The organism is Paracoccus sp. N5 (assembly GCF_000371965.1).
Lineage (GTDB): Bacteria > Pseudomonadota > Alphaproteobacteria > Rhodobacterales > Rhodobacteraceae > Paracoccus.
The window spans coordinates 608,740-666,410 of the sequence record NZ_AQUO01000001.1 but is presented as its reverse complement, the minus strand read 5'-3'; the positions used below and the strand labels follow the sequence as shown (position 1 = coordinate 666,410).

Genomic DNA, 57,671 nt, shown 5'->3' with positions numbered 1-57,671 from the left:
GTCGCTTCGGTGGCCTGAAGGCGGTGGACGACGTGAGCTTTGCCGTCGCAGAGGGCGAGGTCGTCAGCCTGATCGGTCCGAACGGGGCAGGCAAGACGACGCTGTTCAACCTGATGACCGGCCAGCTTGCGCCGTCGTCGGGCACGCTGCGGTTCGAAGGGCGCGACATCGGGCGGCTGCGCCCGCATGACCGCGCGCGGATCGGCTTCGGGCGCACGTTCCAGATATCGCAGACGCTCACCTCGATGACGGTGCTTGAGAACGCGATGATCGGGGCCTTCCGCGAACACTCCGGCCTTGAGGCAGCCGCCGCGCGCGCCGGCGAGACGCTGGAGATGGTGGGCCTTGCCCATGCCGCGCAGCGCCGCTCGGGAGAGTTGACCTTGGGCGAGCGCCGGCGGCTGGAGGTTGCCCGCGCGCTGGCCATGTCGCCGCGGATCGTTCTGCTGGACGAGGTGATGGCGGGGCTGAACCAGACCGAAGTCCAGGAGATCGTGGACCTCGTGCAGCGCCTGAATTCGGAGGGCGTGACGTTTCTGGTGATCGAGCACAACCTCAAGGTGGTGCGCGCCTTCTCTCGCCGGGTGCTGGTGCTGAACCGTGGCAAGCTGTTGGCGCAGGGCTCCGCCGACGAGGTGCTGTCCGACCCGGAAGTGATCGAGGCGTATATCGGCAAGAGGGCGGCATGAGGGCACATCTGGAAGTGACCAATCTGACGGCAGGCTACGGCGATATCGCGGTTCTGCATGACGCCGGCTTCTCGGTCCCCGAAGGCGAAGTCACCGCCATCGTCGGGGCGAACGGGGCGGGCAAGAGCACGCTGCTTTCGGCCATTGCCGGGCTGATCGCGCCCACCGGTGGCAGCATCCGCTTCGAGGGCGAGGAGATCGCGGGCCTTCCGGCCAACGCATTGCCCGCTCGCGGACTTGCGCTGGTGCCAGAGGGCGGAAGGCTTTTCCCCTTCATGTCCGTGCGCGAGAACCTGGAGCTTGGGGCGTATATCCCTGGCGCCCGCAAGGCCGTCACCGCCCGGATCGACGAGGTTTCGGAGATTTTTCCGATTTTGCGTGAGCGTCACGGCCAGCTCGCCGGGCGCCTGTCGGGTGGCGAGCGGCAGATGTGCGCTGTCGCCCGCGCCCTGATGAGCCGTCCGCGGCTGCTGATGCTGGACGAGCCCTCGGTCGGGCTCTCGCCGCTGATGACCGAGAAGGTCCTGGAGGTCGTCTCGGAACTCGCACGGAAGGACGGGCTGACCGTCGTCATCGTCGAGCAGCGCGTAACAGAGGTGCTGGAAATGGCACAGCACGCTCATATCCTCGATCACGGTCGGCTGGTGCGCTCGGCCAGCGCGGAGGCTTTGCGTTCGGATCGCCATGTGCAGGAAGCCTATATGGGCTTGTCATGACGATCGCTGGGGGAAGAGTCTCCGCTTGGCAGGGATCAAGCGCATGGTGAAGGCAGCTGCCACCAGGATCGGGCGGGTCAATGTCCCCAGAGCCGCAGACATCCTGGCGTCGCAGCTTCGCACGATGATCGTTCAAGGCATCTTTCCCGCCGGCACCCAGCTGCCCACCGAGCGGGTGCTGGTGGAGAAAAGCGGCCTGAGCCGCACCTCGGTCCGCGATGCGTTGCGCATACTGGAAGCGGAGGGACTGATCAGAACCCGTGCGGGACGGTTCGACGGCTCGACGGTGACGCGACCCCAGCGCAACATCGTCGCACGACAGGTCGAACTGTTCGTGCGCACGCACGGCATCCAGCTAAGCTCGCTGCTGGAGTGCCGGGTGGCGCTGGAGCCGACTTTGGCCAGACTTGCCGCCCGAAATCACACCGCCGGCCAATTGGAAGAAATGACCGCCCTTCACGAGAAGTTCGTGGCGTCGGTCGATGACGTTCGCGCCTACAAGGCGATCAACCTTGACTGGCATCTGTCGGTTTGCCGCGCCAGCGGGAACGAGGCCCTCATCGCGCTCATGGAGGCAATTTCCACCCCCGTCCGAGAGGCAATGGATTATCAGCATGTGACGACGGCAGAGCTTCGCCGCGTCGTCGTCAAGGCACATGCTTCGATCCTTGACGCGATCCGCAACCGTGCCGAGGACCAGGCCGAACGCCGCATGTTGCGGCATGTGGCCGGCTATCGCGACATCGCCATCGGCGAGGAACTGGACTTCCAGAAGGCACGGGCCGCGGGGCAGAAGGCGGCTCGGGTTCCGTCCGACCGGCCTGCCGGCTGACGCATCGGCCCTGCCGTAAGGTCAGCCGAACTCGTGCCGCAGGGCGTGGCAGGCAAGCTCCTGCGCCGCGCGGGCCTTTGTCAACGCTCCTGCCTGCGCAAAGAAACCATGCATGACGCCGTCAAACAGGGTTGTCCGCGTTGCAACCCCGGCCTCCTGCAACCTGCGGGCATAGGCAGCGCCCTCGTCGACAAGCGGGTCAAGCTCGGCAAGGATCACCTCGGCAGGCGGAAGATCGGCCAGGCTCGGGGCAAACAGCGGCGACAGGAACGGATCCCGACGGTCCGCCGGGCCGCAATAGTAGTCGAGATACTGCGCCATCATCGCCGACGTCAGCTGATAGCCGGCCGCGTGCCGCGCAAAGCTGTCCGAGGCCATCGTTGCATCGACACAGGGATAAACCAGGATCTGGCGGCGCAGCCGGGGGCCGGCCTTGTCACGGTGCCGCAGCGCCAGCGCCGCAGCAAGGTTGCCCCCCGCGCTGCTGCCTCCGATCGCGCCCCGGCTGACGTCAAGCCCGAGCCCCGTGGCCTCGTCGAACAACCAGTCGAGGATCGTCTCGCAGTCGTCCAGAGCGGCGGGATAGCGGTGTTCGGGGGCAAGCCGGTAATCGACCGAGATCACCGCCTGGCGGGACAGATGTGCCAGTCGCCGGCACAGGGTGTCATGCGTATCCAGCCCGCCAGTGGTGAAGCCGCCGCCGTGAATCCACAACAGCCAGCCGCCTGTGGTGCCCGAGGGCCGGTACAGGCGTAGCGGAATCGCGTGGCCCGCTGCGGCCTCCGGCGCCCGCTCCTCGACCTCCATCGGCACGGGCTCGCCCTGCAGCAGACGGCCGAGAGCCAGAGCCATGGCGCGGGCCTCGACCGGGCTCATGTCCGGCGTCGGCGCGTGGCGGGGAATGATGTCGCGCATCAGCGCGAGGGATTCCGCGTCCAGCATTTACTGGGGCTCCATCCCCGCTTCCTTGAAGATCGCCGCGAAGCTTTCCCGTTCCCTGGCGATATAGGCGTCAAGCTCCTCCGCGGGCATGAAGCTGGCATTCGCGCCCATTGTCGCGAGTTTGTCGCGGAAGTCGTCAGACTCGGCGGCCTCTTTCACGGCGGCGGAGAGCTTGTCCAGCACGTCCTGCGGCGTGCCTGCGGGGGCGAATAGTCCGATCCAGCCCACCAGCTTCAGGTCCGGCACCAATGTCTGCGACAGCGGCAGCAGATCGGGTGCAAGCGGCGTCACCTCGCCGGTGGTCACCGCGGCAAGCGGCCTGATCTTGCCCGCCTTGGCGTGCGGCATCGACGAGGCGATATCGGGGAACATCATGTCCACCTGCCCGCTGACCAGATCGGTCAGCGCCTCGGGGTTGCTCTTGTAAGGAACCCGCAGCATGTCCAGCCCCTGGCGGCCCGCAAACATCTCTGCCATGACGAGGCTGGTCACGTTGCCAGTGGCGTAGCTGACTTCGCCGGGATGCTCCTTGATATAGGCGACGAGTTCTTCCGTCGTGCTGACGGGCAACCGCTCGGGATTGACGGCAAGCAGCGCCTCGAACGTGGCGAGCATGCCAATCGGCGTGAAGTCCGTCTCGGGATCGTAGCTCAGCGACTTGATGAGCAAAGGGTTCGCACTCTGGGTCGAGTTGGTGCCCATCAACAGCGTGTAACCGTCTGGGGCCGCCTGTTTCACCAGTCCGGCCGCGATGGCACCGCTGCCGCCAGGGCGGTTGTCAACGATGACGCCCTGGCCAAGGATCGTCTCCAGTACGCTTGCCAGCACGCGGGTTCCGGTATCCGTGCCGCTGCCGGGGGAAAATGGCACGACGATCGTCACCGGCCGCTCTGGAAACTCGGCCTGCGCCACCGCTGGCAGTAGCGAAAGCACGACACCGGCGATCACACTGCGCCATGCGCTCCACTTATATGAGACCATCATCTTCCCCCCTCTGGTTCGCAAGCGGCGCACCATGCGATAATGGTCCAATATTTATTTATGTGGATCATTTGGTCAAGGACAACATGCCGCGGCCGGATCAGCGATAGACTGTGAGAGCCACAATGGCAGGAGGCGGGATGGTTTGCGGTATGACCGGCACAGTTCTGTTTGGACGCGCCACCCCAGATGCGACCCCGGATCCCGTGAGAGTTTCGCTGGTGGCCGCGGCCGAGGATGTTCGCCCTGAACATCTCGGCCGGGGTCCGGTAACCCAGGCACCTGTGTGGGGTTCCACTGAGACCGGAACAGAGCTGGTGCCACTCCTCCCGAGAGAGCGTGTTCGGGTCGGTGTCGCGGCAGATCCAGCGGCGCAGACGCTGATCGGCGTTCTCGACCGCGCCTTTCCGCCGGGGCGACCGCGCTTCGCAACACCAGATTTGCATGCCGATCTCGGCCTGCAGATGCGGCCAGTCGATGAACTCCGAGCCGCGGTCGAAGGTGATGGATTTGCGCGCATGCAAGGGCAGGGGGCCCAGAACCGCGGCGATCTGCGCCACGAGCTGAATGGAAGGAAGGCGGACGACGGTGGACCGAGGACAAGCTACAGTAGCTCCAATATATCCCACTCTGTGGTTGCCGCTCGAGCCGGGCTGACCCTGTTTTTCAACGCGGCTGGGTGCGGGTCGACGAGCGCCTCCGGAGCCTTCCTGCCTCACTGCATTGCCGCAAATGGGCTTTCAAGCCTAGGTCCCTACAGCCTCTAGCTTGATACTCTAAATCGGTCGAATGGCGGGTTTCGCAAAAGCTGTCGACGTGATGCCGCATCGCCGCAAGTCGGCTATCCGCCAAGACTGTGTAAAACTTCCTTCGGTAGCAGTGACTTATGAGATCCTTGCCTGAGAGCAGGTGTTTTTCATCTCGGCTGTCCGAACTCATCATGCCTGGCGGCTTAGCCCGGGATTGTCGCCATCAGCCCGCGGATGTGCCCGATCTGAAAATCCACGATGGTGGCCGAACAGGGCTGGTCTTTCGCCTTGGGCGGAATGACCTGCTTCGCGATCAGCACGTCCCTCAGGATGAGTGGATGCACGCCACCAGATTCCGCGATGGAGGAGATGCTGCTCCATTTCGGAATGGCCACTGCTTCGCCGAACAGCACCTCGCCTGGCTTGGCATCCATCGTGTCGATAATATGCCGGCGCAGCAATTCGCGGATCGGACCGGGGTCCTTGACGAGTTTTGGGGAGGAAAGCCATCGGTAGAGCATGCCGAAGGTGGCGAACCGGTTGCGATGACCGACCATGCCCCGTTCAACTGCCCTCTGTTGCACATCTCCAGCCCGGATCGGACACCGGCCTCGCCCCGCCTGATATATGACCAAGCCTTGTTGCGGGCCCGATTCCAGTCGGTCATCAAGAGCTCCGCCGGCTTGGCCTGCTTCCCGAACTCCAGCACTCCGCCGAGCATTTCGGTTGCGCGGGCGACCTGTTCAATACCCTGACCGTCGGCCCAGGCGGGACCCGATCGGCCCTCCAAGCGGGCAAGGACATAGTTTTGCAACGAGGAGGGCTGTTGGACGGGAGCGGTTCCCGCCTGGGCCAGCAGCGACTTTTGGTCTTCCGGCACGAGAACCGAAAGCTCATGTGCGATATCGTCCCATTTGTTCAGCCGACGCGAGATTAGCGTCAGATGATGAGCCGGGCCGACCCGGACCGGTTGCAGGCCAGATGAGCCGCCCGCGGCGCAGGGCTTCGGGTCGATAATCGCCTGCCTCATCCTCGGCCAGACAGGCCGGACAGAACCGCGTCTCTGGCCCGGTGGTAAACTCGGCCCCGGCGGCCTTGGATCGGAGAATAACCACTGCTCCAGAAGATGGCCAATCATGCTCTTGAACGTGGCAGGCGACGGAACCGAGCCGGCAAGCCAGGCCTGCTGTCCCTCCGGTCCGGCATTCAGCGCCGGATGGCGCCGGAGCGCACGGTCGATGAGGGTGGACTTGCCGCCGCCCGGCTCGTCGATCACCATCACCCCGCAGGTTTCGCGGGTCGTGGTAAATCGCTGCGCCACGGGCAGGGGGTTGCCCTCGGCGTCGCGGGAAAGCAGGCGGTCCAGGTGGTCGCCGAAACTATTGTCGCGCTCGGTCCGGATATAGAACTTCCGGATCGCGTTCATGATCTTGGTGATGTCGGCGGGGCTACGCATGGTCATTCTTCGATGCTCCAGTTTTTTGTCAGAGGGAATTGCGGCCGGCGGGGCGGAGGCGGCGCGGGCGGAAATGTCGGGCTTGCGCAGGGCAGGCCTCTCGGCGGCGCTTGGGATCGGCAGCCAGTCTTCCTCCTCATCGTCGTCAGGTGCAGGAATCGAACGGCCCGGGCCATCAGCCGCCGGCATCCCCGACTGCGGACGGGCGGTGGTGCGGAAACCGATGAAGAGGCGCTGCCGCGCCTTTTCGATACGCTCGTCGGTCCATTTGTCGACGAACAGGTCGGCCAGCCACCGGGCCTGCTCGTTGCGTGCATCGATCGCCTGCATCGCCTCGTCGATCATGTCGAAGTAGAGGGTCTTGCGGTGCGGATGGGCGGCGCGGAGGTTGCGAATGGCATCCAGCCAGATATTGGCGCTTTTTCCGACCAGCGCCTCCCAGGATCGCCGAGGTAAACCTCGATGCCGCCGAGGTCGCGGGGATGCCAGCGCACATGCAGCTTCTGTTCACCTTTGCGGCTCATCCAGAGCGCCAGCGCCTCGCAGTGATAGCGCACCCCCAGAACCACGATGCCGCGTTTGTCGAGCGTGCGGATCAGGCGTTCTCCGAATACCATCCGCCAGCGCTGGTTGTCGGGGGAAGGCGCTACCCCGTCCCGGGCCACGAGTTCCTGCCAAACCTGCCGGGGTGTCTTGCCGCCCAGGCCCGAGTGGGGGGTGTTGTGATAGGCGTCGACGATCCATCTGGTCAGGCAGACGGCCAGATCGTCGAAGGTCAGGGCGGCGAGCGACTGCGGATCCGCCTCGCCCTTTTCAACCACATCACCGAAGGTCCGGCCGCTCAGCAGCGGAAGCAGGCGCAGGTTGAGGGTTCCGAAGATTCGCTCGATGAAGGCCCGAAGCTCGGGCAGTCCTCGACAGCGATCTCGGTGGCGATGCCGAGGTCGGCGCAGGCCATCTTGAACTCGGGCGCGATAAAGGCGGATCCACCATCCGAGACGATCAGTTCCGGGGGGCAGGCCATGTCCCAAGGGTCATGGCAGTCGCGGCACAGGCCCATCGACCCTTGTTCACCATGGTCATCTGCAGCACCTGCCGCGCAGCGCGGTGATTGGGCGTCCGGCTGATTGCGATGCCCAGGATGCAACGCGTCCGGACGTCGATGGCCACGGTGACGGTCCATCGAACAGACTTCTTCTCGAGGCCGAGCCGCCTGCGCAGCGCCGCAGGGATTCCGTCGATGAACATGCGCATCTCCGGAATGGTGAAGAGGTCGAGGGAAATCTCGTCGATTTCGACCCGCTCGCCGGCCCGGGTTACCTCGATGCCAGCCCCTGCCGGCCTGAACTTCGTCCGGGCGGCACCAGGGCCGATGCGTGCGAGCGTTGCACCGAGAGGATCGATCAGCGCGATCTCTTTTCTCACGGTCTCCCGCGAAGGGGGAACCAGCGGCAGATGGCCGCCGATCCCGCGCTGTTCGTTGGCGACCTTGAAAGCGCGCCCGACCGCTTCTGGCCGCCTTACACACGCTTGGCATGTCGCATTCCGTTAGGCATACTCCCCGCAGTTTTGCTTTACCTATTTCTGCGGAGGCCTTTTTCATGAATGCCCCCCTGCGCCAGTCCGAGCGTCTGGGTCGGCTGACGACCGCGCTTGGCCCCGACACGCTGGCGCTTCTGCGCTTCGACGGCACCGACCACCTGAACGACCTCTTCGAATACCGCGTCGAGGCGCTGGCCACGCGCTCCGACCTCGATTTCGATGCCCTCATCGGCACCCATGCCACCGTCGAGATCGAGACCCGCGACGGCACGCAAGCCTTCGACGGCATCGTCACGCAAGCCCGCTGGGCCGGCGTGGGCGAGAACGGGCATCGCTACGACCTGACCCTGCGGCCCTGGTTCTGGCTCGCGAGCCGCCGCCGCAACCAGCGCATCTTCCACGACAGGACCGTCACCCAGATCCTGCAGGAACTGCTCTCGGACTATGCCCAGCTCGGCGATCCGGCGGTCGAGTTCCAGCTGTCCGAGGACTACCCGGTGCTGGAATACACCGTGCAATACCGCGAATCCGACATGGATTTCGCCCGCCGGCAGATGGAGCGGCACGGCATCAGCTTCCATTTCCGCCACGCGATGGGCTCGCACACCTTGGTGCTGACCGACGACGTGCTGGCGCATGAGACCATCGGCGCCCGACCCTACAAGTCCTACGACGGCCACCACCAGGCGGAAGGCGAGCATTTCTGGGACTGGGCGCCCGAGCGCAACCTGACCACCGGCCGGGTGCGGCTGACCGACTACAATTTCAAGAAGCCCGACCAGGCGATGGAGGCCGACCGGCTCGGCGATGCCGCCCATGCGCAAGGCCAGATTGAGAGCTTCGACTACCCCGGCGACTACCCGGCGCAGGATCTGGGCAAGATCGTCGCCGGGCTGCGCACCGCGCAGGAGCGCGGGGCGGATCGGCGCAACCGGGCGGTGGGCGACTGCGCCTCGCTGCGGGCGGGCAAGCGGGTGACGCTCTCGGGCGACCCGGTGCCGGGGACGGGCGAGACCTATCTGTGCCTGTCGGCCTCGCATCATTTCGTGTCCGAGGCCTATGGGTCCGGCGGCCAGGGCAGCGACGGCTATGCGTTCACCGGCAGCTATGCCCTGATGCCGGACACCGCGCCGATGGCGCCGCCACGGCGGACGGCGGTCCCCGTGGTGCACGGGCCGCAGACGGCGATGGTGGTCGGCGAGGGCGAGATCGACTGCGATGAGTTCGGGCGCATCCTGGTGCGGTTCCACTGGGACCTGGCGGGGGCGTTCTCGATGCGCTGCCGGGTGTCGCAGAACTGGGCCGGCGCGGGCTGGGGCGGCATGGTGATCCCCAGGATCGGCATGGAGGTGGTGGTCGAGTTCCTCGAGGGCGATCCAGACAAGCCGATCGTCACGGGGAATGTGTTCAATGGGAAGAACGACGCGCCCTATCCATTGCCGGAGCATAAGACAAAGGCCGTCTGGCGCTCCAAGACACATAAAGGCAATGGCTTCAACGAGATCGCCTTCGAGGACCAGAACGGCATCCAGAACATGTTCTTTCACGCCCAGAAGGACCAGACGACACGGGTGCTGAACGATCGCATCAAGCGGGTGGACCGGCACGAGATCGCCGCTGTCGGCAAGAACCGCGCGGTCGAGGTCGGCGGCAACCAGAAGCACGAGATCGGCGGGTCGATGAATACCGTGGTGGGCGGCACCGGCACTTCGGCCTTCGCCCTGATGGCCGCGGTCAGCGGGCTGGCGGGCCATACCGCCGGGCTGCTGAAGCAGGCGGGCGAGGTCGCGGGCGGTGGCGGGCCCGGGCTCGATCTCTTTGCCGGGACGGTCGCCTCCTCGGGGCTCGGCTTCCTCGGCGCCGGCGGGCTCGGCAGCCGGGGCCGCCTGGTCGGCGGCGAGAGCGACCGCCCCGATGCCGGCCGTGCCTTGGGCGATGCCGGCAGCGGCGTGGGCGAGGCGGCGGGCGGGCTCTTCCCGCTGCCGGGGGTGATGAACACCATCGTGGGCAGCTTCAAGTCCGACACCATCGGCATCGCGCGGGCCGAGCAGATTGGGATGTCCAAGGTCACGAACGTTGGCGCGACCTCGCTGGAAAGCGTCGGCAAATACAAGAAGATCGCGGTGGGCGAGGAATTCGTGATCGAATGCGGCGACAGCAAGTTCATCATGAAGTCAAACGGCGAGGTGATCATCCTCGGAAAGACCTTCAATTTCGTCGCGACCGATCATTTCCAGATGCGCGGCAAGCCGATCGACATGAACTGATGGAACTGGTGAACCCGACTCCTCTGCCGGGCCTGGCCTTCCGGCAGTTCGACCAGAACGGCGAGCTGGACTGCGTCGTCACGCTGCGCGGCACATTCGAGCATGTCCAGGACGGCCCGGCGCGCTGGCGCGACCAGCAGATGCCGCTGCAATGGCAGGACACCTATGAGGGCGATCCGCATCTGACGCCGATGTTGCACCAGGGCGACCTCGTGCCCGAAAAGCCCGGCACGGATGTCACCTTCCTGGGGGCCAGCCATGCGCTGGACGGCCCCCGGCGGCAATGGCCATGCGGGATCGAGGTCGGGCCGATGCGCAAGACGCTGCAGGTCAGCGGGCCGCGGCAATGGCAGCCGGTGATCCGGCGGGCGCGATGGCCGTTGCGCCGCGATGAGGAGATCATCGACTGGTCCCTGGGTGAGGCTGAGCCTGCCGAGTCCGTGCCGATGGATTGGCGCCTGGCGGCCGGAGGACGGGGTGCCTTCGTCGATGCCGAGCGCGATCCTGACAACCCCATCGGCTGCGGTCGCATCGGACCGCGCGAGGCCTGGCGGAACCGGCCGGTTCCCGCGCCGCAGATCTCTGCCGGTTCCGACATGACGCCAGCGGCATCTCCGGTGGGCCTTGGGCCGGTTCCGCCCTTCTGGCGGCAGCGCCATCGCCATGCCGGAACCTATGACGAGGCTTGGCTGTCCGACCGGCATCCACTCCTGCCCCAGGACTTCAATCCCCAGTTCTGGCAATGCGCCCCCGAGGACCAGGTCGTCCAACCCTGGCTGAAGGGGGATGAGGGCTATCGGCTGACCAACCTGCATCCCGAGCATTCGCAGGCGACCGGGCGCCTGCCCGGGCTGGGCTTCGCGGTCCGGGTCGATGACGGCGCATGGACCCCGCTGAACCTCGACGGCGTGCAGTTCGACTGGCGGCAGGAGGCGCTGATCCTGTTGACCTGGCGTGCCCGCTTCCCCTTGCCCGAGGCCCTGGGCGTGAAACTGCACCTGGCCTGGCGATGGCTGACGGGCGCGGAGGCCGCGGCATGAGCATCCCGAAGGACGGCTATATCGGCGAGCCGGGCTATCCCGCCCCCTGGACCACCAGCACGCCGTGCGAGGGCCTGCGCGACACCGACGAGGCCCGGATCATCTCGCTGGCGCCGGATATCTGCCGCTCGCCCTCGTTGCCGGTGCCCTATCCGGTGGCGGATTTCTGCGGCCATGACGAAAACTACACGCAATCGGTCCGCTTCACGGGGCAGAAGGCGATGGTGATGCGGTCGCATACCAGCCACGTCCACGGCGATGAGCCGGGCGTGGGCAAGGGCATCAAGTCCGGCACCGTCGGCGGCATCAGCGAGCCGATCACCCATGCCGCCCAGGTCCGCGCCGAGGGCAGCCACGTCATCCGCCACCTCGACCGCTGCCACATGAACAACCGCAATACGGTCGGCGAGGCGCAGTTCGTCAGGGATACGCGCACATTCGCGGCGCCAAAGGACGACGATCCGCTGCCGGGGTCGATCAAACTGGCGGATGCGTCGGGGAACTGGGCGCAATATCTTCCCAAAGGGGCGACGGGTGGCGGTGCTTCAACCGCGATGAGCGCAGTGCCACAAACCACTCCAGCCGGTTTTCCCAAACCGGCACCATCAATACCGCGCGGCCCGGGAACAGTCATTTACCCCGATGTGCCTCAATGGCGCCGCCCACCGCCCACGTTGCCGACTCCCGAAGGACTTGGCCCTCGCCTGCTTCGCTGGGGAAAATGGGGAGCGCGCTTCGGCGCGGTCGTAGGGGCGCTTTGGCCCACCGAGATGGGCGACGGGACGCTTCCTGACTGGTTTCATGATCTTCGCTCACCCGATCCTTTTCGCCGCATGACCGCAGAGGAAGCACAGCGACTCTACAATGCCGATCCCGCATTGCGGCCCGATCTGGAAGAATGGTTTCGAGAGGAAATGCGAGACCGGCCCGACCTAGATCCGAGCACGGACATCGACCGCCTTCCTCAACTGGCGCCCCTTCCTGACAATGTCCGCGTTGACAGGCAACTATGCTATCCGCTGACATTGAGTTTCACGACTGCGATTAATGGCACGAGGGAAGAAATGCAGCGACAACTCGCCTTGCAGCAGACTGTGCTCAATGCAAAGAATCCCTGCCAAGCGGCGTCAGACATAGCACGATATCCGATAAACAGGCCTATAGGAGAAAGGCAAAGAGCAATTGAGCGCAACAATCTTCTTATCCGGCGCGCAAACGCTCTTCGGCGTTTCAATCCAAATCTTTCTGCGCAAGAGGCTATGATGCAGACGATGACGGCAGCAAAGAAGCTTGACGCTATTCATACCCTTGACATGGTGGCGGGCGGGAATCCTCTGATCTTTTCGGGTCTAGGCGGAAGAAGTGAAAACCGTTCCATTGGAAGGCAGTGGGGGCCTGGCGGAAAAGCCTCTCAATTGAATACTTATGCTATCGACCAGTGTCAGCGCGGGTGCCCGCGCATGCAGACGCAGCTTGTCGCGATATAGGAGAACGGAATGTCCCCTTCAGAGTTCCTTGCCGCCTATGGCCCTCCAAGTGATGCGCGGCAGGTCACCGAGGCTCAGGCACTGCAAGGCCAAAGCAGGGTTCCAGAGAGCCTGGTAGAGTTTTGGCGTGACTATGGAGTAGGAAGTTATGCAGACGGAAATTATTGGCTATGCACTCCCGACCTGTTCGACGCTACGCTTGACCGGATGCTTGCGAATGTTCCGCATCTGAGGGGACGGCTGACGGCCTTCGGCTACAGCAGCACTGGACAGGTCGATCTTTGGGAGATCGATGGCCGGCTATGGAGCTTACTTCTGCCCTTTTCCTATCTGGACGACGCGTCCAGCCGAAGGGAAACAGAGCCTGTTCCCCACGATCTGGCGGAAATCTACGACATGGCGGGCATTCAGATGCCACCGAACGCCGTCGAGGAATTTCTGGCGGCGCGCTCGATCCCCGAGGACATCTGGTCGATTCTCTTCGGCAGAGCATCGCGAGAGAGCCAGGAGTTCCAATTGGGGGATGATGATGCTTCCATGGTTCTAAGTCTTCGGCGCTACCATGGCGCTCTTTCACCGGGCGAAATTTACAGGCGGCGTCCTGACGTGGTTGAAGAACTCGCCAGCAGTTTTGACCTGGTAACCTTGCAAGAGGTCTTTGCCGAATTGCCAGCCACGGTGACAGTCACGCGCTCGATCGAGGTTGACGGACAGCAGGAATTGATTAGCGAAGTCTATCCGATCGAAAACGCACGTTGATCTCGCGGCCTCTACTGACGCAAAATCCTAAATGAAACCGCACGAATTTCTTCGCCTCAATGCCGCCTTCGCGCTGACGCCCGATCGGTTCTGTGTCTCTTTCGACGAAGGGGACCCGGAAGATCCGTTCTCGATCGTGCTGACCTATGACGGGCGCTTTCCGCAGCCCTGGTCGCGCACTGAGGTGACTCGCAAGATTGCCGGGATCATCGGCGAAAACGCGTCGGACCCGATCTACACGCTTATGTCTGATGAGGGCGACGTCTATCTGCTGACCCCGCAGGAAATCGAATAGGACCGGATCGAAGGCGCGGGTCTCTACAGTGCCGATGCGGTGGGCTACGGCCAACTCAGTGGCCTGGCCGACGGCGGAGACACGAACTGGGCCTTCGGATTTGGTGGGCAGATCTATCGCAGGGACGATGGCGACTGGCGAAAGCTAGAGCCGGTCGGTGATGATTCCGCGCGGCAATCGATCCTGGCCGCCGCAGCAGGCGGGCAGGACAGCATGTGGTTTTGCGGAACGGTCACACCGCCGTTGATTGTCGAGGGATATAAGAAGGATCAGGCACTCCAGGACAAATTGAACGCCGCAAGAGCCGCGAACGACTTCCCATTGTATCAGAGTTTGATGCGAGAACTACGACAACAAAAATCAGGCGGCGCGGAACCTGTCCTCAAACCCCTCCTCCTGCGCTATGCCGATGGGCGCCTGACCCGCCTCGACGTCGACGGCAGCGCGGTAAAGTCGCTCATGGCGATCCATGTCGAAAGCCCGAGCCGCGTCTGGCTGACCGGCTCGGAAGGCGCGATCCTGTTCGGCAGCGCCGAAACCGGCTTCAACCCGGTTCCCCATGCCGGGCAGGTGACAGAAAATCTCGTTTCAATCGACCGCTTCCGGGACCGTTTCATCATCGCTTCGGATTTCGGGCTGTTCGAATTCGACGGCCATGTGCTGACCCGCCTCAAGCCGCGACTGAATTCGCCCGAAATCAACAGAAACGTCCCCAATCCGCTATGCATTCAAAGCGTCGGCGACATCCTGATGTATTTCGACCTGAAACATGGTGTCTGCCGCTGGGATGGCGAAAACTGGGACTGGATCGACATTCCCGACGCGCTGCTGGAACGCGAATTCAAGGGGCTGAAATAGGCGACATATCAGAATATCCGATCGTCGGTTTTCGCGGCCATGATCAGAACTACGCGCCCTGGGTCCGCGTCACGGGGCAGAAGGCGATGGTGATGCGGTCGCATGCCAGCCACGTCCATGGTGATAAGCCGGGCGCGGGCAAGGGCATCAAGTCCGGCACCGTCGGCGGCGTCAGCCAGGTGCCGTCCCTGATCCCGGTGAAGGCGGGTGATCGGGTGAAGACCGATCGCCGCGATGCCGTGATGCTGGCCAAGCTCCACCGGGCCGGTGAATTGACGGCGGTCTGGGTGCCGGATGCCGCGCCTGAGGCGATGCGCGACCTGGTGCGGGTCCGTGCGACGGCGATGCGAGTGGCACGCAACCCGAGATGTAAGCGCCGCCTGGACGGCACCTTCCAGCCTTCGACCTGATCGTCTCATTGGATGGTGATGATCAGGACGGAGCTTCTCCATGGAGGCTGCATTGGAGGCTCTCCCGCTCGGCGGCCGAGGTCGTCGGAACCCGAAGTGGCCGGATGAGGTAAGGCGCGGATTGTGTCGGAAACGCTGCTGCCGGGCACAACGGTGAACGAAGTGGCGCGCCGGCACGGCTTGCCGGCAAACCATGTGGCGTGGTGGCGAATGCTGGCGGAGAAAGGGCGGTTGGTGCTGCCTGCGCCGGAGAAACCGGTGGAATTTGCGGCCCTGATGGTCGGCTCTACTGGCTCCTATTCAGAGACAAGCCTGGGCTGTTCGGAAAAGCGGGCGCTTTTCCAGTGTGAAGAGTGACGTGTGGCGATGTTTCAGGGTTAGCAGCGGGACGGAAACGGACCGTGACCGGCAGTCGATCATGGAGCGGATACCCTGACGATGCGCAGCTATCCAAAGTTCGTCAATGGGACCGCGCTCAAGCCGGACAAGGGTGAAGCGATCACAGGGCCTGAAGGGACGAATTCAGCAGCATATTGATAGATAAAGATAAAGTGAGCCAAGAAAAATCCTGGGCTCATTTTATGCTTGGCCGCACAATTACGGCCCGCCCCCCTCAGCCGCATTTCGAATAGCCGCAATGCGGGCAGGTCATGCAGCCCTCGATCATCAGCATGCCGTATTGCCCGCAGGACGGGCAGGCCGGGCCGCGTGGCGCCTCGCCCCCCGCCCGCGCCTGCGGCCCATCGCCCACCGCCAGCGCCTTCGGGTCGGATTTCAGCCCCTTGCCCTCGGCCTCGATGAAGCCGATGGCGATCATGTGGCGCTCGATCACCCCGCCGATCGCGGCCAGGATCGAGGGCACGTAGCGTCCCTCCATCCAGGCGCCGCCGCGCGGGTCGAAGACCGCCTTCAGCTCCTCGACCACGAAACTCACGTCGCCGCCGCGCCGGAACACCGCCGAGATCATCCGGGTCAGCGCCACGGTCCAGGCGAAATGCTCCATGTTCTTCGAGTTGATGAAGACCTCGAACGGGCGGCGGTGGCCGGCCTGCACGATGTCGTTGATGGTGATATAGATCGCATGCTCGCTGCCGGGGAACTTCAGCTTGTAGGTCGCGCCCTCCAGCGCCGCCGGCCGGTCCAGCGGCTCGGTCAGATAGACCACCTCGGCGCCGCGGTCGGGCTGCGGCGCGGCCTCGGAGCCCTCGCTGACCGCCAGCACGCTGCCGGTCACGTCGTTCGGGCGATAGGTGGTGCAGCCCTTGCAGCCCAGCTCCCATGCGGCCAGATAGACGTCCTTGAAGGCCTGAAAGCCGATGTCCTCGGGGCAGTTGATGGTCTTGGAAATCGAGCTGTCCACCCATTCCTGCGCCGCCGCCTGCATGGCGACATGGTCCATCGGCGCCAGCCCCTGCGCATCGACGAAAGCCGGCGGCAGCCCGTCGCCATGCGCCTCGCGCCACAGCGCGACGGCATAGTCCACCACCTCCTCCTCGCTGCGCGAGCCGTCCTTTTGCAGCACCTTGCGGGTATAGGCATGGGCAAAGACCGGCTCGATGCCCGAGCTGACATTGCCGGCGTAAAGGCTGATCGTCCCGGTCGGCGCGATGCTGGTCAGCAGCGCGTTGCGGATGCCATGCGCGGCGACGGCCTCGCGCACGTCCTCGTCCATCTGCGCCATGAAGCCCGAGCCGAGGAAGGCCTCGGCCTGAAACAGCGGAAACGGGCCCTTTTCGCGCGCGAGATCGGCCGAGGCGAGATAGGCCGCCCGGGCGACGGCATGCATCCATTCCCGGGTCTGCGCCACCGCCCCCGGCGCGCCATAGCGCAGCCCCAGCATGACCAGCGCATCGGCAAGCCCGGTGACGCCCAGCCCGATGCGGCGCTTGGCCCGGGCCTCGGCCACCTGCTGCGGCAAGGGAAAGCGGCTGGCATCGACGACATTGTCCATCATCCGCACGGCGGTGCGGGTCAGCGCGTCCAGGCCGCGCAGATCCAGCCGCGCCTCGGGCGTGAAGGGCGCCTCGACCAGCCGGGCCAGGTTGATACTGCCCAGCAGGCAGGCGCCATAGGGCGGCAGCGGCTGTTCGCCGCAGGGGTTGGTGGCGGCGATGGTCTCGGCATAGCCGAGATTGTTCAGCTGGTTGATGCGGTCGATGAAGATCACCCCCGGCTCGGCGTAATCATAGGTCGCGCGCATGATCCGGTTCCACAGGTCGCGGGCCGCGATGGTGTGGTAAACCTTGCCGTCGAATTGCAGATCCCAGGGCGCGTCCTCGCGGACCGCCTGCATGAAGGCATCCGTCACCAGCACCGACAGGTTGAACATGCGCAGCCGGGCGCTGTCCTGCTTGGCCTCGATGAAGGCTTCGATGTCGGGATGGTCGCAGCGCATGGTCGCCATCATCGCGCCGCGGCGCGAGCCCGCGGACATGATGGTGCGGCACATCGCGTCCCAGACGTCCATGAAGGACAGCGGCCCCGAGGCGTCGGCGGCGACGCCATGCACCGCCGCGCCCCTGGGCCGGATGGTGCTGAAGTCATAGCCGATGCCGCCGCCCTGCTGCATGGTCAGCGCGGCCTCCTTCAGCGCCTGGAAGATGCCCTCCATGCTGTCGGGGATGGTGCCCATGACGAAGCAGTTGAACAGCGTGACCTCGCGCCCGGTGCCGGCGCCGGCCAGGATGCGGCCGGCGGGCAGGAAGCGGAAATCCTCCAGCGCGGCATAGAAGCGGTCCTCCCACAACGCCGGGTCGGCCTCGACGCGGGCGAGGTCGCGGGCGACGCGGCGCCAGCTGTCCTCGACCGACAGGTCGATCGGCGTGCCGTCGGCCTGTTTCAGACGGTATTTCATGTCCCAGATCTGTTCGGCGATGGGGGCGGCAAAGCGGGTCATCGGCATCCTCTCGCGCGGCCCAGGACGCGGGCCGAGGCTTCAGGATAACAGATAAGCACGGATCCGGGGCGTGAAAGTCCCTCCGGCGGTGCACGGGCGGTGTACGCGCGGTGTACGCCCGCTGCACGGGCTGCGCAGGCCGCCGCCCAGCGTTTGCTGGGGTTTGGCGGTTTTGCCGGCGCGGTGATGCCGATGCAACGCGCGCTGCCGTTGCGTCAGGGCGTCAGGCGCGCCCGGTCAGCTCGTCGATGACGCTCTGCCACAGGCTCGCCGGCTGGGCGCCGGTGACGACATGCGTCTCGGCGACGATGAAGGTCGGGACCGAGCCGATGCCGCGCTGCCGGGCGTGGATCTCGCGCGCGGCGATCTCGTCGCGGTCCTCGGCGGTGGCGAGCAGCCGGCGGATCACCTCGCCATTCATGCCGGCCTGTTCGCCGATCCCGGCCAGCACGTCGGGATGGCCGATGTTCCGGCCCTCGCGCCAATGCGCCCGCATCAGCCCGGACATGACCGGGGTCTGCGCCCCTTCCAGCGCGGCCCAATGCAGCAGGCGATGGGCGTTCAGCGTGTTCGGCACCCGCTCGATCAGGCTGGGATTGATCCACAGGCCCAGGCGCTCGCTGGCCTCCATCACCGGCTTCATCGCGGCCAGGATGCCCTTTTCGTCGCCGAATTTCATCTTCATATAGGCGACGTAATCCATGCCGGCCTGCGGCATCTGCGGGTCCAGCTGGAAGGGCTGCCAGGTGATCGCGAACGGGTGGTCGGGCCGGCTTTCCAGCGCCCGGTCGAGTTCGGCCTTGCCGATCAGGCACCAGGGGCAGACCGGGTCGGCAAAGATGTCGAGGCGGATCTGGCCGGGAAGGGGCTCGGTCATGGCTGGTCCTTGCGGTATTGCTCGCGCAGGGCGCGGCGGTTGATCTTGCCGGTCGGCGTGCGGGGCAGGGCGGAAAGCTGAATATATTCGCGGGGTTGCTTGTAGCGTGCCAGCCGGGCCTCGGCATGGTCGCGCAGGGTTTCGGCCGGGGCCGGGCCGGTCCAGAAGGCGGCGATGACGCTCGAGCCGGGGCCGACGGGCAGGTCGGTTGCCGCCACCTCTCCGGCCTCGGGATGGGCGGCCAGCGCATCCTCGACCTCGCCCGGCGCGACGCGGAAGCCGCCGGCGTTCATCATGTCGTCGGCGCGGCCCAGGGTGCGGATGGCGCCCTCGGGCGTGGCCTCGGCCAGGTCGCCGGTCAGGAACCAGTCGCCCAGGAATTTCTCCGCCGTTTCCTTGGGTTGGTCGAGATAGCCCAGGAACAGGCCGGGGTCCGAGCGGTGCACGGCCAAGGTGCCGGGGCCGCTGGTTTCGGCCCCCGCTTCGTCGAGGATGGCCAGGCGGCGGCCGGGCTGCGCAAAGCCCGCCGTGCCCTCGGGCGCCGGCCGGGCCGGACTGCCGGACAGGAAGGTCGAGCATTCGGACATGCCCATGGCCTCGTGCAGGTCGGTGCCGGTGCGGGCCTGCCAGGCGCGGCGCAGGCCCGGGTCCAGCCGCTCGCCCGCCGTCAGCCCGTGGCGCAGCCCCGGCCAGGGCTGCCAGTCGGCGCGCAGCATGCGCCGGAACACGCCCGGCGCGGCGGCGATCAGCGTGGCGCCGTGGCGGCTGGCCAGCAGCGGGATCTGCTCGGGCGCGACGCCCTCGGCCGGGATCAGCGCCGTCGCGCCCAGGGTCCAGGGGTCCATCAGCCCGGTGCCCAGCGTGAAGGTCCAGTTGAAGGCGCCGGCATGCAGCAGCCGGTCCTGCGGCGTGAGCCCATACCAGCCGTCGAACATCATCCGCCGCGCCAGGATCGCCCGATGCGCATGGCAGACCGCGCGCGGCTGGCCCGAGCTGCCCGAGGTGAAGACGACATAGGCCAGCCGGTCCGGATCGCCCCGGGCAAAATCGGCGGCGGGCAGCGATTCGAACTCGGCCAGCCGTGCGGCGGGCAGCACCGGGGCCGGGTGGTCGGGCAGGGCGATGCCCGCATCCGCGACGATCATCTTCGGTTGCAGGGTGGCGGCCAAGCGGGTGATCTCGGGCGCCGTCAGCATGGCCGAGGTCGGCACCGGCACGATTCCCGCCGCGATGGCGCCAAGATAGGTGATCGGGAAGGCCGGCGTATTGCCCAGCCGCATCAGCAGCCGGTCGCCCGGGGCAAGGCCCTGCTGCAACAGGCCGGTCGCCGTGCCCAGCACCGCCCGGCGCAGCCGGGCATGCGACCAGCGGTCGGCGCGGCCGAGGCCAAGCACCGACATGGCCAGCCGGTCCGGATGGGCAAGCCCCGCGCGCAGCACGTGTTCGGCCAGGTTCATTCCGCAGTCCCTCGCTTGTTTCCGCCTGTCCAGATAGGCGCTTGGCGCGCGGCGGGAAAGGGGGCTCTGCCCCCACGCGGGAGTGCCCCCTCGATGGGGGCGCTCCCGCGTTCCCCCGGGATATTTCGACAAGAAAGAAGCCGGCTCGACGCAAAGGAAAACGGCCCGCGACGGGGCGGGCCGTTTCGGGAATTCCGGGCTCTGGCGGATCAGAGCAGCTTCAGGTCGCTGGCCGAGCTGCGGCCGTCGCGGCCGGCTTGCAGTTCGTAGGCGATCTTCTGGTTGTCGTTCAGGCCGGTCAGGCCAGCACGCTCAACGGCGGAAATGTGGACGAAAACGTCCTTGCCGCCGTCATCGGGTGCGATGAAGCCATAGCCTTTGGTGGCGTTGAACCATTTCACGGTGCCGGTAGCCATTATACCGTCTCTCCTTCAAGTCCTCCCGGGGCGAGATTGCGCCCGGGCCGTGCAGCCCTTTCCCGTCAAGTCCGGCTGCCCCGTGAAGGGAGGCGGTAGAAAGTCGTGCTCACGCGGACGCGAGGATGAACGATTCCTTAAAAAACGCAAGCAGGAAAGCGCCGCACCCCCCGGGATCGCTGGGGTTTGTGCGGCGTTCTGGGCGAATTGTCGCTGGTCTTCCGGTCGAATCAGTCAGCGCAGGTCGGGCGGAGTCGCTCCCTCGCGAAGCGTTTTGACCGCCTGGTCAAGATTCAGCACCTCGCTGCCCTGCTTGTCAAGACGGCGGATCGAGACGCTGCGGTCCTCGACCTCCTTCATGCCGATGGCCATGATGACCGGGACCTTGCCGACCGAATGCTCGCGGACCTTGTAGTTGATCTTCTCGTTGCGGGTGTCGGCTTCGGCGCGGATGCCCGCCTGACGCAGCCGGGCCACGACTTCCTGCACATAGCCGTCGGCGCCCGAGACGATCGAGGCGACCACGACCTGGCGCGGCGCCAGCCACAGCGGCAGCTTGCCCGAGTAGTTCTCGATCAGGATGCCGATGAAACGCTCGAAGCTGCCCAGCACGGCGCGGTGCAGCATATAGGGCCGGTGCTTGGCGCCATCCTCGCCGACATATTCCGCCTCGAGCCGCTCGGGCAGGTTGGGGTCGACCTGGAAGGTGCCGCATTGCCATTCGCGGCCGATGGCGTCGGTCAGCTTGAAGTCCAGCTTCGGCCCGTAGAAGGCGCCGTCGCCGGGGTTGATCTCATAGGGCAGGCCCAGCTTTTCGATGGCGCCTTTCAGCGCGCCCTCGACCTTGTCCCATTGCGCATCCGTGCCGATCCGCACCTCGGGCCGGGTCGAGAGCTTGATGTCGAACCCGTCGAAGCCGAGGTCCTGATAGACCGATGAGAGCAGCGCGATGAAGCCGGCGCATTCGTCCTCGATCTGGTCCTCGGTGCAGAAGATATGCGCATCGTCCTGGACGAAGCCGCGCACCCGCATCAGCCCGTGCATCGAGCCCGAGGATTCGTAGCGGTGGCAGGAGCCGAATTCCGCCAGCCGCAGCGGCAGATCGCGATAGGATTTCAGGCCCTGGTTATAGACCTGGACGTGGCAGGGGCAGTTCATCGGCTTCAGCGCGTTGACGCGCTTTTCCTTGGCGCCTTCCTCGTCCACCTCGACGATGAACATATTCTCGCGATAGGCTTCCCAGTGGCCCGACTTCTCCCACAGGATGCGGTCGACGACCTGGGGCGTCTTGATTTCCTTGTAGCCGGCGCGGATCAGGCGGCGGCGCATATAGGCCTCCAGCTCGCGATAGATCGTCCAGCCGTTCGGATGCCAGAACACCATGCCGGGGGCTTCTTCCTGGAAGTGGAACAGCTCCATTTCGCGGCCCAGCTTGCGGTGGTCGCGCTTGGCGGCCTCTTCCAGCATCGTCAGATGGGCCTTGAGGTCGTCGCGGTTCCTGAAGGCCACGCCATAGATGCGTTGCAGCATCGGGCGCGAGGCGTCGCCCAGCCAATAGGCGCCGGCGACATGGGTCAGCTTGAAGGCGTCGGCCGGCACCTGGCCGGTCGATTGCAGGTGCGGGCCGCGGCAAAGGTCCTGCCAGTCGCCGTGCCAATACATGCGGATCGGCTCGTCGCCCGGGATGCGGTCGAGAAGCTCCACCTTGAACGGCTCGCCCCGCTCTTCGTAATAGGCGCGGGCGCGGGCGCGGTCCCAGACCTCGGTGCGGACCGGGTCGCGGGCGGCGATGATCTGCTTCATGCGCGCCTCGATGGCGCCGAGGTCTTCCGGCGTGAAGGGTTCGGCGCGGTCGAAGTCGTAGAACCAGCCCTGGTCGCGGACCGGGCCGATGGTGACCTTGACGTCGGGCCAGAGTTCCTGCACCGCGCGGGCCATGATATGGGCGAGGTCGTGGCGGATCAGCTCCAGCGCCGGCTCGCTGTCCTTCATCGTGTTGATGGCGATCCTGCCGGATTTCTCGATCGGCCAGGCCAGGTCGATATGGCTGCCGTCCAGGCTGGCCGAGATGGCGTTCTTCGCCAGGCTGGGCGCGATGGAGGCCGCGACCTCGGCCGCGGTCGTGCCGGCGGGATAGTCGCGTGCATTGCCATCGGGGAAGGTAAGGGAGATCTGGGACATCATGTCCTCCTCGTCGGTTTGGCGCCCACGGAACGCCCGGTTGCGGGTTATGTGGCGCGGGTGTCGCGCGATTGCCGGGGCTTGTCAATGCGGCTAGGTTCGCCGGGGGCTTTGCGCCCCCGTCGCTGGCGCGACTCCCCCGCAGGATATTTGGACAAGAAAGAATGACGGAATTTCTGGACGGGCCGCAGGGGCGGCGGATCGCTTGCAACCGGCTGGAGGGGCAGGGGCCCTGCGTGGTGTTCCTGGGCGGGTTCCGCTCGGACATGCAGGGCACCAAGGCGGTCTGGCTGGAGGATTGGGCGCGGGCGCGCAGGCGCGCGTTCCTGCGGCTGGATTATTCCGGCCATGGCGAATCCTCGGGCGCCTTCGAGGAGGGTTGCATCGGCGACTGGCTGGCCGATGCGCAGGCGGCGCTGGACCGGGTCGAGGGGCCGGTGCTGCTGGTCGGGTCGAGCATGGGGGGCTGGATCAGCCTGCTGCTGGCGCGGGCCATGCCCGAGCGGCTGGCGGGGCTGGTCACCGTCGCGGCGGCGCCGGATTTCACCGAACGCGGCTTCTGGGCGGGCATGGACGCGGGGCAGCGCGAGGCGCTGCTGCGCGAGGGCCGGGTGCTGCGGCCCAGCGATTACGACGCGCCCTATGTCATCACCCGCCGGCTGATCGAGGACGGTCGCCGGCACCTGGTGCTGGATCGGCCGCTGGAACTGCCCTTTCCGGTGCGCTTCCTGCAGGGGACGGCGGATGCCGACGTGCCGGTGTCCTGGGCGCTGGACCTGCTCGGCCATGCCGAGGGCCCCGACATGCGGCTGGTGCTGGTCAAGGGCGCCGACCATCGCTTTTCGACGCCGGATTGCCTGGCGCTGATCGGCGCGGCGCTTCAGGAGGTGCTGGAGCGGGCATGAGAAGGGCGCGGCCGGGGCCGCGCCTTTCGTTAAAGTGCCCGTCGGTCAGACCGCCAGCTTGCCGTCGAGATCGTTGCCCGAGGTCAGGCCGCAGTCGACCGGCGCCGTGCCGCGGCGGCGGCGGATCGGGGTGGCCGGGGCGCTGAGCTGTTCGTCGATGAAGTCCAGCACCAGCGGGCGGATGTTCAGCCGCCAGCTCTTGCCGGCGAAGATGCCGTAATGGCCGGCGCCGGGTTCCAGATGCTGCTGCTTCTTCTCGTCCGGCACGCCCGAGCACAGCGCCAGCGCCGCGACGCATTGGCCGGGGGCCGAGATGTCGTCATTGGCGCCCTCGATGGTCATGACCGCGACATCGGTGATCCTGGACAGGTCGACCGGCTGGCCGTTCACGGTAAAGCGGTTCTGCGCGATCTCGAGCCCCTTGAAGATGCGCTCGACGGTCGAGAGGTAGAATTCCGCCGTCATGTCCATCACGGCCAGGTATTCGTCGTAGAACTTGTAGTGCTTGTCGCCCTCGGAGCCCTCGCCGCGCGCCTCGGCGAAGATCTTGTCGATGAAGGCCTTGGCGTGGGTTTCGGCATTCATCGCGATGAAGGAGGAAAGCTGCGCCAGCCCCGGATAGACCATGCGGCCGGCGCCGCGATACTTGAAGCCGACCTGCTGGATCATCAGGTAGTCGAGCTCGCCCATGGTCATGCGGTTGCCGAAGTCGGTGACCTCGGTCGCGGCGGCGTCGGGGTCGATCGGACCGCCGATCAGGATCAGCGAGCGCGGCTGCGCCTTGGGCTCCTGCTCCGCCAGCAGGGCGGTCGCGGCCAGGGCCAGCGGCGCCGGCTGGCAGACCGCGATCACGTTCACGTCCGGCCCGAGGTGGCGGATGAAGTCGACCAGATACTGGGTGTAATCCTCGATGTCGAACTTGCCGCAGCTGACCGGAATGTCACGGGCATTGTGCCAATCCGTCACATAGACTTCGCAGTCCGGAAGCAGTGATGTGACGGTGGTGCGAAGGAGGGTGGCGTAGTGCCCGGACATTGGAGCGACCAGCAGGACCTTGCGGGCCATCGGCTCGCGCCGGGCGACGCGGAAATGCACCAGGTCGCCGAAAGGCCGCTCGACCACCGGCTCGACATAGACGACATGGTCCTGGCCGTCCTCGGAGACGATGGGCGGGATTTCCCAGTCCGGCTTGATGACCATGCGGGCGAAGCTGCGCTCTGCGACCCGGCCCCAGGCGGACATCAGCTTGAACATCGGGTTCGGGATCATCGCGAAGGCCGGATAGGACGACAGCGCGCGCGCGCTGGCCCCCATCCATTCATTGGTGTTGCGGATCGTCTCCATCGCGTCGTAGGAGATGATGCCCCTCAGTCCCTTGTAAGTCGCCATCGCTGCCAATTCTCCGTTGGGTGCGCCGGATTCGGCCTGGCCGGGAAAGGTCACGGCTTTACCTGCGGTATATGCTAGGCATAATGCTTTTACGTTTAGGGGAGGATTGTCAATTATGGCGGGCAAGGACGAAAAACCGGACGCGGGCACGGATGCCAAGGCTGCCGGAGCCGGGGGAAATCCCCCCTCCGGCGCCCCGAAGGCCCGCGCATCGGCCAAGACGGTGAGCCCGGCCGCCGAAGCCGCCCCGGGCCCGGGCGATTCGGCCCCCGCCAAGCCGAAGCCGGCGCGCAGCCGGGCGGCCAAGGCGCCCGCCAAAACCGAAGCCGTGAAAACCGAAGCCGCCAAAGCCGAAGTCGCTGCCGTGCCCGCCGGCAAGCCGGCCGCGAAACCGGCCGCGGCCAAGGCTGCGGCCGCCAAGTCCACCCCGCGCAACGCTGCCGCCCGTGCCCGCGCCGCCGTGCGCAGCGACACCCGCACCGGCACCCGCCGCAAGCCTACCGCCAAGGTGGCCAAGGCCGATGCCGCAACGCTGAGCGCCGCCGACGAGGCGCTGCGGCCGCTCGGCGCGACCGGCCCGGCGGCCCCGACCGCCCAGGCGACCCCCGCCCGTGCGCCGGCTGCCGGGGCCGCTGCCCGGCCCGCCGCCGGGGCCTCGGACACCGCCGCCCCCGCCCTGCGCAATCCCGCCACCGTGGCCTTTGCCGAGGCCGCCTTCGGCAGCTCCAGCCGGCTGCCGGAACAACTGACCGCCAATATCGAGCGCATCGAATCGCTGACCCAGCGCCTGATCAGCGCCCTGTCGCAGCGCAAGCCGCATAGCCCCGGCGTCGAGATGCCCGGCCCCGACCTGTTCGCGACCGCCACCTCGGCCTGGATGAAGCTGCTGGCCGAACAGCCCGAGCGGGTGATGGGCCAGCAGGTCAGCTATTGGGGCGAAACCCTGCGCCATTTCGCCGAAGCCCAGGCCGCGCTGGCCCGCGGCACGCTGGTGCCGCCGGCCGACGAGGGGCCGCGCGACCGCCGCTTTGCCAATCCGCTGTGGGAGGCGCATCCCTTCTTCAACTTCATCAAGCGCCAGTACCAGATCAACGCCCAGGCCCTGGCCGAGGCGGCAAGCGCGCTCGACCTGCCGCAGATGACCGACCGGCGCCGGGTCGAATGGTTCACCCGCCAGATGATCGACATGATGGCGCCGACGAACTTCCTGGCGACCAACCCGGACGCGCTGGAAAAGGCCGTGGCGACCGAGGGCGAAAGCCTGGTGCGCGGGCTCGAGAACCTGGTGCGCGACGTCGAGAACCACAGCGGCGAGCTGATCGTCTCGCTGGCCGACCGCGACGCCTTCCGGGTGGGCGAGAACATCGGCACCTCTGCCGGCACCGTGGTCGCGCGCACCAGGCTCTATGAGCTGATCCAGTACAAGCCGACCACCGAAAGCGTGCACGAGATCCCGCTGGTGATCTTTCCGCCCTGGATCAACAAGTTCTACATCATGGACCTGAAGCCGCAGAACAGCCTGATCAAATGGGTGGTCGATCAGGGCTATACGCTGTTCGTAGTGGCCTGGAAGAACCCCGATCCCAGCTATGGCGACACCGGGATGGACGATTATGTCTCGTCCTATCTCGAGATCATGGACTGGGTGCTGGACCTGACCGACCAGAAAAAGCTGAACGTTGTCGGCTATTGCATCGCCGGCACCACCCTGGCGCTGACGCTGTCGCTGCTGAAGCAGCGCGGCGACGACCGGGTGAACTCGGCCACCTTCTTCACCACGCTGACCGATTTCGCCGAGCAGGGCGAATTCACCCCCTATCTGCAGGACGATTTCGTCTCGGGGATCGAGGAAGAGGCCGGGCGCACCGGCGTGCTGGGCGCGCAGCTGATGACGCGCACCTTCAGCTTCCTGCGCGCCAACGACCTGGTCTGGGGCCCGGCGATCCGCAGCTACATGCTGGGCGAGACGCCGCCGGCCTTCGACCTGCTGTTCTGGAACGGCGACGGCACCAACCTGCCGGGCCGCATGGCGGTGGAATATCTGCGCGGCCTTTGCCAGCAGAACCGTTTCGCCGGCGAGGGCTTCGAGCTGATGGGCCACAAGCTGCACATCAGCCAGGTCGAGGTGCCGCTCTGCGCCATCGCCTGCGAGACCGACCATATCGCCCCCTGGCGCGACAGCTGGCGCGGCATCGCGCAGATGGGATCGAAGGACAAGCGCTTCATCCTGTCGGAATCGGGCCATATCGCCGGCATCATCAATCCGCCCAGCAAGAAGAAATACGGCCATTACACCTCGGACGCCGGCTTCGAGGGCGGCGAGCAGGACTGGCGCGACAAGGCCCGGTATCACGAGGGCAGCTGGTGGGGCCGCTGGGGCGAATGGCTGGCCCAGCACGCCGGCCGCATGGTCGAGGCGCGCGAGCCCGGCGAAGGTTTCGGCCCGGCGCCCGGCATCTATGTCCACGAGCGGGCCTGAGGAATTTTCTGCACCGCAGCAAAAATTTTCTTGCAATGCTGCGGTGCAGAAAGTATATGAGGGGACAGAACAATCACCCGGTGCCCAAGCTTCGCGCCGATCTAGGAGAGAGCAAATGGCCAAGACCCCCGATTTCACCAAGACCATGCAAGAAATGATGTCGAAACTGCCGATCGACACCTCGTCCTTCCAGGACGCCTTCAAGTCGCAGACCGCGCTGGGCGAGAAAATGGCGAAAGTCGCGCTGGCCGCTGCCGAGCGTTCGACCGAGATCTCGTCGCAGTGGGCGAAAGACACCATCGCTCGCCTGGGCGAACTGACCGCCTCGAAGGAAGAGCCGGCCGAATACGCGAAAGCCGTCAGCGACTTCGCTTCGGCCGCCGCCGAGATGGCTGCCGAGCACATGGCCGCCTTTGCCGAGGTGGCGAAGAAAGTGCAGATGGACACCGTCGATCTGATGCTGACCGCCGGCAAGGACCTGGCTTCCGACGCCCAGAAGGCCGCCGAGAAGGCCACCCGCGAGACGCAAGCCGCGGTGAAGAAAGCCACTGCCGCCGCGACCTCGACCAACCCGACCGTCGCGAAAGTCTGATCCGGGCCTGACGGCTTGATCGAGTTCGAGAAGGGGGCAGGTTCTGCCCCCTTTTTTCATGCCCGCGCGCGGCCTCTTGCGGCGCGGCATGGCGATTTTCTTTGCATTTCCGCGGGCCATTTCCCATCATGCTGCAAATGCATTGCCGGAGGAGCCATGGCTGAGGCCGAGAACACGACCCCGCTGCTGATCAAGCGCTATGCGAGCCGCCGCCTCTACAACACCGAGACCAGCGACTACGTCACGCTCGACGACATCGCGGGCTTCATCCGCGCCGGCCGCCAGGTGCGCATCGTCGACCTGAAGACCGGCGACGACCTGACCCGGCAATATCTCTTGCAGATCATCGCCGAGCATGAGGGCCGGGGCGAAAGCGTGCTGCCCATCGACGTGCTGGTGGACCTGGTGCGCAGCTACACGACCCAGGCGCAATCCGTCGTGCCGCAATTCCTGGCCGCCAGCTTCGAGATGCTGCGCGAGGGCCAGTCGAAGATGATGGAGAACCTGTCGACCTTCCCGAACCCGATGTCCTCGATGCCGGGTTTCGAGGCCTTGCAGCGCCAGCAGCAGCTGTTCCTGAAGGCGATGGCCTCGGGCTGGAGCACCGCCGGCAGCAGCGGCCCCGCGCTGGATGACGACGCGGCGCCGGGCAAGGCCGGCAAGAAGGCCGGCGAGGGCGAGGACATGGCCGAGATCCGCCGGCAACTGGCGGAATTGCAGAAGAAGATTTCCCGGCTGTGAAGCCTTGCGAAAACCGGCCCGTCGCGCTAGACGAGCCGCCACGGACGGTTGGCCGAGTGGTCGAAGGCGCACGCCTGGAAAGTGTGTAGGCGGGGAACCGTCTCGAGGGTTCGAATCCCTCACCGTCCGCCACTTGCCTTCGCGAAAGTGTTCTCCCGATCCGGCTCCGGCCGGATTTTTCCGTTGTTTTCGAGGGTTATGCGGGATGGGCTGAGCACCGGCGTCGGCGCCAGGCGGCCCGGAAGTGGTCTCTCGGGGTCGATATTCTCCGGACCTGTTGCCTGCACGGTTTTGGTGAAATTTTCACAAGCAATTGAATTTAAGCTATTTTATCGAACGGCGTGCTCAACTCTTGGATTTCAGGGTTGCGCCCCCAGAAGGAACACAAACCGAACTCTGCCAGCGATTCACACCCATCTAACCGTCAAGCTGAGTGGTTCCGACCGAAACGTTGACCTCGCCATCTTGCTTCCAGTCTTCAGCATCCAGATCACGCACACGAGCCAGAAAAACTCTGTGGAAGTCGTTGATCTTGGAGGTTAGCCACTCGTGCTGGCGGTGCCAGTCTCGCTCGTCTTCCGGATCGACATCCGTCATGTAGACCGAGATACGGCAATCGCGCCGCGTGGGAAGCTCCTCCCACTCGAGGGGATAGCCAAGTTCTTGCTCGATGGCTTGCTGCTGTTCGTGGAGTAGGTGGAAGAAGGCCTTCGCCTGGTCACCCGCGATGTATAGTTCCGTCCTAATCTGTCGCTTGGGGCGGATCATTACCGCTCCAAGGTTGAAGCCGGTCCGACCGATCGAGTAGCCCATCCACGACTGTGGCTGCGGCTTACGGCCACCGGAAACGGCGCCTGCAGCTTGGTCAAGCGCCTGATGAAAGGCGCCCCAATAGGCCCGCTGTTTCACCCGCGTGTCGGACAGTTCAGCTTCGTCGATGGCTCTCGCGGCCTGCGCGACCGAGCGAGACCAGTCGTTCGGCTTGGAAACGATGTTGAACTTGGGTGCAGCGGGCGAGTCCGCGATCCTCCACAGCTCAACCTCCAATCCGAAGAACCGGAAGCTCTCGTCTGTGATCTTGTTGAGCCAGTCGAGTGTCGAACGATGCTCTTCTGTGAATCTGGCCGCAATCCATACAATTGTCACGGCTTCCAGCCCCGAGGCATACGTCAGGAGCTGCCCCAGGTGACTGTGGTCCGTGCGTTCAAGCTGGTTCTCGACGAGCACCCAAGCACCGGTTCCGATGTCCTTGCACAGGATGTCGGCCCGAAAAGGCCCAACGGCCTTCTCCTGTGCTTCCAACTCGAGATCAATGCCGAGCGCTTCGCCCAATACCGTCAGGTTTTCTTCTCGCGCCAACCACGGGGTGAAGTCACTGGACTCGCTCGTCCAGATATTCCGGAGATCGACACGGGTCAGTCGACCGAGAACATGCTTGGAAGTAGCCATCTCCTATAAGTCCTCAATAATATTCACGAATATACCCGTACGCCTTCTCGAACAGCTCTGCGTCCTGGTGCAGCTTGTAGCGGAATAGGGTCTGGCGAAGCGCTTTCTTGACCTCGCGTTCACCCGCGTGCGTGGCTTGCCAGCCGTCGAACCGGACCGCGCGCACGATCTCGTCGATATCGTCCACGACCCGCTTGACCATCACAGGCGTGTCGCCGTTCCGTGCTTCCTCGAACAGTTCGGTCAACGCCGCCTTGCCCCGGTTGATGTCCTCTTCCTCTGGCGTCTCGCGCTCGGTCTTCACCACGTCTTTCGCCAGCGCCAGAAGCTCCTTCAGGAAGTCGATCGACAGCAGGAGACCCTGCTGATGCCGGTTCTTCAGGTCCTCCAGGCGCTCGCCCAGCGCCTTGAACTTCGGGTTCCCGGCGTGCTTCCGAAGGCGACCCGCCAGCTTGACCGAGATTTCCTTGGCCTTCTTTTCCGGGTCAGGGTTGCCGAGGACCGCTTCGAGCAGTTCAGCATCCAGAACCAGTGTATCGAGGTCGTCGCGGACCGCGTCCACATTGAGCTACTCCCCATCTCTTGGACAGTTTCCGGGATGATTTAAGCTACTCTCTGCCCCTGCTGATCGGTTTCGATCTGGTTGAAGTAGACCACGGCGGGCGGCTGTCCGCCATGGGCGGCGTGGGGCCGCTGGTGGTTGTAGAAGGTGATCCATCGGCCAACGCCCGCCTTCGCCTGCGAGCCGGTCTCCCAGGCGTGCAGATAGACGCACTCATACTTCAGGGACCGCCAAAGGCGCTCGATGAAGATGTTGTCGAGACACCGGCCCTTGCCGTCCATCGAGATCCGGGTGCCGATCCGTTTCAGCCGGTCGGTCCAGGCGAAGGACGTGAACTGCGAGCCCTGATCGGTGTTCATGATCTCGGGCGGGCCGAAGCGGTGGACCGCCTCGTTCAGCGCCTCGACGCAGAAGTCGGCTTCGAGCGTGTTCGAGATGCGCCAGGCCAGCACCTTGCGGGTGAACCAGTCCATGATGGCGACCAGGTAGAGGAAGCCTCGTCGCATCGGCAGATAGGTGATGTCGGCACACCAGGCATGGTTGTGCCGATCGACCCGCAGGCCACCCAGCAGATAGGGGTAGGTCTTGTGCCCCTTCGCAGGCTTGCTGGTGTTGGGCTTCTGGTAGATCGGCATCAGACGCATGAGCCGCATCAGCCGCCGGATGCGCTTCACGTTCACTGGGTGCCCTTCGTTCTGCAGGTGCCAGGTCATCTGCTGGACGCCGTAGAAGGGGGTTTCCAGGAACTGACGGTCGATCAGCCGCATGAGCGCCAGGTTCATCTCGGTCTCGCCCTGCGGTGCGTAGTAGAACGACGACCGCGAGATCGACAGCAGACGGCATTGCGCCCCGACCGACAGCGTGGGGTGAGAGCGTTCGATCATCCCGCGCCTCACCTGCCGGTCCAGGGCTTGAGCTTTCGTGACAAAAAATCGTTGGCGACGGCCAGCTCTCCGATCTTGGCGTGCAGCGATCGCACCGTCTCCTCGTCGACCTCGGCCTTCTTCTTCCTGCCGCGTTCGAAGATGTCCGATGCCCCCTCGAGCAGCGCCTTCTTCCACTGGTGGATCATCGTCGGATGCACGCCGTATTCCGCGGCCAGCTCCGACACGGTGCGCTCGCCCTTCACGGCTTCCAGCGCCACGCGAGCCTTGAAGCCCGCGTCATGGTTCCTGCGTTTCGACATCGTCTGTTCTCCTCGTTCTTGGAGACCAGCAGACGGAAGATCAGAGCTTACGTCACTGTCCGATTTTCGGGGAGGTGCTCAAGCCGCATGTAAGATACGGCCCTGGTCTTCTCGACTGTGGCCTTCGGCAGGTAGGGATAGCAGTCGAGGTCCAGGCGCGGTGGTCGGCGCTCCACCCGGCAAAGCAGAAGATGCTTCACTGCATCAAAGCTGATCGCCCCCATCCGGAGGGCCTGCGTCACGGCAGCCCGCAGATCGGCGAGATCGAAAGTCTCCAGAAGCCGCAGAACCTGGACATATTCGCGTCGGCCATGGCGGTTCATCCGCGCCTCCATCAGCCGGCGCAACGTGGCGAACTCCTCTGGTAGGTCCCAGCCCTGCAACGGTGCTGCCTGGTCGAGCGCATTGATCTTCTGCTCGATCAGCGGAAGGTAATGGATCGGGTCGAAGACGATCTCATCGCGTTCCCAGCACCGGGGATGGCGGGCGATCACCTCGCCACGACTACCGATCACCACTTCATGCATATAGGCCCGGATCCAGACATCCTGATGGCCGTAGGCGACGGGCACCGAGTAGTCGTTGGTCTTGTAGCGCACGAGCGATTGCGACGAGACGCGGCCGGTCTCCTGATCGCAGGCATCGAAGGGAGCCGCAGGGAGCGGGCGCATCGCGGCAAGGTCACGCTGCAGTCTTTCCCCGATCGTCTCGCTTTCACCGCGCAAGACAGCACGCTGTCGCTTGCGGCATTGCTCCTCCAGCCAGAGGTTGAACGCTTCCCAGCTCGCGAACTCCGGCATCGGCACCATGAAGTTACGCCGCGAATAGCCCACCAGACCCTCGACATTACCCTTGTCGTTTCCCTTGCCCGGGCGGCCATAGCGATCCCGGATCAGGTAATGCGACAGGAAGCCGCTGAACAGCTCCGCCCGCTTGCGGGTGCCGTCGGGCAGGATCTTCGCCACAAGGCAGCGGTCGTTGTCGTAGAGCACAGACTGGGGAACCGCGCCGAAGAACGCAAAGGCATGGATGTGGCCGTCAACCCAGGCCTCGGCCACCGCCGCAGGGTAGGCCCGCACATAGCACGCATCGCTGTGCGGCAGGTCCAGCACGAAGAAGTGGGCCTTCTGCTCGACGCCCCCGATCCGGACCTGCGCCTCGCCGAAGTCGGCCTGAGCATGGCCCGGCGGATGCGACAGCGGCACAAATACCTCCTGGCCCCGCCGTTCCCGCTCCCGAATGTAGTCCTTGATGATCGTATAGCCGCCGGTAAAGCCGCACTCATCGCGAAGCCGGTCGAACACCCGCTTGGCCGTATGCCGCTGCTTGCGCGGCATCGAACGGTCCGCCTCCAGCCAGCCCTCGATGATCGGGATGAAAGGATCAAGCTTTGGCCGCCTGACCTCGGCCGTCCGTCGGTAGCCCGGTGGCACCGAGAAGGTCATCATCTTCGCAACCGTGTCACGCGAGATGTTGAACACCCGCGCCGCTTCCCGCTGGCTCATGCCTTCCGCGCAAGCCTGGCGAACTCTCAGATATAGGTCCACGCTGTAAATCCTCACGCCCTCCCTGCCGCCGCAGAAAGGGAATAGGTGGACGACTTTTACGCCGCCCGCAGCAGCACCAAGCCACCGCTACCGTGGACGAATTTCTCACCGCCGTTCTCAAACCTCGCATTCGGAGAGTGGCCGACCGTCTTCGGAGACGCGAAGATGACCACCGCGCTGCTCGATCGTCTCACCCACCATTGCGACATCGTCGAAACCGGCAACGACAGCTGGCGCATCAAAACACGAGCCTGACCGCCTTCGAAACGCAGGCCCGCGTCGGCTGCGCCAGCTGGAAAGCTACGCCGCCACGGGCCTGCTCAACCGCGAGCCAAAGGGGTCACTTTTGGGCGCCGATCGGGGGGCCCGTTTGGATGCCGATTGACAGGCTGAGGGAGGTATTCGAGCGCCCCGCAAGTTAATGCCTGCGGTATCGACGCGAAACCTGATCGGTTAGTGTCTCGTCATTAATTGCGGATGCGACACGCCAAATAGTAGAAAAAGAGCTGGGCCTGCTAGCCGAGGTCGCAACCGAAATGGATCGAGGCGTCGCCAGATTTCAGTTGCGAAGGAGTCTTAGTGCATCTTCAGGAGGCACAGGTTGGCGGTGGGCGAGCGCATTGCGTGCCCGCACAAGCACATCAAGCCGATCGGTCTCTTGTCGGGTCAGAGCCCCGCGTAACTGAAAACGAAGCGCACCCAGCTCAATTTCTTCGATTGAGGCCACACCGAGGCCACGCAGATGATCATCGAGCCTTAGCCGGCTCCGATGCGCTGCCACAATCTCAAGTCGTCTACTCTCGATCTCGGGAAACAAAGCTGTCAACTGCGCCTTCCAGATGCGTTGCTGTATTTCGCTCTTTCGCTGACCGGCGAGAATGGCTAGCGGGCATGGGGTCTCTTGTCCAAGGATCGGGGCCTCGGCGCGGCGCGAAAGCCACGCTACTGGATCGGCCAAGTCATCGAGACCAGCCTGTACCAGCGACGCCGCGAGGTCCAGCCGCCAAGCACACAGCTCCACTGCGAGCACTACTGCCAATTCTCCGGCCAAGCCGTCGCGCGTTGCGGGAAGATGCTCTTCTGCCCAGATCACTCGGTCTCCCCGGCGCAGCCCTTTCTGCCAGTTCTGAGGCATTGCCTCGGCCGGAATAGCCAGGTCCGCCGGTATGTCGGTCACCAGCAACGCTGGGCCGGCGCGCCCCGAAGCACGGGCAGCCGCAAAACGCTCCAGGAATACAGACCAAACTGCCACGTCATTTGGTCCGATTTCCGAGAGCGATATGATACCGAGTTCCTCGTCCAGTACTGGATTGAGCAGCGCCTCGAGCGTTGGCGCGGTACCGAAGGCATCAGCCACGGCGGCGGCGGGGGACTGGCCAATATCCGCGCGGAACTCGACGGGCGGATGCCGTAGGTGAGCCCTTAGCGCTGCCTCGACGCCGGGCGGACGGCTCGGGTCCGAAGGAAGCACGGCGATTCCATGATCGAGCCGCCGCGCTAAGTCATTAAGCCACCTGCCGAGGCCTGGCAGACTCCACGGATCCGGATCTGCCGTCATTCAGCGAACAGTCTGCCCAGCGGGGTGAGGATCGGTGCAGCGTCGGGTGTCCGCCCTTGGCGAAGTGTTCCGAAGGTGGCGAGGCGTTCCAGCCTTTGCGCAGTCGCGTCGGGACACTCGCCCAAGAAATCCGCGAGCGACGGATCGAGGTCCTCAAGTTGGTGAAGCGTGTTCAGGCAATTCAAGTCGGCTTGATCAAGACCCAAAGATTCCGCTGACAGCGGCGTTTTCGCCGCCCAGTCTGCAAGATCCTCGGCACGGCCAGCGACCGGTCGAACCGCCAGGTCCGACAGGAAATGGCGAAGCGCCTCCAGACGGGCCGGCGCTCCGCCCGTTGCAGCCATGAGCGCAGCTCGCGTTGGCGCATCGTCCAGAGCTGGAACGAAGCCCTCGTCTGCCAGCCAATGCCGCAGCATCGCCTCGGACCACGCACCAGCATCAAAGACGATCATCCCATCCGCAGGTGAAGTGACATGCGACACGCACCAGATCGGCAGCACGTCTCCCCGCTCGACCTTCGGTTGGCGGGCGAGCTGCGCCGCGGAAGAAGGCGACCAATCACCCTCAATCACAAGAGCCGCAGGTCCTGTCTTGACCCTGTCAAGCGCGCGCCGGACCTGCGCGTCGTCGCTCTTGGTTCGGATATGGTTGCCTTCGGGCAGCCAGAGACGTGCTGCAGCAAGAACGCGGCCCGCGACATCACCACCGACAATCGCAGCAGAAGATCGGACCAAACGTATACCGGGAACGCGCCGATCAAACACTCTGTCGAGGTCACGGTCGGATAGAGGGGCGCGCGCACCGGGTATTTCGGGCGCGAGCAACCGGAAAAATAGCGCCGCGTCGTATGCGGGGTCGTCCTCACGTTCGTCGAGCCGAAGGAGAGCGTCCTCCAGTTCCTCTTGCCGCCCCAACATCTGCGCCACTTGGGCATTTCGCAACCCATACCGTTTGTCGGGAAACCGGCTGAGGATGCCAAGATCTACCAGCTCCTCAAGGAGTTCCTCGAAATCAGTCATCGCTGGTTGAGCGAGCGCCTTCGGCCAATGTGTGATCCTGCGAATCTCGGCTGCCGTCAGCCCCTGTGCCAGAACCTTGTTGTCGCCGCCTGCCGCTTCGAGCCGGTGCAGCGCGATTGAGCGGGCAATACAGTCGTAACGGACATCGAGGTTCAGCGTTAACTGAAAGCGATCGCGGATCTGATCGGCGATCCTCTCCGCAGCAGCGCCCTCGAAAAGGCTCTCTCGGTCCAATTTCCAGCGCGGTCCAACGTTGCCTGCGCGCGGCCGCCTGCCGAAGCTTTCAACGATCTGCCGGCCAAAGACCTGCACAAGAGATGGATAGTAGTTCATTCGCGCCAACATGTCCGAAACGAGTTCCTGTTCGGAATAGTCAAGACCGGCCGCGCGCATCGGCTCAACCGCGAGCTGCCGTAGAGCGGTACGGTTTGCGGGGCTCTGGTTCATAGGCCCAATGCAGATTGGCTCGCCAAGATGCGGCAGCGGTGAGTTTGGCGCCCGCGCCATCCGTCGGACATTGTGCAGGCCCGCGAATACCGCCTTGAAGCGCCGTCCGGTCCTCTCCATGAGCCCCTTGAGCGGCAGGAGGTGGGGATACCCGGCGGCATGTTCGGTGCGCAGGAAGTTGTCGGCCTCGTCGAACATTGCAAGCAGACGACGTGCGGGGTCGCGGTCGAGCCAGGTCTCAACTGCAGCAACCAGTTCCTTGGGGTCGGACTCGATCTCCTGAAATTCCGCGAACCTGCGCAACTCATGAGCAAGTGATTGCCAGATGCCCTCGGCCGGCACACCTGGCCCTCCGATAGACCTGATGTCGAGATAGAGCGCCAGTTCGCCGCGCTCCGGCCGATGCCGCTCTCCGCGAATGTGGTTGAGAAGAACCGACTTGCCCAACTGCCGACCGCCGTAGATCAGGCAACCCTCTGCGTTGCGAGAAACGATCCGGTCGATCTCGGCCTCGCGACCGAAAAAGATCTCGGGCGGAATCCGGCCGGGGCTGATCGTATACGGCTGAACCCATGCAAAGGGCATCGCACAATCGAAAAGAGTTGCGAGCGTATCGTCGCTTTCGAGACCCGCGAAGAGCAGAAGCGGTTCGTCGAGAAAGACAGCTGAACGCGCCTCGGACCTCATCTGGCGTGCAAGGCGTTGACGATCTTTGACGTCAAGCCTGTTGAATAGCACAACGATCCAAGGCGCATCGGGGGCTTCGCTTCCGATTTGGCGCAGGAGCTGGTCGATGGGCACATCCGCGCGTGCCGCTAGCAGTTGATAGCGTCCGCCCGCGACACTGCCGAACGCGGGGGGAAGGAAGCCGTCTGCCCGGCGCGGCACATCGCAGTTCATCGTCAGCAGCCGAAGCCGTCCAGGCAGGGCTTCGCGCCCGTCGGCAAGGCGCACTCCACTGAATCCGATCAACTCGAACAGCTTCGCCAAAGCCTCGCGCAGCCGAGCAGGCTGGCTCTGCCGCAGCGCGTTCTCTCCCTGACCCCAAGATTCTAGAAGCTGCTTGAGCCTGCGGGCGCGCCGCTCGTCGATGCTTGCCAGGTTGATTGGCCCAGCCGATCCTCGCGTTTCCAAGGCAGCCTGAATTCGCCCTCGCTTGGTCTCTTCAGGTTCTGCCGCGATGTCAGCGACAAAGCCGGGAAAGAATCGGGCAAAAACATCGGGAACAGCAACTTCTGGCATCGGGACCGCTCGTCCCGCCTTGATCTCGGCGATCGCGTCGTCGGCAGTAACTGGATCCAAGCGGTCGAAGACCGCGAGAAGCTCCCGCGCCGATTCCCCCTGTGGCAAGGCCATGAGCCGTTCCAGTTCCAGCCGCTGACGCTCGGCAATCTGCTCCTGCAGACGGTCCCGGCGCACTTCCATCTCGGCAAGGAGGGAATCGAGTTCTGGAAAGTCTGGCGGCAGATCAGGCCGTCGAATTCTGTTCAGTGCCGGCAACATCACGTCGTCACCCTTGTCCGAGGCGACCAAGGCGGAATCGATGAGGGCGAGTCGTGACAGATCACCGGGTAGCGCCGTTGCAGCGTCGAGATCAAGGTAACCGATCGTCGTCAAGGATTGCCGAAGACGTGCCACACGCTCGCGCGCCTTTCGGCGGGCAGCTTCAAGCACCTCGTCGAGCTGCTGCCGTCGAGAATCGTATTGATTTTTGGGTAGGTCGCTCTCATGCAGTCGGTCTAGGAGGCGTTGCGCGGCGAGCACCGCCGTCTCTTTCAGCCTCGCGTCGAATGCAAGGGATACGTTCGGTGCAATCAACTCCGGCCTAACGAGAGCGGCGGCAAGGCGACGATCGCGCAACGCACGCTCGGAATCAAAGGCAGGACCGTCATCCTCGGTCCAGTCCTGACAACCGCCGGGCAGTCGCAGTAGCGGGGATTCGAGCAGATCTTGAATGCGCGGCGTGACCGAAAGTGCCGCCCGACCTTCGATGAGTTTCCGCAAATCGTCGAGCTTGTCGGCCAGAACGAGACCAGAAGCTTCGGCAAGTTTCCCTTCGCCTTCGGTCGGCCCGCTAACGCGAATGTCCAGGGCCTTTCGTACGGGTCCAAGAGCGCGCAGCAGCCGCTCGCGGCTGTGATCCTGCGTCAGCCGAGCATCCTGGCGCCGCGCTTCAATCCAGTCGGCGAATTGATCGCAGGCCTCCTGAATCCCTCGACAAAACCAATCGAGCGCCATGCCTTCGATCCGGTCCCGTCTTGGGCGGCCACTGCGCCGTTCGGCTTCGGAAACGAAAGCCTCCTGCGCATTCCTATCATGGGCAAGCCTGTCGATCAGATCCTGCGCAAGCGCCTCTGCGTTCTCGGCCCCGGCCAACACAGCCTCGGCGACACGTCCAATCTCACCCTCTTGGTGAAGCTCTCTGTGGAATATCGCGTAAGTCGGCTGATGCACCGTCTTTCGGTGCCGTGCTTCAGCCAACCACCCCTCGAGGCGCCTGCGCATGGCCGGTTCCGCCGACGGCGGTCGATTCCCGGCAAGTTCGGCAAGCAGTCCAGCCGACAGCCGCACATCGTAGCCAAGGTTGACGAGCGCCTCGATCAGCGGTGCTTGTGCTTCGAGCCCCGGCAAGCCAACGAGGTTTTCCAGAATGCCGCGGGCTCCGTGATCGGGGTCGAACAGGGCCGGGCGCAACAGCGCTGCTAGGGCTAGCCTCCCCGCCGCGACGGGATCGGTCGCTTCGGGCAAAGCGGCCGCAAGTTCGGCAAGCGCACTGCTGCGCCTCGGATCCGCCATGTCCTCGGGCTGATGTATGGCGGGAAGGATCGCCAACGTCCGCAGGATCGGCGCCGATACTGGTGTCTTTACAAGCCGCGCCAGATGCCAAGCGAAGGCGATCTCGCCCGCGGAAAGATACTGTGCGAGCAGTTCTTCCGGATCCGTCCCTTCCGGAATTGGCGATAAGTCCGGCGGAACGTGCGCCGCCTCCGGTAACGCTTCTTGCGTGAAATCAGTTTTGCTCAGAATGGCTGTCTCAAGCTCAGGCTCAGGCTCAGGCTGCGCATTGCTCTCGGCCTCTGCGCTGCTCTCAGGCCGAGCAGCGCCAAGCTGCATCGTTGCCTCTTTCGCCGTTTCCGGCTTGTCGGCGTCCGGCGAAGCATCGTCCGGGTGGTTTGCAATCTGCACCGGGACCTCCGGTTCAGGTGACGCCGCCTCCGCGATTGATCCCGGCTCGGGTTCGTCCTTGGCGGAATCAGGTTCGGTGCCGTTTCCTGCGGATGTGTCCTTTGGTTCTTCCTGCGATAGTAGCGCAAGCAGTGCCGCGAATACCTTATCCCGATCAGTGCGAGCCGAATACGCTTGGATCCCCTGCTCCTTCGCGCGCGACGACAAATCTGGGAGACGCTCGTAGGCCCGAGCCTCTGCAGCAGCGCGCACCTCACGATCTGCCGCCTCGAACGCATTTTCGGCCTCTAGAGCAGCTTGATAAGCAATCTCTGCCTCCGCGAGTGTTTCCTCGATCCGGTCGAGGCTCTCGGCGGAAGCATCCTCGGGCCAAGCGTCGGCCAGATCCGGATCGAGTGTAATGAGCCGGTCACGCAAGGCGTCTGCTCGTAGACGGATGTTCTCCTCCGCAGCGTCAGCTGCAGCAGCGGTGCGACAAGCCTCGTACAGCGCCTCGGCCAGCTCTACCAAGCGCGCGGCCGCTTCGACGTCGGGCCGATCCAAGCTTTGCGCACCGTCGGCAAGACCTTGAGCGAGAGTCATCCAGTCGCGAGCCGAAGGAGCTTCTTTCCCTCCCGCCTCCGCAGGCGAGACCGGCGCCATGGATGAATCTATCCCTACGAGACCGAGGTAGATTCGGTGCACTTCTCGCTCTGGTGTTCCGAAGGGGAAATGGTCCTCCGGAATGTCGTGAATCTCATCAGAAGTCAGTTCCCCCGCGGATCGGGTCACCAGCCAGCGTAGTGCGCGAAATCCGAAGGTCTTGGTCATATCCCCGGACCGCTTCATACGGTCGTCATAGCGACGCAGGCGCGCATGATCTCCTGATGCAATGATGCGGAGGAGGCCGTCGTAGAAGTCAGCGTCGTTCTTTAGCCGATCCTCCGGGATTATATCGAAAAAAAGATCCTTGTTCTTTCGCCGATCGCTCCTCGCAATCGGAAATATCTCCTGTGCGAGATCTGCGCTAAGGCTGGCCATAGGATCGGGTAGGATGTTGTCGTCCATCTGAGCCCCGCGTCAGTCGAGTTTTTTCGCTATGTGAGCGCGAGAGATCTGGCGCTCGACGATGTGAATGGATGCTGTTCTCAGGCGAAGTGCGTGCGTAGGCGGGTTCGCGGTAAAGTCGTGGTGCGAACAGCCCTCGCCCCTCCAGCGGCCAAAGACTTGGTCGAGCAGCGTATATGGACGCCGCCGGTGAGCTAATTCGAATTTCCAAGAGCGATGGCGTAGCAACGTCGGCTCACTGATTAATGTGACATGGTTTTCAAGAAGTGAAATCTGCAACGCGGCCTTCCGATGTGCATTCGACGTGAAAGTACTGTGTAGCAGGCTCCGGTCTTGGTCGTCGAGATGCCCGTGTCTGCGACGAACATCCTTTCCGTCTTCGCGCCGGTCCTTCGCTTTGCACCCTGCATGGCCGAGCCCAGAACGGAGCGGTGCCGCTTTTCGAGGCTTCGGTCGGTTGGTCGACCGACCTTCGCTATCGATCGTCCTTTGCCGGCCGATCGCCTGATGCAGTGATTTCGGGATCGGCTGATCGAAGAAGATCCGTGCCTTGTGGTCGTTCTGGCTCACTACCTATCACACCCCTACCAAGTTACCCAGAGCGGCGAGGGCTGTTGACCTTCTCCTTGGATCACGACAGCGGTCTCGATCCGCATCAACTCGGCAGCCTGACGCGCTGGCTCGGCCTCGCCGTCGAAGCGCACCGGGCGTCCCGGGGTGCGCCAAGCGCCCAAACCCTGATCGAGATGAATCGTGACCGCCGTGCCGTCGGCAAAGTCAAGCCGCAGGCTCCGGGCGTGGGCACAGGCGTCCTTGGGTCGGAGCGACACCGAGGCGCTGGGCAGCAGCGCGCGCAGGACGGCGCCGCGCGTTGTATCCTCCGGCCAGGTGTGGTGCAGGGCCCGCGGCGGCTCCCGGTCGGCTCCGGAGCCCTGTTCAGAGACGACCTCGACCGCTGTTGCCTCGTTCCGGCCCGGCATGGCATACAGGATCCCCGCGAGAAGGCGCACGGACAGTGGCGTGCGCAGGTAGCGGTCGCTGTACACGACACGAGCTACCGGACGCTTGCCCGCGAAGGCCTGCGGGCGAAGGGGCACCACCGCTTTCCAGAAGGCCTTGCCGAAACCGGCGACCGGTCCGTCAAACTGATGCCGGATGTCCACGTGGGCGCTGTTACCTTCGCCGAAGGCCGCAAGCTTAGCCAGAGAGAGCGCTGGGCCCATCTCGGCCGGAGCGTGCGCGCCAACGAGGGCTGGCGCGACGCTGACGTCGCCCCACGTTGGTCCGACTGTTGCAGCCGACGGTGCAGGGGTTGCGATCTGCTGATGGCGTCCGCCGGCCTCGAGCTCGGCGATGATGGGAAGGCCGCCCGCCATGGGCAGGTTTGCACAGGAGCGCAGCGACCCACCAGAGCGTGCGACAGCCCGCACCAGGTCGAGCTTCTGCGCGAAGGCTAGCTTTGGCACTTCCCCTGCAGGCAGCGCCAGCGCAACCTCGACGCCGCACCGCTGCGCCGCCGCGAGCAGTTCGGGGCCAGTCCAGTCCATGGCGTCCCAGCCGGTCGCGTCGCCGTGCAGGAAGAGCGTGAGGCGGGTCAGACCGCCTTGGGCGAGGGCGCGGCGTATCCAGTCGGGGACTGGTTCGGTGAGCACCCGCGTCGCCGGGCCGAAGACCTGCAAATCCTCGGGCAGGGACAGGCGCGGCAGGACCTCGCTGCGCAGCGCTTTAAGCGCGCCGGGTCGGTCCACCGGCCCGAGGTCGAACTGCAAATCGCGGCGCAGGATGCAGTCGGGGCAGCCATGAGCGCAGCGCGAGGGACAGTCGAGCCGCTCAGCCGCAGCGGTCAGCAGAGTGGGAAGATCCGTCTCGGCGGTGTTGGCAAAGCCAGAGCCGCCGGACGCCTTATCGTAAAGGAAGAACGACGACCGCCGCCCTCCATCCGCGCGAACGCTCGGAGCGACGCTGACACCCATAAGCTCGGCGTCGATTCCTAGCCGCTCCGCCAGCGCTTCTCGCACCGCCGCGCCGATCGCGAGCGCGCGGCCCTGGTCCGCCTCGGTCGCCTGAAGCGCCTCGAGACGCAGCTCGAACACATCTGTGGAAACTTCGTTGCCAAGCCGTACGTTGCGCCGGATCCGGCGCGAGCCCGTGTCGTTGCCCGGGCAAAGCCCGTCGTCGCGCGGGTTGTCACGGAGTTTCTGCAATGGCCGGTGACTACGCATACCCGCCGGCAGCGTTTCACTGTCTTCGCCGGTCTCAGCCTCGGCCCGGCCACAGGCTATGCAAATCGCGTAGCCCGCGCCCCCGGGCCCCGAGGAGGTCACAAGCACCTTGCCTTCTCGGCTGGTCCGCAGCGCGCCGGTGGCGGGATCGCTGAGCGAGACCCATGGCGCGCCTGCCGCCGACACGCGGGCGCGGTCGGGCGGCACGAAGGCGAGGGTCTCGTAGGCTGCATGTGGCTTGCTGGTGCCGAGAAAGCCGGACGGCCGCAGCAGCTCCCCCCGCCGTGTCCCGCTGCCACAGTCGGGGCAGGTGTCGACGGGCAGGCGCGACAGTCCGAAGGCGTTGCAGGACGGACAGCGCCATAGCGTGCGCAGGTCCTCGACCGATCCTGGCTCGCTCCTGTTGCCCCAAGTCGGCAGGATGCCGTCGGAGCGGTGCACGAGCCCGTCGATGACCACCTCGGCCCCGGGCGAGTAATCCCGGATCGCCATGTCGAGCGGGCGCGAGGGACCGCTTTCGCCGCCCGTCCGCCCGACATGGTCGAAGGCGACCACATCGACGGGAAAGCCATAGGCCGGGGTGAAGCCACGGCGTGCGAGTTCGGAGATCATGAATTCTTCCCGCATCCGCTTTGCGCGCCGCATGTAGAAGCCATGAGCGGGGTCACGCTCCGGATGGGCATCTTGCGCAGTCAGGAGCTGCCCATACTCCGCCATCCAGCGCTCGCGCATCCGGTCGAACGCGTCCGCCGCGCGCTCGGTCACTGCGGCGTTGCCTTCGAGCACGGTTCCACGAACGAGGTTCTGAAGGGCCTCAGCCACGGCTAGGCTGTCGGCCCACTCTCCCTGCAGCGCGACGAGGAACCCTTCGGCCGGGCTGTCGGGGAGCCACGGCGAGACCGTATCGGGCGTCGCGCCGAAGAAGGTACCGATGCCCGTAGTCACCCTGATGCCGCCTTCGCCGCGCAGGTACATCCCGAGAAGGAGCGCGTTGACATGGCGCTGAATTAGGACAGGCCCGTCGAGCCGCACCGCCGGCGCGCGTACCGCGCCCTTCAATAGGCGCGCGGGTTCGCGAAACACCATGCGGTCGAGCGGGAGGTCTTTGCAGAAGGTGAATGCCAGGGCCCATGGCTCGCCCCGGCGCCCGGCTCGGCCGACCCGCTGGCGGTAGTTGGCAGGCGCCGGCGGCACGTTCGTGTTCACCACGAGGCCCACGTCGGGAATGTCGACGCCCATCTCCATGGTGGTGGAGCAGTTGAGGATGTTGATCCGTCCTTTCCTGAACGCTTCTTCATACGTCTGAAGGCTGGCCCGGTCGATCTGAGCGGAATGCTCCTGCGCCCGCAGGAAGGGCGCGAACTCAGCAATCCGGTCGTGTATGTCGGTCCAGTGGCCCCGCTTGCGGAGCGAAGCCACCCTCCCGTCCTCTTCGAGCCAGCGCCGGACCTCCGCCCGCGCCTCGGCCGTCAGCCCCGTAGGCGCTGCCCCTGGCAGGCGCGGCATGTCGACGGGAGTAGCCAGGGCCTCGGCCTCGATTGCGTTGAGCGAAACGCCGGCAGGCGCAAAGGGCAGAAGCCGCCAAGTCTGCGGGCATTGCCAGGCGCGGTCGAGCCGCGCGACCTCCGCTCGTCGAAGGTCTAGCCGCCATGCATAGGGGCCGACCGCCCTCAGCAGGCGCGCGCTGCTAAAGGCCGTCCAGATCGCCGCGAGGACGGTGTCGACACGCCCCGCGTCTAGCGCGTTGTCGGGGGCACCGCCTGTCAGGCGGTAGAGCAGCCGCACTAGACTGCCACGCGTCGCGGCGGCAGTGGGAAAGCGGGACGGGCTGCGTACCGGGCTCTCGGCGTCAGGCGGCGTACCAGGCTCCATGACTGCCGAAAGCGCGCTGCGGGGCGAAATCCAGTGGCGCATGTCCACCGGATCCTGTGGCAGGTCGATGGCGAGGGTGGCGCGGAACACGATGTCCACCGCAGCATGGAGGACGTCCGCCCAGACCTTCGTATCGTGCCCGGCCTCGGCGAGCGGCGCCGGCACCTTGAGGCGCGCATGCTCCTCGAGCGCCGGGAAGACGAGCCGGGCGAGGCCCATGGTCTCGACGTTGTTTTGGAGCCGAGGCCGGCGGAAGAGTTCGCGGAACAGGAACAGTTCGGCGAGGTCGGCGGGCGTGTCGGCCAGATGCGCACCCCCGAGCGGGCGGCCGCGCCAGACCTCGGCGGCGAAGTCCGACAGTTCGGGGTTGGCGGCGAGGGTACCGCGCAGATCGGTCCAGGAGATACGGCCGGCACCGTCGGTCAGCGCAGCGAGCGCCTCCCGTTTCTCTTCGAGAAGGCCGCGCAGCGACGGCACGGCAACGACCGCTTGTTCCAGCCCTTCGATCTCGGCCTGCAGCGCGGCCGCTCTAGCCGGATCGCCCCCGCCGGCCTCTTGCACGGCATGGGTGATCACGGCGCGGGTCAAGTTGCGCTCGGCCTCTTGCTGGAGCTTGGCCGAAAACCGCGCGGTGCCCTGCCGGCTGTCGGTAAAGGACAAGAGCCTCCGTCCGCCGAAGGGCGCCGCCCCCGCGCCCTCGACGCGCGGCACGGCCTCAAGGAGCACGGGCATCGCGTTACCCATCAGGAACGGTGCGCCGAAGGTCTGCGGCCGAACGCCGGTGCGTGGCTCGTGGGCGCGCGCGCAACAGGCCCGATCGGCACGCTCTTCGACGATCCGAAGCGTCGCAACAAGGTCACTTGGCTCAGGCCGGTTCAGCAACGCGCCATCCGTGAGCCGAACTGCGATGTCGTCCCCGCTATCCTGCGCGGGGCCGAGCAGAACCTCGCGTGACGGCGTCGCCGCAGCGCCCTCTTCGGGGCTTGGGTCGGGCTCGACATCGAGCACGTACTCGTCCTCGTCGTCATCCCTGCGGGCCTGCGTCAGGTACTCGTGGGCCCCTTGCGCGAAGCGTTCAGCGAGGAGCCAGGGTGTTCCGCACTCGTCGCAGGCGCCGACCTCGAAGACCGGCGCGCTGCAGGTACAGCGCTCTCGTTCCTCAAGATGCACCTGGCCGTACGGCCAGTCCGAGCCTTCGGTGGAAAGCGCCGGGTGGCGATCCGGGCATGCTGGGTCGATGCAGGCCCAGAGTCCGGCCTGCGCCCGGTGGAATACGTGGAGCCGCCACGGCGCGAGGCGGAGATCGGATCCGGGAGCACACGCCCGTGCCGCAGCCTCCAGAACCGCGAACGCCTGATGCCGGGCCCCTCGATCGCCCGGATCCCCGAGCCCGAGGATCCCCGTCGCTGCGCCGAGCGTCAGCCCCCCGTCGCGCATCCGGGCGCGGGCGGCACGGATCCGCGGATCGGGCGCGAGCATCTGCCAGAGGCTCTCGTCCGGGACCGCCAGCGCCTCTCGGTCGAGCGCCGCTTGGGCGCCTTCGGGCGGCAGATCGGGCTCCCGCTCCTCGCCGGCGATGATCTCAACGCGATCCTCCGGCACGCCGCCCAGGTCCGCCACGAAGCGGCGCAGCGCCGCCGCCGTTTCCTGTCCTTCGCCGATGGTGGCGGAGGTCGCAGCGAGACGAACGTCTTCCGGGGCGACCCCGAACGCCTCCCGCACCCGGCGCAGCAGCAGCGCCATCTCTGCGGCCTGCGCGCCGACGTAGCTGTGCGCCTCGTCCAGCACGATCCAGCGCAGCGTGCCCTGCGAACGCTCGAGGATCGGTCCGTCCTGAGCCCGCATCAGCATGTATTCGAGCATCGTGGTGTTAGTGACGAGAATCGAGGGTGGATCCACCCGCAGCCGCTTGCGGTCCGGCACCATCCCGCCGCCGGGCCATTCATGGGGTGGCAGCGTCTCTTTGAGATGTCTGTTGTAGAGCGCGTAGGTGATCCTACCCGACAGGGGCGCAATCCACTCGCCGAGCCGCTCGCGCTGGCTGTCGATCAGAGCGTTCAGCGGGTAGAGGACGATGGCCTGCACGCCCCGCCGCCGCCCGGCTGGCGACTGCCGCAGGAGGTCGTTTAGCATCGGCACCATGAAGCACTCGGTCTTGCCCGAGCCGGTGCCGCTGGTGACGAGAAAGCTCCGCTCCTCGGCCGCGGCGGTCCAGGCGCGCATCTGGTGGAGATAGGGCGCGTGCTCAGCGCCGTGCCGTGGCCATCGGCGGTTCGGCGCCCCGTCTAGTGCGGCCACCAGATCCTCTTCCAAAAGTTTACCTGCCAGATCGTTCAGCGTGCGGTCAGCGCGTTTCCAGACCCGCGCGGCCTCGAACACCGGGTCGGCGAGGAACGCGTCCGCCTGTCCTGGCTCGGCCCGCAGGCGCGCGGAAAGCGCGGCGCGCAGGGCGACCGAGCGGACACGTCCTTTGGCCACCACCGCCGACGCGGCGCGCTCCGCGACCCGATCCAGGACCTCGGCGTAGCCCGAGCGGTTGGTGTCGATGCCGTCCTTCATTCTGCCGTCTTCCCTTATTTCCGCGAAAGGCGCATTGCCTGCCAGGCCATCGCGGCCGGGAGCGCCAAGTCAAAATGGCTCGGGTCTAGGTGGATGCAGCGCAACAGCTGCACCCCGGTGCGGCCCTGCGGCGCTGCTCGCAGGCCGAAGGCGACCTCGGACACGAATAGCGGCGCCTCGATCAGGCCATTCACATGATCGGCAAAACGGACGAAGGCCGCAGGCTGCGCCGCCGCGCGCAGGTCGGGAAAGGAGAGGTCGCTCTCGCCGTGGCGCCGCGCGGCCGCGTCTGCAAGCCGCAAAAGGGTCCCTTCAGGATCCCCGAACGCTGACGGCATACGCCCGAGCCAGTGCATGAGATCGGGGTGCGCCGCGAGCCTCGCCTCCATGAGGCCGAGCGCGAGATGCCCGTCCAGATCGGGGCGGAGCGTCAGGATCTCCCGCACGCGTCGCGCCATCTGCTCGCGCGCGAGCGTCTCGGCCCGCTCCGCCAGCGCGGGGATCGCAGCGAGGCTGGTGGTCAGGCTTGCCAGCTCCGACGCCACGGCCGCGCCCCAGTCCCGCGGCGCAACAAAAGCCCAGCGGCGTGCGCCGTGACGCTCAAGCTCCAGTCGGTCCGACAGGTCCGATACGTCGGCCCTCACGAGCAGACGCACGGCCACGGCCGACACTCGTTCAAGCGCCAGCACCTGGTCCAGCGCGGAAGGGCTCGCACCATGAGTCGTCAGGGCGTCTATGGCCCGCTCAAGCGCCATGATGTGCTGTACATCGACCCCGTCGCGGAATATCGCCGCATAGGCTTCGACTCGCGCTGCACGGGTGCGTCCGGTGCCGGCGGCATGCAGACGATCATCTTGATCGGTCGTCGCCTCTTGTCCGGCATCCGGCTCGACCACGAGCGGGCGGGGCGGGCGAAGCGGCTGTCTGTGTAGAGAGGGAAGGAAGAACCAGCGCCCTGGCCCGAGCACGTTTCCCATCGCCGCCGGCGGCGCGTTGGGAGCCGCGACCGCCGGCCCAGGCGCGTCGATGTTGATCGCCACCAGGTCGGGCAACGTCCGTTCATCACCCGGTGCGCCATGCGTTCGCAAGATCACCCCATCCTCGGTCAAATGGGTCTCGCCAAGGAACCGCCGCACTAGGAGTCGGGGCGACTCGTGCCCGTCGGCGAGCGCTCGAAGCCGAACCTCCGCGTCCGGCCCGCCATGGGAGAGCAAGTCGTCCACAAGGTCTCGAATGCTCGACAGGGGCGCCTCGCCGTGGACGCGGACGGCCAGCGGCGACGTTATGCCACCAAGACCGGGCGCGACCAGCCGCAGGCTAAGGTCGGTCTGGCCGACGTGAGCTGGCAGCACCCGCCAGTCGCGCAGATCGTGCAGCGTGATCTCGCGCTGTGTCTCAAGGATCGACCCGTCTGGCCCTGCCAGATAGGCCCGCGTGGCCGGGAGCGCGAGTTGCCAGTCCAGCGTCTCCGCCCCATCTGGCGCAGCGGCGCGCAGGCGGAGCCGCGCCTTGCGGACCCCGCCCGCGGGCAGCGGAACCTGGGCAGACCCAGCCTCATTGATCACCGCCGGCGTGGCGTCTTCCACCCGCAGGGCCCAGCCGGCAGGCAAGCCGGAGACGCTCAGCGCCTCGCCCCCGGCATCCATCGAGAAGCGCGCTGCCGGCGGCAGGATTCGTAGCCGGAGCCGTGCGCCCACGTTCCCGTCTTCTTCCGCGGCGACGTCGAGCGTGCCGAGGAAGCTCTCCTCCGGTGCTGATCGTCGCCAAGCGCCGCGCCCGCCGGAACGGTAGAGACGGCGCCGAGTCGGAAGGGAGACGAACCCGTGCCCCGCCCGGCGCAGGGCGATGTCGGGTAGACCTCGGAACACTGGCACCCCCCGCCCGTCGCGCACCGTGCTGTCCTGTGCACCGAAAGCGGCGATTTCGTCTCGCTCGGTGCGGTCCGCGCCCGTCTGGACCGCGAGTGACCAGTCGCGCACACCGATCCGCCCTTTGCCCTCAAGCCGCAGAAGCCGGCCCTCCGCGCTCTCGCCGCCCGGCTGGGCGACCAGACCCTCGCTGCAAGTCACCCGCGCATTCGCCCCCACGAGCGCCCAGACGAACGGGTCGTGGGTCCGCAGAGATGCGCTGCCGGCCCAGGCCAGCCGCCGCGCCGCGCCGTCGTCACCGCTTTCGGCCAACGTCCAGAGTGTCAGGCCCTCGGCTGGGTCGACCGCCCCTCCGCCGGGCAAGGAGACAGGTTGCAGCAGCCGGCCGTCAGCCATCGCCACCAGCTCAATCGGCGCCGACAGGGGGAAGGGGAAGCGGGCCGTCCGGCGTCCGCTGATCCTGGTCGCGCTCCAGCCGCCCTCCTCACGGTCGAGGGCTAGCATCAGGTCCGGGCAGGCCGCTGCCAGCGCGCCGGTCGGGGCAAGGCGCACGCGCCGATAGGCCGCATCGATACCGTCCATCAGACGCGCGGGCAGGCGGGTCGCTGGGGCGACGTCGACGAAGGCCCGCCAGGCGCCATCCTCATCACGCACCAGCTGGCGGCCCAACGGCTCATCGACCTCGCCGCCGGCCCGCACGGTCATCGCTTCGGCGAAGAGCGCACGGGCGGCATCCCCGTCGAAGCGTAGCGTAAGGCGCTCGCGCCAGGCCGGCTCCGCGCGGTCGAGCCAGCTCTCGACGTCGGCGGCGGCCAAATCGCGCGGTGCCCGGCCGCGCAAGTCGACAAGCTCGCGAGCGAACTGCACGAAAAGACCGTGGAACTCCTCGGTGCGATAGCCCATCGGCAGACGTTCCGCGCGTCTCCGGGCGAAGGCCAGCGCCTGCTCCTCTGGACAGCCTGCGCCGAAGCGCTCCAGATCGGCGACGAGGCCGACGAGCGCCGCACGATAGCCGCCTTCGTTCGCCAGAAGCCTCACAGGAAGCCCGCCCTCGGCGGCGAGCGTACGCAGGTACTGCACGCCCGCATCGCTGCTGCGGGGCGGCGGGCGACGCAGCTTCCGCAGTCCTCTGGCTGTTAGGTCACGCAGTGTAGCTTGGTCGAGACTGAGGCCGAGCTCATCCGTGAGGAAAGCCCAGGAGAAGGATCCGCCGGCGAAATTCCGTCGATAGTGCTCTGCTGCCCATAGGACGAAGGCCGCGGCCGTTTCACCGTCCCTCGATCGTCCAAGGCCGCTGCGGAGACCGATCTCGAGTTCGTCGAAGCGGCGTTCCGAAAGCCGGTACAGATGCAGAGGCCGACCGTCGATCTCGTCTCCGATCGAAGCAGCGAAGTCCATCGGCATCACGCTACCTCGTCCCTTCAGTAACAGAGACATGAGGCTTGAGATCGTGCGATCTTTTGCTTGGCTTCCGAACACGCCGTAAGCGTTGCGCGAACTGCTGCAACGCCACCCGGGACACGGCCAAATTCATAAGTTGCGCCAACACTACTGATGATACCGTTTGTCTCTTCGAATCAAAAATTTGCATCCACTGTAGCAACGACTTCGCCAGTGGAGAACGTTGAATCCCGGTCCCATCCCCTCCGCCACTTGCACAGTGCAAACCCGAAAACAGGTCCCTCGCGGGGCCTTTTTCTTTATGTGCCAAAGGGGTTTGCAGGCACCATCCGCCCTTCGGAGACAGACCCGCCGCGCAAGATCGGTCTCCGAACGCCCACCGTCTCTTTCCACCCGCCCCTCGCTCCCGGCGAGACGGATTCAAAATTCCAATAGATTTCAACGAACTGACGGGATCGCGTTGCGCCCGTGTTTCGCTGGTTCCGGGTTGTCTCAAAGCCGATGGCGACGCGACACGCGCGGCGTGTTCGTTGGTATGTCTTGGGAGTTTTGCGCGAAGTATCTGATGACAAACGCAGTTTCCGCCCCTAGCCTGGCGCAATGTCAAATGGGGCTTGGACCGATCAAGAGAACGAGCTGATCGTCGCGGATTACTTCGCGATGCTGGCCGACGACATCTCTGGTCGCCCCTACAACAAGGCCGAGCACCGGCGCGGGCTTCTGCCGCTGTTGAACGATCGGTCCGAGGGATCGGTCGAGTTCAAGCACCAGAACATCAGCGCCGTGCTGAAGGGGCTGGGTGAGGACTGGATCCCGGGCTACAAGCCTGCCTTCAATTTCCAGATGACGCTGGTGGATGCCGTGGCGCGCTGGCTGGCGCTGAACCCGGCGTGGCTCGGTCGCCATTCGCGTGCAGGAGCGCCGACGGGCCTCGCGGAGGCACGGCCGATCTGGATCGGGCCGCCGCCCACGTTGTCGAACCAGCCGCCGCCGCAGGAGCTTGAGCAGATGCTGCACATCGCCCGCAAATTCGATGTCGCGGCGCGAGACGAGCGAAACCGCGCCCTCGGCCGTGCCGGTGAGGAGCGCGTCTTGGCGCACGAACGTGCAGCCCTGAAATCAGCGGGCCGCGACGATCTTGCGCGCAAGGTCAGGTGGGTGTCGGAGGAGGATGGCGATGGTGCCGGCTACGATATCGCCAGCTTCGCGCCGGACGGCCGTCCGCGCCTGATCGAGGTGAAGACGACGAATGGCTGGGAGCGTACCCCTTTCCACATCAGCCGCAACGAACTGGCCGTGGCCGAGGAGCGGCGCTCGGAATGGTCCCTGTTCCGGCTCTGGAACTTCGGGCGCGAGCCGAAGGCGTTCGAATTGCATCCGCCGCTGGACGCGCATGTCTCGCTGACCGCGACGTCCTTTCAGGCGAGTTTTCATTGATTCCCGAAGCAGCTCCTTTGCGCCGCTTGATCGCCTTCACAAGATTACAACGCCTTACGGCTCTATAGATGCCTATTCTTGCCGGAAATCTCGGGTAAGCATCTGAGATGCAGTAGGTCGTGTTGACAAAAGGGATTCCTCTGGCAGTCGTCCTATGATTCAAGCTCATCTCTACGTGGGAGATGAACTTGGCACGCAACCTGATATCCGACGATGAGTGGACCTTCTTCGAGGGCTTCATTCGTGCCGTCCGGCACCCTAACGGGCGGAAACCTGCGGACCATCGTCTTGTTCTGAATGGTATATTCTGGATCGCAAGGACTGGTGCGCCATGGCGCGATCTGCCCGAAGAGTTTGGCAAGTGGTCCTCGGTCTACCGTCAGTTCCGCCGCTGGACTTTGGCGGGACTGTGGGAGGATATCCTGGATGCGCTGAACCACGCTGGGATCGCGCCAGACAAGCTCCAGATGGTTGATAGCACTGTGATCCGCGCCCATCATCATGCGGCGGGCGCAAAAGGGGGACTCCGAAAGAGGCTCTTGGCCGTTCGAGAGGCGGCTTCTCGACCAAGATCCATCTCCGCGTCAACGGCGCAGGCCTCCCGATGAGGACCGAGATCACGCCGGGGCAGGATTCCGACTACACCGGCTATGATATGGTGATGGCCGACAACCTGCCGCAACCAGCAGTTCTGGTCGCCGACAGGGGCTATGACTCTGATAAAATTCGGGAAGACATCGAGAGCCGCAACGCCCTGCCCATGATACCGATGCGAAGGAACCGAAGGGTGCGCAAGGCTGTCGACATGACCATCTACACCCTGCGCAACATGGTCGAGCGCTGCTTCAACAAGCTGAAAAATAGCCGCCGCCTTGCAACCCGCTACGACAAAACCGCCGAAAGCTTCCTTGGCTTCGTCGACGTCGCCTGCATCAGGCTCTGGCTCCGCCATTTGTCAACATGACCTAGCTTTGCGTAGTTTCGACAAGCAAGCAGAAGCATTAGAAAAATTAAAGACCGCGCGCGAGGCGTACACTTCGCCCCAAATCGAACATGCCTATGCTCAGCAATTGATGATCATCGCTTCCATGTCGCGAAGTTGGGATGATGCTGAGCCATTGCTCAAGGAAGCAATAGATGTGCTACGTGAGTTAAACCGTGTCGCGGACCCAAGTGACACCTATCCTATTGTAACGCTCGCGGAGGGGCACATTTCGGTTATACTAAAATTCTTCGGCGTCGAAGGTGCCAAAGCCATCACGCAACAATACGCTAATGAATTGCTTATAGCGCACAAAAAGCATTCTGGTGCCAGACTCCAAGAGGCAGTGAACAATGTTGTGACCTTCGCAACCGCCGGAATATGGAAGGAGTCATACGGGCCGGGCTATCTCGAAGAAAGTTGACAGACAAAAGGTGTCATCCTCGTTCACCCCGGATGCAGTCTGACATGCAAGCCGCAGCGGCGTCTTGCAACCACGGGCGAATTCCTCCAGGCACCGAAATCGCCAAACAATATTCTCTTGCAGGAATAGCTATCATTTCTGCATATTGTCCCTATTTCTCAGCCTTCATTTTGGAGGGCTATAGCGTAGACGTAGTTCTCTGTTTCATCGGCTTCGGCCCGCCACTTTCAAGTTGCGAACCTGCCATGAGGTCCCAGTGCGGGGCTTTTTTTTATCTCAAAGGAGTTTGGCGGCTGGGTCCGCCCTGCGGAGACTGGCGCTGCGGCTGATATTGGTCGCCGGGAAGCTCGCGGCCTGGTTGAAGACCGAGACGACCAAGTCGCGCAAGCAGCGCCGGACTTTGAAGCAACAGCATGCCGACTTGGCCGCGCTCGGCTATACCGGCTCCTACAATCGCGTGGAACGCCTGCGCCCCTACCTCGACCACGGCATCCTGGAGTTGGACAATAACGCTGCCGAACGCGGCATGCGCGCCATCGCCCTCGGGCGGAAATCCCTACCTCTTCATCGGCTCGGAGGCGGGCGGCAAGGCCGCCGCCATCGCCTACACCCTGATCGAGACAGCCAAGCTCAACGCCGTCGATCCCCACGCCTGGCTCGCAGATCCATCGCCCGCATCCCCGACTACAAGATCACCAAGGTCGATGACCTGATGCCGTGGCGTTGGAACGGATAGCGGTCAGACCGGACGCTTACACTTCGTCATTCGGCCGATACCTTCTTTCTGGTGCCATCATGCCGCGCATGACGCCCGAGACGCCGTCGGTCCGGATATTGATCACCAGCCCCTTGGACGCCACCGTGACCCGGCGCACCAGCAACTGCTCCGCAGGGTACAACTGGCCCCAGACGTCATCGAACGTCTGCAGCGCGGAGATCACGTCGGCCTCGGCGAAGGCGTGACCCTCAATCAGCGTCAATTAAGCCGCTAGCCAAAAGCCGCCCGCATGTGGATCGGGATTCGGTTTTCGCCTTCTGCCGTGCTATCCTCGTGAAATCAGTTGAGGGGGGAGAACATGGGTCAGAAATTCGTGCCCGAACTGCACGACCCGAACCACCGCAAGACTGAGGGGCAGAAGGAAGAGCCGCTGACGGACGACGAAGCAGAGCGCCTGTTCGACGCCATGATCGCCAAGCTGGATGCGGAAGAATCATCGCAGCGGCCGAACTAGCCAAACGCCCCGCCCCGGCTGCCCCGGGGCGGGGCTTTTCCATGCCTGCGCTCAGCAGTCCTCGCCCTTGTCCACGATGCCGGGCTTGCTGCGGTCCTCGCACATCGCGGTATTCGGCTTGGCGCCGCGCGGCTTGGCGGGCCACTCGTTCCCGCGCTCGGGATCAGCTTCGAGGAACTCCTCCGGCTGGTGAGGGATGCCTTCGTGCTTTCCCTGGCCGTTCTCCCGCTCGGGATCGGTCGCGGGGTTGTCCTTCGGGGTCGCTTGCTCTCGGGTCATGATGCACCTCCTGCCTGCCAACCAGAAAAGGGACGGGATGTTCCAGAACGCCGGACGAGCCATGCAGGCCTGCTAGGCAGCGGGGCTTTCCCGCCTTGAAATGTTCGCATTCTGTTCCAGATATGGTCCATGCAGATGGCGTTCAGCTTTTGGGCTACCGAGGATATGGAATGGCTGCGGGACCGGCTGAGGCGCCGCTTCGGCCGTGCTGAACCGAGCTGTGCCCGGGCGCCCATCGGCCAGCTGGTGAAATCGCTGATCAGCGGTCGCACCCGCGACGAAGTCTCCCTGGGGGCCTATCGGCGCCTCATCGACGTCTATCCCCGCTGGTCCGACATGGCGGCAGCAGCCGATCTCGAGCGGCTCATCGGCGATGTCACCTTTCCCGACGTGAAGGCGCACCATCTCGGCAAGGCCCTGGCCGCCATCGCAATACATCGTCCGGACTTCGACCTGACGTTTCTGGGCAACCTGGGCGTCCCGAGGGCGCTCGGCTGGCTGGAACGCCTGCCGGGTGTCGGGCGAAAGGTCTCGGCCTCGACGCTCAACTTCAGCACATTGCGCATGCCGGCCTTCGTGGTGGACACGCATATCCTGAGGATATTGTGCCGCTTCGGCTTTGTTCGAAGCAATGCCGACACGCGGACCGCCTATGACCTGACGATGGCTGCGGTGCCCGGCTGGAGTGCCGGCGATCTTGCGGAACTCCATGTCCTGATGAAGCGGCTGGGTCAGACCATCTGCCGCGCCGATCACGCCGATTGCCGAAGCTGCCCGATCAGCCGGCGCTGCCGTGCCCTTGCAGATTTTCGGGGCCCGGCGACCGTTCCGGCGGGATGATGGAGACGCAGTTTCGGTCGCCTTGGGCTGCTTCGGCGGGGCCCCGGACTGCCTCCGCTCGCTTTCGTTACGACATTTTCAGCAGTTTTCCGGACCTCATGGCAAACGGACAACACATCTTGCGCCGACCCGCCACGGCCTGCGGTTGCGCCTGTGATGCACCAAGCGGCGGCGCCCGGCCGCAGATGGTCCAGGGCGGGTGGCGCTTCGGATCGGCGATTTCCTAGAGATTACAGTTTTTTCCGCTGCTGCCCGCGCCGTCTGCCAACCGAACGCGCCACTGGCGGCCATCCCGCGCCTTTGAGGCCAAACCTGCCGGAAACCTGGCCGCGAATCGTCGCAGGGCAACCACCTAGCGAATAATACAGTCCGAAAAACCACCTCGGCGGTTTACCGCCGACGGCAAGGTTTGCTACGCTTTGACCATGGAGAGGCCGCCAGGCGCCGCAAAGCGCCCCGGCGGCAGGGAAAATCGCATCATGTGCCGGATCCGGCCCGCAGGCGACCGCGCGTCGCCCGGGACAGCGTGACCGTGTCCGCACGTCGCAAGAGGCAAAGGCAGGTGAAACGTCTGAGCAGCTTCTGGGGTCTGGTGTCGGCGTACTGGTTTTCGGAACGCTGGCGCGAGGCTTGGCTGCTGACCGTCATCGTGCTGACGATGACCACGCTGCTCAGCAAGGCCAGCGTCTGGGTCGCGCTGGCCAGCGCGGATTTCCTGGCTTCGCTCGCCAGCTTCCATGACACGCCGCCGGGCGTCGATCCGGCGCGCACCGTGCTGCTGGCCGGCGGCGCCTACCTGGGGATCTTTCTCGCGCGGGCCAGCGGCGTGGCGCTGCGGCATTTCGTTTCGGCCACGCTGCATCGCCGGGCGCGCGGCTGGCTGGTCGGGCGCTTCGACCGCGCGATCCTGGCCGATGAGCGCATCGCGCTGGATCTGATGAGCGACCGCTCGGCCGCGGGCGACCGCTCGCGCATGCCCGATGCCATCGACCAGCGCGTCGACGAATGCTCGGGCGGGCTCTATGGCGGCATTATCGGGCTGGCGATGGGGCTCTGGGGGGCGGTGACCTCGATTTATTTCGTCTCGGTCGCGCTGATCCAGCGCAGCCAGCCGGTGCCTTTCCTGGACCGCTGGGGTGCCGACGCGGGCGCCGTGCTGGGCCTCGACCTGGGGCCGGGTCCATACGGCTCGGCGCTGCTGGGGCTGGCGATGGTCGCGGTCTATGTCCCGGCGATGACCTTCGTCGCCTGGCGGATCGGCCGCATCCTGGAACGGCTGAGCGTGCAGCGCCAGCGCCGCGACGGCGCCTGGCGTGGCGAATGGGGTGCGATGCTGAACCGCGTGGGCCAGATGGCCATCGCCCGGGGCGAGCGCGCGCAAAGCCGCATCAACCGCCGGCTTTACGCCGAGCTGGACCGGACCTGGGGGCGGCAGAACCGGCTTTCGGCCGGGATGATGCTGTTCACTAACACCTATAATTTCCTGTCGAGCCGGCTGCTGGCCTATCTGCCCGCCCTGCCGGCCTATATGGCGGGCGGCATGAGCTTTCGCGATTTCGTCGCCAGCAGCGAGCTGACGGCCGAGCTGATCGGCGATG

42 protein-coding genes, 1 tRNA gene and 5 pseudogenes (2 of these 48 only partly in view) are annotated in these 57,671 nt (G+C 65.2%); 25 read left to right on the top strand and 23 right to left on the bottom strand.

Features of this window, described 5'->3' with window-relative positions:
• The 3 genes in view from PARN5_RS0103305 to PARN5_RS21550 are tightly spaced (at most 25 nt apart) and all read left to right on the top strand, a layout consistent with a single transcriptional unit that may run on beyond the window.
• Positions 1-689: the 3' portion of an ABC transporter ATP-binding protein gene (locus PARN5_RS0103305; protein WP_017998369.1), read on the top strand. The gene continues 46 nt to the left of window position 1, outside the view; the window shows 689 of its 735 coding nt (coding positions 47-735); its start codon lies beyond the left edge, outside the window; its stop codon occupies positions 687-689.
• A complete protein-coding gene (locus tag PARN5_RS0103300; RefSeq protein WP_017998368.1) occupies positions 686-1,405 on the top strand; it encodes an ABC transporter ATP-binding protein in 720 nt (239 codons plus the stop codon). Before PARN5_RS0103305 ends, PARN5_RS0103300 begins: the two co-directional genes overlap by 4 nt.
• Positions 1,406-1,430: 25 nt before the next feature.
• Entirely contained in the window at positions 1,431-2,237 is an 807-nt protein-coding gene (locus PARN5_RS21550) for an FCD domain-containing protein (protein ID WP_232419292.1), read from the top strand.
• Positions 2,238-2,258: 21 nt separating this feature from the next.
• Here PARN5_RS21550 and PARN5_RS21545 read toward each other — a convergent pair whose 3' ends face one another.
• The 6 genes from PARN5_RS21545 to PARN5_RS22795 all read right to left on the bottom strand — a co-directional run bounded on the left by PARN5_RS21545 (position 2,259) and on the right by PARN5_RS22795 (position 7,790).
• Complete coding sequence (locus PARN5_RS21545) at positions 2,259-3,179, bottom strand: alpha/beta hydrolase (protein ID WP_017998366.1); 921 nt, start codon at positions 3,177-3,179, stop codon at positions 2,259-2,261.
• Positions 3,180-4,163, bottom strand: coding sequence for a tripartite tricarboxylate transporter substrate binding protein (locus PARN5_RS0103285; RefSeq protein ID WP_026155146.1), 984 nt, complete (start codon positions 4,161-4,163; stop codon positions 3,180-3,182).
• Between the two features lie 949 nt (positions 4,164-5,112).
• Positions 5,113-5,253: a hypothetical protein gene (locus tag PARN5_RS24040; protein ID WP_157403921.1), complete on the bottom strand. Its 141-nt coding sequence runs from the start codon at positions 5,251-5,253 to the stop codon at positions 5,113-5,115.
• Positions 5,235-6,710: a hypothetical protein gene (locus PARN5_RS22805; RefSeq protein WP_017998363.1), complete on the bottom strand. Its 1,476-nt coding sequence runs from the start codon at positions 6,708-6,710 to the stop codon at positions 5,235-5,237. Before PARN5_RS22805 ends, PARN5_RS24040 begins: the two co-directional genes overlap by 19 nt.
• Complete coding sequence (locus tag PARN5_RS22800) at positions 6,707-7,396, bottom strand: Mu transposase C-terminal domain-containing protein (RefSeq protein ID WP_157403920.1); 690 nt, start codon at positions 7,394-7,396, stop codon at positions 6,707-6,709. Before PARN5_RS22800 ends, PARN5_RS22805 begins: the two co-directional genes overlap by 4 nt.
• Complete coding sequence (locus PARN5_RS22795) at positions 7,368-7,790, bottom strand: hypothetical protein (RefSeq protein ID WP_026155143.1); 423 nt, start codon at positions 7,788-7,790, stop codon at positions 7,368-7,370. Before PARN5_RS22795 ends, PARN5_RS22800 begins: the two co-directional genes overlap by 29 nt.
• A gap of 176 nt (positions 7,791-7,966) precedes the next feature.
• Here PARN5_RS22795 and tssI point away from each other — a divergent pair, with 176 nt between their 5' ends.
• From tssI to PARN5_RS23195, 8 genes and pseudogenes are all read left to right on the top strand, one after another.
• On the top strand, positions 7,967-10,174 hold the full coding sequence (gene tssI, locus PARN5_RS0103255; protein ID WP_017998362.1) for a type VI secretion system tip protein TssI/VgrG: 2,208 nt from the start codon (positions 7,967-7,969) through the stop codon (positions 10,172-10,174).
• Complete coding sequence (locus tag PARN5_RS21530; protein ID WP_017998361.1) at positions 10,174-11,214, top strand: DUF2169 domain-containing protein; 1,041 nt, start codon at positions 10,174-10,176, stop codon at positions 11,212-11,214. Before tssI ends, PARN5_RS21530 begins: the two co-directional genes overlap by 1 nt.
• Complete coding sequence (locus PARN5_RS23200) at positions 11,211-12,701, top strand: PAAR-like domain-containing protein (protein WP_157403918.1); 1,491 nt, start codon at positions 11,211-11,213, stop codon at positions 12,699-12,701. Before PARN5_RS21530 ends, PARN5_RS23200 begins: the two co-directional genes overlap by 4 nt.
• A 9-nt stretch (positions 12,702-12,710) precedes the next feature.
• On the top strand, positions 12,711-13,460 hold the full coding sequence (locus tag PARN5_RS21525; protein ID WP_026155142.1) for a GAD-like domain-containing protein: 750 nt from the start codon (positions 12,711-12,713) through the stop codon (positions 13,458-13,460).
• A gap of 31 nt (positions 13,461-13,491) precedes the next feature.
• Positions 13,492-13,755: a hypothetical protein gene (locus PARN5_RS0103235; protein ID WP_017998358.1), complete on the top strand. Its 264-nt coding sequence runs from the start codon at positions 13,492-13,494 to the stop codon at positions 13,753-13,755.
• Positions 13,756-13,794: 39 nt separating this feature from the next.
• On the top strand, positions 13,795-14,613 hold the full coding sequence (locus PARN5_RS24750; RefSeq protein ID WP_232419291.1) for a hypothetical protein: 819 nt from the start codon (positions 13,795-13,797) through the stop codon (positions 14,611-14,613).
• Positions 14,532-14,960: pseudogene (locus PARN5_RS25065) on the top strand (PAAR-like domain-containing protein); the annotation flags it as partial. The gene PARN5_RS24750 and the pseudogene PARN5_RS25065, both read left to right, overlap by 82 nt.
• Positions 14,961-15,146: 186 nt before the next feature.
• Complete coding sequence (locus PARN5_RS23195; RefSeq protein ID WP_157403917.1) at positions 15,147-15,380, top strand: transposase; 234 nt, start codon at positions 15,147-15,149, stop codon at positions 15,378-15,380.
• A 256-nt stretch (positions 15,381-15,636) separates the two neighbouring features.
• Here PARN5_RS23195 and PARN5_RS0103220 read toward each other — a convergent pair whose 3' ends face one another.
• The 5 genes from PARN5_RS0103220 to thrS form a co-directional block, all read right to left on the bottom strand.
• Positions 15,637-17,919, bottom strand: coding sequence for an adenosylcobalamin-dependent ribonucleoside-diphosphate reductase (locus PARN5_RS0103220; protein ID WP_017998355.1), 2,283 nt, complete (start codon positions 17,917-17,919; stop codon positions 15,637-15,639).
• A 223-nt stretch (positions 17,920-18,142) separates the two neighbouring features.
• A complete protein-coding gene (locus tag PARN5_RS0103210; protein ID WP_017998354.1) occupies positions 18,143-18,796 on the bottom strand; it encodes a DsbA family oxidoreductase in 654 nt (217 codons plus the stop codon).
• Positions 18,793-20,253 (bottom strand): class I adenylate-forming enzyme family protein, encoded by a 1,461-nt coding sequence (locus PARN5_RS0103205; RefSeq protein ID WP_017998353.1) that lies wholly within the window; start codon positions 20,251-20,253, stop codon positions 18,793-18,795. The genes PARN5_RS0103210 and PARN5_RS0103205 overlap by 4 nt, the downstream gene beginning before the upstream one ends.
• A gap of 209 nt (positions 20,254-20,462) precedes the next feature.
• A complete protein-coding gene (locus tag PARN5_RS0103200) occupies positions 20,463-20,669 on the bottom strand; it encodes a cold-shock protein (protein ID WP_017998352.1) in 207 nt (68 codons plus the stop codon).
• A 234-nt stretch (positions 20,670-20,903) separates the two neighbouring features.
• The gene (gene thrS / locus PARN5_RS0103195) at positions 20,904-22,850 is read right to left on the bottom strand and encodes a threonine--tRNA ligase (RefSeq protein WP_026155141.1); all 1,947 of its coding nucleotides are present in this window, start codon (positions 22,848-22,850) and stop codon (positions 20,904-20,906) included.
• 164 nt (positions 22,851-23,014) lie between these two features.
• On the opposite strand from thrS, the gene PARN5_RS0103190 reads away from it, so the two are divergent.
• Positions 23,015-23,755 carry an alpha/beta hydrolase gene (locus PARN5_RS0103190; RefSeq protein WP_017998350.1) on the top strand — a complete coding sequence of 247 codons (741 nt, stop codon included), beginning with the start codon at positions 23,015-23,017 and terminating at the stop codon, positions 23,753-23,755.
• Between the two features lie 45 nt (positions 23,756-23,800).
• On the opposite strand, the gene phaZ is transcribed toward PARN5_RS0103190, so the two are convergent.
• A complete protein-coding gene (gene phaZ / locus PARN5_RS0103185; protein WP_026155140.1) occupies positions 23,801-25,126 on the bottom strand; it encodes a polyhydroxyalkanoate depolymerase in 1,326 nt (441 codons plus the stop codon).
• A gap of 346 nt (positions 25,127-25,472) precedes the next feature.
• Here phaZ and phaC point away from each other — a divergent pair, with 346 nt between their 5' ends.
• The 4 genes from phaC (at position 25,473) to PARN5_RS0103165 (ending at position 29,088) form a co-directional block, all read left to right on the top strand.
• Complete coding sequence (gene phaC / locus PARN5_RS0103180; RefSeq protein ID WP_346420403.1) at positions 25,473-27,623, top strand: class I poly(R)-hydroxyalkanoic acid synthase; 2,151 nt, start codon at positions 25,473-25,475, stop codon at positions 27,621-27,623.
• Between the two features lie 115 nt (positions 27,624-27,738).
• The gene (locus tag PARN5_RS0103175; protein WP_017998347.1) at positions 27,739-28,215 is read left to right on the top strand and encodes a phasin family protein; all 477 of its coding nucleotides are present in this window, start codon (positions 27,739-27,741) and stop codon (positions 28,213-28,215) included.
• 156 nt (positions 28,216-28,371) lie between these two features.
• Positions 28,372-28,956 (top strand): polyhydroxyalkanoate synthesis repressor PhaR, encoded by a 585-nt coding sequence (gene phaR / locus PARN5_RS0103170; protein WP_017998346.1) that lies wholly within the window; start codon positions 28,372-28,374, stop codon positions 28,954-28,956.
• Between the two features lie 42 nt (positions 28,957-28,998).
• Positions 28,999-29,088 (top strand) — tRNA-Ser (locus tag PARN5_RS0103165).
• 285 nt (positions 29,089-29,373) lie between these two features.
• Here PARN5_RS0103165 and PARN5_RS21515 read toward each other — a convergent pair.
• The 4 genes and pseudogenes from PARN5_RS21515 to istA form a co-directional block, all read right to left on the bottom strand.
• Complete coding sequence (locus tag PARN5_RS21515; protein WP_036744552.1) at positions 29,374-30,405, bottom strand: DUF4268 domain-containing protein; 1,032 nt, start codon at positions 30,403-30,405, stop codon at positions 29,374-29,376.
• Positions 30,406-30,418: 13 nt separating this feature from the next.
• Positions 30,419-30,967 (bottom strand): hypothetical protein, encoded by a 549-nt coding sequence (locus PARN5_RS0103155; RefSeq protein ID WP_017998344.1) that lies wholly within the window; start codon positions 30,965-30,967, stop codon positions 30,419-30,421.
• Positions 30,968-31,008: 41 nt separating this feature from the next.
• A pseudogene (locus tag PARN5_RS0103150) lies at positions 31,009-32,153 on the bottom strand (IS3 family transposase).
• A gap of 47 nt (positions 32,154-32,200) precedes the next feature.
• Positions 32,201-33,700 (bottom strand): IS21 family transposase, encoded by a 1,500-nt coding sequence (gene istA / locus PARN5_RS0103140; protein ID WP_026155139.1) that lies wholly within the window; start codon positions 33,698-33,700, stop codon positions 32,201-32,203.
• A 117-nt stretch (positions 33,701-33,817) separates the two neighbouring features.
• Between istA and PARN5_RS23190 the strand changes: the two are divergent.
• Positions 33,818-33,955, top strand: a pseudogene (locus tag PARN5_RS23190) (ATP-binding protein); the annotation flags it as partial.
• A gap of 304 nt (positions 33,956-34,259) precedes the next feature.
• Here the strand turns inward: PARN5_RS23190 and PARN5_RS24025 are convergent.
• From PARN5_RS24025 to PARN5_RS0103115, 5 genes are read right to left on the bottom strand one after another with little or no spacing between them, the layout of a single operon-like run.
• Entirely contained in the window at positions 34,260-35,258 is a 999-nt protein-coding gene (locus PARN5_RS24025; protein WP_157403916.1) for a hypothetical protein, read from the bottom strand.
• Positions 35,255-40,957, bottom strand: a complete 5,703-nt coding sequence (locus tag PARN5_RS0103125; RefSeq protein WP_017998339.1) for a hypothetical protein — start codon at positions 40,955-40,957, stop codon at positions 35,255-35,257. The genes PARN5_RS24025 and PARN5_RS0103125 overlap by 4 nt, the downstream gene beginning before the upstream one ends.
• A 12-nt stretch (positions 40,958-40,969) precedes the next feature.
• On the bottom strand, positions 40,970-41,527 hold the full coding sequence (locus tag PARN5_RS24020; RefSeq protein ID WP_157403915.1) for a hypothetical protein: 558 nt from the start codon (positions 41,525-41,527) through the stop codon (positions 40,970-40,972).
• A 14-nt stretch (positions 41,528-41,541) separates the two neighbouring features.
• The gene (locus PARN5_RS25060; RefSeq protein WP_017998338.1) at positions 41,542-47,610 is read right to left on the bottom strand and encodes a DEAD/DEAH box helicase; all 6,069 of its coding nucleotides are present in this window, start codon (positions 47,608-47,610) and stop codon (positions 41,542-41,544) included.
• A gap of 14 nt (positions 47,611-47,624) precedes the next feature.
• The gene (locus PARN5_RS0103115) at positions 47,625-50,882 is read right to left on the bottom strand and encodes an STY4851/ECs_5259 family protein (RefSeq protein ID WP_026155138.1); all 3,258 of its coding nucleotides are present in this window, start codon (positions 50,880-50,882) and stop codon (positions 47,625-47,627) included.
• A 597-nt stretch (positions 50,883-51,479) separates the two neighbouring features.
• On the opposite strand from PARN5_RS0103115, the gene PARN5_RS0103110 reads away from it, so the two are divergent.
• From PARN5_RS0103110 to PARN5_RS25195, 5 genes and pseudogenes are all read left to right on the top strand, one after another.
• Positions 51,480-52,316, top strand: coding sequence for a DUF3883 domain-containing protein (locus tag PARN5_RS0103110; protein WP_017998336.1), 837 nt, complete (start codon positions 51,480-51,482; stop codon positions 52,314-52,316).
• A 182-nt stretch (positions 52,317-52,498) separates the two neighbouring features.
• A protein-coding gene (locus tag PARN5_RS23185) for an IS5 family transposase (RefSeq protein WP_085999836.1) occupies positions 52,499-53,280 on the top strand; the annotation gives its coding sequence in 2 pieces (ribosomal slippage) (positions 52,499-52,841 and positions 52,841-53,280; 783 coding nt in all).
• A gap of 7 nt (positions 53,281-53,287) precedes the next feature.
• Positions 53,288-53,722: a hypothetical protein gene (locus PARN5_RS24015; protein ID WP_157403914.1), complete on the top strand. Its 435-nt coding sequence runs from the start codon at positions 53,288-53,290 to the stop codon at positions 53,720-53,722.
• 337 nt (positions 53,723-54,059) lie between these two features.
• A pseudogene (locus tag PARN5_RS24725) lies at positions 54,060-54,384 on the top strand (transposase); the annotation flags it as partial.
• Positions 54,357-54,458: pseudogene (locus tag PARN5_RS25195) on the top strand (hypothetical protein); the annotation flags it as partial. The pseudogenes PARN5_RS24725 and PARN5_RS25195, both read left to right, overlap by 28 nt.
• 16 nt (positions 54,459-54,474) lie before the next feature.
• Here PARN5_RS25195 and PARN5_RS0103095 read toward each other — a convergent pair.
• Positions 54,475-54,702: a hypothetical protein gene (locus PARN5_RS0103095; RefSeq protein WP_017998335.1), complete on the bottom strand. Its 228-nt coding sequence runs from the start codon at positions 54,700-54,702 to the stop codon at positions 54,475-54,477.
• Positions 54,703-54,798: 96 nt separating this feature from the next.
• On the opposite strand from PARN5_RS0103095, the gene PARN5_RS24465 reads away from it, so the two are divergent.
• On the top strand, positions 54,799-54,954 hold the full coding sequence (locus PARN5_RS24465; RefSeq protein ID WP_017998334.1) for a hypothetical protein: 156 nt from the start codon (positions 54,799-54,801) through the stop codon (positions 54,952-54,954).
• A 51-nt stretch (positions 54,955-55,005) separates the two neighbouring features.
• On the opposite strand, the gene PARN5_RS0103085 is transcribed toward PARN5_RS24465, so the two are convergent.
• Complete coding sequence (locus PARN5_RS0103085; protein ID WP_157403913.1) at positions 55,006-55,233, bottom strand: hypothetical protein; 228 nt, start codon at positions 55,231-55,233, stop codon at positions 55,006-55,008.
• A 129-nt stretch (positions 55,234-55,362) separates the two neighbouring features.
• On the opposite strand from PARN5_RS0103085, the gene PARN5_RS0103080 reads away from it, so the two are divergent.
• Together PARN5_RS0103080 and PARN5_RS21510 are read left to right on the top strand one after the other, a co-directional pair.
• Positions 55,363-56,073 carry a hypothetical protein gene (locus tag PARN5_RS0103080; RefSeq protein WP_017998332.1) on the top strand — a complete coding sequence of 237 codons (711 nt, stop codon included), beginning with the start codon at positions 55,363-55,365 and terminating at the stop codon, positions 56,071-56,073.
• Between the two features lie 562 nt (positions 56,074-56,635).
• Positions 56,636-57,671 carry the 5' portion of an ATP-binding cassette domain-containing protein gene (locus PARN5_RS21510; protein ID WP_017998331.1) on the top strand. 860 nt of this gene lie beyond the right edge of the window, so 1,036 of the gene's 1,896 nt are visible here — the first part of the coding sequence; it begins with the start codon at positions 56,636-56,638; its stop codon lies off the right edge, out of view.

Excerpts from the sequence above, each read along its gene's own strand:
- PARN5_RS24465 (WP_017998334.1), top strand. The coding sequence starts at position 54,799 with ATGGGTCAGAAATTCGTGCCCGAACTGCACGACCCGAACCACCGCAAG.
- PARN5_RS23200 (WP_157403918.1), top strand. The coding sequence starts at position 11,211 with ATGAGCATCCCGAAGGACGGCTATATCGGCGAGCCGGGCTATCCCGCC.
- PARN5_RS0103205 (WP_017998353.1), bottom strand. The coding sequence starts at position 20,253 with ATGAACCTGGCCGAACACGTGCTGCGCGCGGGGCTTGCCCATCCGGAC.
- PARN5_RS0103210 (WP_017998354.1), bottom strand. The coding sequence starts at position 18,796 with ATGACCGAGCCCCTTCCCGGCCAGATCCGCCTCGACATCTTTGCCGAC.
- PARN5_RS0103085 (WP_157403913.1), bottom strand. The coding sequence starts at position 55,233 with ATGACCCGAGAGCAAGCGACCCCGAAGGACAACCCCGCGACCGATCCC.
- PARN5_RS21515 (WP_036744552.1), bottom strand. The coding sequence starts at position 30,405 with ATGGCTACTTCCAAGCATGTTCTCGGTCGACTGACCCGTGTCGATCTC.
- PARN5_RS0103200 (WP_017998352.1), bottom strand. The coding sequence starts at position 20,669 with ATGGCTACCGGCACCGTGAAATGGTTCAACGCCACCAAAGGCTATGGC.
- PARN5_RS0103235 (WP_017998358.1), top strand. The coding sequence starts at position 13,492 with ATGAAACCGCACGAATTTCTTCGCCTCAATGCCGCCTTCGCGCTGACG.
- PARN5_RS0103110 (WP_017998336.1), top strand. The coding sequence starts at position 51,480 with ATGTCAAATGGGGCTTGGACCGATCAAGAGAACGAGCTGATCGTCGCG.
- PARN5_RS0103080 (WP_017998332.1), top strand. The coding sequence starts at position 55,363 with ATGCAGATGGCGTTCAGCTTTTGGGCTACCGAGGATATGGAATGGCTG.
- PARN5_RS0103285 (WP_026155146.1), bottom strand. The coding sequence starts at position 4,163 with ATGATGGTCTCATATAAGTGGAGCGCATGGCGCAGTGTGATCGCCGGT.
- PARN5_RS0103190 (WP_017998350.1), top strand. The coding sequence starts at position 23,015 with ATGACGGAATTTCTGGACGGGCCGCAGGGGCGGCGGATCGCTTGCAAC.
- PARN5_RS0103220 (WP_017998355.1), bottom strand. The coding sequence starts at position 17,919 with ATGACCCGCTTTGCCGCCCCCATCGCCGAACAGATCTGGGACATGAAA.
- PARN5_RS25060 (WP_017998338.1), bottom strand. The coding sequence starts at position 47,610 with ATGAAGGACGGCATCGACACCAACCGCTCGGGCTACGCCGAGGTCCTG.
- PARN5_RS0103115 (WP_026155138.1), bottom strand. The coding sequence starts at position 50,882 with ATGCCGATGGACTTCGCTGCTTCGATCGGAGACGAGATCGACGGTCGG.
- PARN5_RS21525 (WP_026155142.1), top strand. The coding sequence starts at position 12,711 with ATGTCCCCTTCAGAGTTCCTTGCCGCCTATGGCCCTCCAAGTGATGCG.
- thrS (WP_026155141.1), bottom strand. The coding sequence starts at position 22,850 with ATGTCCCAGATCTCCCTTACCTTCCCCGATGGCAATGCACGCGACTAT.
- PARN5_RS0103175 (WP_017998347.1), top strand. The coding sequence starts at position 27,739 with ATGGCCAAGACCCCCGATTTCACCAAGACCATGCAAGAAATGATGTCG.
- PARN5_RS21545 (WP_017998366.1), bottom strand. The coding sequence starts at position 3,179 with ATGCTGGACGCGGAATCCCTCGCGCTGATGCGCGACATCATTCCCCGC.
- phaR (WP_017998346.1), top strand. The coding sequence starts at position 28,372 with ATGGCTGAGGCCGAGAACACGACCCCGCTGCTGATCAAGCGCTATGCG.
- PARN5_RS24025 (WP_157403916.1), bottom strand. The coding sequence starts at position 35,258 with ATGACGGCAGATCCGGATCCGTGGAGTCTGCCAGGCCTCGGCAGGTGG.
- PARN5_RS0103300 (WP_017998368.1), top strand. The coding sequence starts at position 686 with ATGAGGGCACATCTGGAAGTGACCAATCTGACGGCAGGCTACGGCGAT.
- PARN5_RS0103125 (WP_017998339.1), bottom strand. The coding sequence starts at position 40,957 with ATGGACGACAACATCCTACCCGATCCTATGGCCAGCCTTAGCGCAGAT.
- PARN5_RS22805 (WP_017998363.1), bottom strand. The coding sequence starts at position 6,710 with ATGATCGACGAGGCGATGCAGGCGATCGATGCACGCAACGAGCAGGCC.
- tssI (WP_017998362.1), top strand. The coding sequence starts at position 7,967 with ATGAATGCCCCCCTGCGCCAGTCCGAGCGTCTGGGTCGGCTGACGACC.
- PARN5_RS21530 (WP_017998361.1), top strand. The coding sequence starts at position 10,174 with ATGGAACTGGTGAACCCGACTCCTCTGCCGGGCCTGGCCTTCCGGCAG.